The organism is Phaeodactylibacter sp. (genome assembly GCF_040219495.1).
GTDB lineage: Bacteria > Bacteroidota > Bacteroidia > Chitinophagales > Saprospiraceae > Phaeodactylibacter.
Map to the genome: position 1 here is coordinate 1 of NZ_JAVJSK010000118.1, position 57,671 is coordinate 57,671.

Here is a 57,671-nt window from a genome sequence, read left to right on the forward strand (position 1 = left end):
GATGCTTCCTTATTTTCAAGGATTTAAGAACCTGACGTCGAAATTAAACCTTCACTTAGCCCGCTAAGCTCAGGTTTAATTTCTTAGTCAGAACCTCAAATCGTTGAAAATCAGTTCGCAAAATTTCCCAACAAGCTCTTAGTTTTACGGCATTACCTCACTCCTTCAAAAACACAATCAATAATTATATGAAAATTTGGCACTCCATTTTTTTCTTTTTCATTGCGTTGGCTGGGCTTCAGGCTCAGGCAGACCGCTGGCAGCAGGCTGCAAAATATACCATGGACATCGACTTCGATGTCAAAAAGCATCAATTGGATGGCAAGCAGACGCTGGTTTATACCAACAACTCTCCGGATACCCTTTATCAGGTTTTTTACCACCTGTACTTCAATGCTTTTCAACCCAATAGTATGATGGATATCCGCTCCCAAAACCTTAAGGACTCAGATCCCCGGGTTGGCGGACGTATTAGTGAGCTCGAACCGGACGAGATGGGCTACCACAAAATCAACAGCCTGACTGTGGATGGGAAGAAGGCCGATTATACCGTGGTGGGTACTATTTTGGAAGTAAAGCTGCCTACGCCCATTCTGCCAAAATCCAAGGCCGTCTTCGAAATGGCGTTCGAATCACAGGTGCCGGTGCAAATCCGCCGCTCTGGCCGGGACAATGCAGAAGGCATTTCGTACTCCATGGCGCAGTGGTACCCCAAGATGTGCGAATACGACTATCAGGGCTGGCACGCCAATCCTTACGTTGGCCGGGAATTTTATGGGATATGGGGCGACTTTGACGTGACCATTCACATCAACAGCGACTACATCATCGGCGCAACCGGCTACCTGCAGAATGCAAAGGGAATCGGCTACGGCTATACCGATAAGCCTGTGAAAGAGCAGAAAGGGAAGCAACTTTCCTGGCACTTCGTTGCGCCCAATGTGCACGACTTTGTCTGGGGCGCTGACCCGGACTACACGCACACCACCTACGAACGCGAAGACGGTATGGTGATGCACTTTTTCTATCAGGAAAACGAGCGTACGAAAGACAACTGGGAAGCTTTGCCTGCAATTATGGACGAAGTTTTTGCTTTTGTCAACGAAAACTACGGGCAATACCCCTACGAGCAATACTCCTTCATACAGGGAGGAGACGGCGGCATGGAGTACCCTATGGCTACCCTCATTACCGGAGAGCGGAGCCTGGCAAGCCTGGTCGGCGTTTCTGTGCATGAGCTGATGCACAGCTGGTACCAAATGATGCTGGGCACCAACGAAGCACTCTACGCCTGGATGGACGAAGGGTTTACCAGCTGGGCCAGCAGTAATGTGATGAACCACCTTCGCACCAAAGGGCTGCTGCCCGGTGAACCTTCTGATAATCCTCAACTGGGCTCCTATATGGGCTATGCCAATTTCTCCCAAAGTGGGCTGGAAGAACCCCTGATTACACATTCCGACCACTTCAATACCAACTCTGCCTATGGTGTGGCCTCCTACGTTAAAGGGGCCATCTTCCTGGAACAACTGAAGTACATCATTGGAGAAACAGCTTTCGATCAGGGGATGCTCCGCTACTTTAATACCTGGAAGTTCAAGCATCCGAATTCCAATGATTTCATTCGAATCATGGAGAAGCAATCCGGAATAGAACTGGACTGGTACCGGGAGTACTGGATCAATACGACTCATACCATTGACTATGGTGTTAAAACGGTGGAGCGCAAAGGCCGAAACGCCGTAGCGGTACTGAACCGGGTGGGCCTTATGCCGATGCCCCTGGTTGTTGAAGTGGTACTTACGGACGGGCCAAGCAAGCGTATAATGGTCCCCTTGCGCATTATGCGCGGCCACAAGCCACTTGGGGGCATGGAGCTGGCCGAAGACTGGCCCTGGACGCACCCGGAGTACGAACTGGACTTGGGCGTAAAGGCTAAGGATATCGAAAAAGTGGTGATCGACCCCGACTTCGGCATGGCTGATATCGACCGGAAGAACAACACTTTCGAAATGACAAGCGACGAATAAGATCACTGGCCGGGCCGCAGTACTTGCAGCCCGGCACTATTCACTCCACGACTATGCATCCCATTCACAAGCAATTGCAAGCTATTGCTGCCTTTACTGCCGGAGACGATACGGAAATTCGAGAAGTGCTACACCCTAAAAACGATGGGGTAGACTTTGGTTTTAGCCTGGCGCATGCCACGCTGCAGCCCGGAGAAGCTTCCAAGCCTCATATTTTACACGGGCGTTCGGAAACGTACATCATCGTGCAGGGGGAAGGCCGGGCATTTGTAGCGGGTCAAACCATGGATGCCCAACCCGGCGGCGTTATCTTTATCCCTCCCGGAGCTGAACAGTACATTGAGAATACCGGAAAGGGGCCACTGAATTTCTGGTGTGTCGTCTGCCCTCCCTGGACGGCCGGTACAGAACAGGTAGATTAGCCCGGCATTTTGGAAAAAACCGTTATTTTTGCAGACCTTTGACCGCCCGGGCAGGCTGCCGGAAAAAACGGATGCATGAGAATTCTTCAACTTTGTAAAAAGTTTCCTTTTCCTCTGAAAGATGGCGAGTCTATTGCCGTAACGGCCCTCAGCCGCGCTATGAAAGCATTGGGGCACGAGGTGCATCTATTGGCGATGAATACCAGTAAGCACTTTTTTCCGGTGGAGGAATTGCCCCGGTCTTTTGATCACTACGCCAGCCTCCATACCGTTGAAGTTGATAACCGGGTGAAACCCCTGCAAGCCCTTTGGCACCTCAAAGGCGAGGCTTCCTACCACATTGCCCGTTTTTGCTCCAAAGCCTTTGAAGATAAGCTCGCCGGCTTGCTGAAAAACACAACCTTCGACGTGATACAGCTGGAAACGCCTTATTTGGCGCCCTATATTCCGGTCATCCGGAAGTACTCCAATGCGGTGGTCAGTATGCGGGCGCACAATGTGGAGTTTGAGATTTGGGAGCGCATCAGCCAAAACACGGCTTTCTGGCCTAAGCGCTGGTACTTGCAGCACCTTACCGAGCGGTTGCGGCAGTACGAAATCAGTCAGCTGGCCGCCTATGATCACCTGGCAGCGATCACGCGCCGGGACTTGGAGCGCTTTCAACAGCTGGGGTACGAAGGCTCCGCAACGGTTACACCAATTGGGGTGGACAGCGGGGCGTACCCGCCGGACTTTTCGAGCTTCCAAAAGCCCCTTTCGCTTTCCTTCATCGGTTCTTTAGACTGGATGCCGAACCTGGAGGGCCTGCAGTGGTTCCTGGATGAAGTCTGGCCCGAAGTCCGGAGGGAACATCCTGACCTGACCCTCCACATCGCCGGGCGGAATACCCCGAAGTGGCTGCTTCGTATGGACCGCCCCGGTATCGTGGTAGAAGGGGAAGTGCCAAGTGCCACCACCTTCATCAATCAGCACAGCCTGATGGTCGTGCCGCTGCTTTCGGGTAGTGGTATGCGCGCCAAAATCCTGGAAGGCATGGCGCTGGGCAAGGCGGTCATCAGTACGCAAATGGGCATGGAGGGGATTGGCGTGCAGCAGGGGGTACACGCGTTGATTGCGAATACACCGGCAGATTTTGCCCGGCAGGTTGCCTATGCCCGGGCATTGCAGAAGAAAGGGCAGCTCGAACAGCTGGGCCGGGAAGCCCGCCGCTTTGTACTGGACCAATACGATAGCCTGGAAGTGGCCCGCCGCCTGGTAAAGGCTTACGCCGAATTAAGCGTAGAAGCCCTCTGATGCATGTGGCTCACCTTTATACATATCATTGTTTGGCTGAGTGCGCTGGGGTTGGTGCACACTTACCTTTTGTACCCGCTCCTTATGCGGTGGGTAGCTCGGGGCAAAACGCCCAACACGACCGTCTTTGAGCCGGGAGCTACCTGGCCTCAGGTCGCCGTCATCATGTCGGCTTATAACGAAGCTGCGGTCATTGAGGAAAAGATGGCGCATCTGCTTGCCCTGAATTATCCGGAGGGCCGGCTGTCTATCTTTATTGGTTCTGACTGTTCGGATGACGGTACCAATGCTTTGATTGCCCCTTTTGCCGCGCAGCAGGGGCACATTTATTTTTTCCCCTTTCGGGAAAGGCGGGGTAAGCCTGAAGTGATCAACGAGTTAGCAAGCCACGCTAGGACGCACTTTGTAGAGGACGGTACAGACCCTGTTTTTGTGGTGACGGATGCCAGTGTTATGCCGACACCGGATGCCCTGCTCAAGATGGTACAACACTTTCGCAACCCGGGCATTGGTCTGGTCGATGCCCATATCCGTCATACGGGTATGCAGGCGCAGGGAATCTCACAAGCTGAGGACACTTATATTTCCGGAGAAGTGCGCCTGAAGTACCATGAAGGGCTGGCCTGGGGCCGAATGATGGGCCCATTTGGGGGGTGTTACGCCATTCGAGCCCGGTATTTCAGCAAGGTGCCGCCCACTTATCTGGTAGACGACTTCTACATTACCATGCGCATGTTTGAGCAGGGCGGCCTGGCCATCAACGAACTGGGCGCTATCTGCTACGAAGCGGTTTCTCACGAAATTAGTGAAGAATACCGCCGCAAAGCCCGCATCTCAGCGGGTAATTTCCAGAACCTTACGACATTCCCGCATCTGTGGTGGCCACCGTTTGGCCAGCTGCGGTTTGCGTTCTTTTCTCATAAAGCACTACGGTGGCTTGGCCCATTTTTCCTACTTTTGATCCTGGCAGGCAGCGGGGCCCTCGCCTTTTCAGGCAACTTATTTTGGCAGGGTTTGTTTGCCGTATTGACAAGCGGCATCATTTTGGTGCCAGTCCTCGATCAGCTGCTGAGGCAGGTCGGCCTGCATTGGTTGCCCCTCCGGGGTGCCCACTATTTTCTGGCTATGAACCTGGCTTTGCTTACCGGTTTTTTCAAATTCATTAAAGGAGTACGCTCAAATGTCTGGCAACCAACTAAACGTAACTAAACAACAAGGCTTTCAACTCAATACCATCGATGAGGCGATCCGTGATATCAAAGCGGGCAAAGTGATCATTGTGGTGGACGACGAAGACCGGGAGAACGAAGGCGACTTTATCTGCGCAGCTGAATGTGTGACGCCGGAGATCATCAACTTTATGGCCACCCACGGCCGCGGCCTGATCTGTTCGCCAATTGACGAGAAGCGTGCTGATGAATTGGACCTGAGTATGATGGTTTCCTCCAACACCGCCCTGCACGAAACGGCTTTCACCGTTTCTATTGACCTGATTGGGCACGGTTGTACAACGGGTATTTCGGCTTATGACCGCGCTACCGGTATTCGAAAGCTGGTAGACCCGCAGACCAAATCTACGGACTACGCCCGCCCCGGCCACATCTTTCCGCTGCGGGCAAAAACCGGAGGCGTGCTGCGCCGCACCGGGCATACCGAAGCCGCTATTGATCTGGCGCGACTGGCTGGTTTTGAGCCTGCAGGCGTGCTGGTGGAAATTCTCAACGATGATGGTACAATGGCCCGTTTGCCACAGTTGATGAAAATCGCTGACCGCTTCGACCTCAAGGTGATTGCGATCAAAGACCTGGTGGCTTACCGCATGCGCAATGAACGCCTCATCAAGCGGGAGCTGACGGTCTCTATTGACACACAGTACGGCGGTTTTGAAGTCATCGCTTTCCGCCAACTAACAACTGACGATATCCACCTGGCGATTAAGCGGGGCGACTGGAAAGTCGGTGACCCGGTGCTTGTCCGGGTACATTCCTCTACCGAAACCGGCGAAATCCTGGGCTCCCTGTTCAATAATTACGGCTCGCAATTGCAACAGGCTATAGAAATGATTGCCAAAGAAGATCAGGGGCTGCTGCTTTACATGCGGCATAGCGAAAAATCAGATGCCATACTCCACCACCTGGCCGACTATCAGAAACGGCAGTATAATGGTGAAAAGCCGGAACTCCACAAGCGGGCAGAGATGACGCAGCGGGACTTCGGGGTGGGGGCTCAGATCCTGCACGACCTGAATGTGACCAAGTTGCGGCTGATTACCAATACGCCCCGTAAGCGGGTTGGGCTGATTGGTTATGGGCTGGAAGTCGTTGAAAATATACCGATGTAACGATGCGGTACGAGCGCAAGTACCGCATAGAACAAGTCGATCCTCAGGTGGTTGGTATGGTGGTCCGTCAGCACCCGGCTGGCTTCCGTACCTTATACCCGCCCCGGCAAATCAATAACCTGTATTTCGATACGCCTGATTTCGCCGCATTTCAGGACAACGTGACCGGAGCCCCCCGGCGCCTGAAGTACCGCTTGCGCTGGTACGGCGATGACTTCCATGAAATCACCAATCCTGTTCTTGAGGTAAAAATCAAAGACAACCAAGTGGGGTTTAAACGTTACCATCCACTCCCGGAAGGTACGTACACTGCCGCAGACTGGCCCGGTTTAGTAGAGCGCTGCCGGCAAATCCTCAAAAAGGGGCTCGACCTTCAGCCAGTGTTGTTCAATACCTACCGGAGGTCCTACTGGGCAGCGCCAGCCCTGCCCTTCCGGCTAACGATAGATACCCAAATGCACTTTGGCCCTTTCCAGTCGCACCGCCGCCCGGTATTGCCTTTAGCAGACCCGGCAGTAGTGATAGAAGTGAAATATGATGAACTGCAGGATGAGGACACGGCCTTCATCCTGCAGCATTTGCCCTTCCGGTTGAGTAAAAACTCGAAGTACGTCACGGGCATTAATCTTTGTTATGGTTAAAATTTAGGGCAAAGCACCACTTCGTCCTCATACTCACCGAGGTAAGCCAGAGAAAGCTCGAAAGCGCCCCGCTGTTTGCGTAGGGAGCCAATGCCATCAATTCGGGCATCGTAGCTCAGGCCCAGCAGGAAGTTGCTGAATTCAATACCCACCATACCGACTACGGCGTCCAGCATAAAATTGTCGAGTTCATCGCGCACCGGCCGGACCCATCCACCGGTATGCAGAGCCACACCAGAGATATCGTCAATCAGGAAGCGGATATTGGTACCGGCGTTGGCAGCCATATGGGGCCCCTGTGCATAGAACAGCGCCCGGGGTTGAATCTGAATGCCCAGCCCCACCGGGATACTTACGTTGACGTAAGCCGTGTATTTGCGGTGCAGTAAGTCCGAGTTGCCCAGCTCCGGCTCTTCCTCATTGAAGAAAAAGCTCACTTGGGGCTCCAGGATGTGGTGCATGGCCGCACCGGCAAAGAGAGAAACCCCGCGCTTGGGCGAATAAGTGTAGTTGAGGCCCGCTGAGATATCCCCGTAGGTAAAGTTGTTGCCCGGCAGGATTTCACTGGTGGGGTTGCTGTAACCACTGTCCCCGCCAAACTGATCTTCAAAATTGAACCGCTCGTAGCCAAAGTTGCGCTGCGCCAGTCCGGCCTGAAAGCCTGCGCTGAGGAATTGGTCGTTTTTTTTGCTGAGGCTCTTATGGAACGCCCCGGCCACATTGATCTGGTTGTTGGAAAAACCGAATTTAGGCACCCGGTCATTGTAAAAAACCACACCTACGCCGAAAGCATCTTTATAGCGCTTGCCGATGCTGTTGAGCCCAAACCTGAGGTCGACTGCGCCCGCGTAGGTCTGATAGGGGTTTTGGTCCCTGTAGACGAGGGCGACACGGTACTTGCCATTAAAGGTGCCGCTCAAGGCTGGGTTGAGAGTCAGCGGAGCCGCAAAAAACTGGGTAAAGTGCTGATCCTGTGCAGTAAGGCGCAGGCCGCTTAGCGAGACAATACAAAAAAGGAGCAGGAATAGCTTCTTCATAGAATCGGTTCATGTGATTGTGTGGCCAAAGTTAAAGAGGCGGCCGGACTAAAACGAGGATTTCCCTTTTATTAAGTGGTTTGACGGAAATAAAGGAAACGGCTTTTTGCTTCTTCCTTCATTATTTTCCCGTTCCTGAGTCAGAATAGGAACGGAATTGGTTGATATTTATTATTTTTGAAAATATCTTGATTTCCGTAAACCCGCATGCATGCCCTCTTACGCTATCTGCCCCCTGAGCAATGTGCCAATCCGGAGCAATTCTTCGGATAAGAGCGAGATCGTGTCCCAACTGCTGTTCGGCGAACTGGCAGAGGTGTTGGAGACCAAAGGGCGCCAATGGGCGAAGATCCGCTGTATATGGGATAATTACGTAGGCTGGGTTGCTGCTAATCAGCTTAAAGCCATTACGCCTAGCGAACTGACGCTTTTTAAAGAGCACTTTGCCTACAGCCTGGAGCTTTTTCAGCCGCTTATGGCCGACAACGAGGTCATCCCTATTGTTATCGGTGCCCGCCTGCCCAATTTCGACGGCATGCGCTTTATGCTCGACAACACGGTTTATACCTTCAGTGGGCAGGCCGTTTTTCCGGAACACATCAAGCCTTCACCTGAGTTTATCCTCAAAATTGCCCGGCGGTACCTGCACGCCCCTTTCTTTCACGGCGGCCGTTCGCCCCTGGGTATTGATGCTGCGGGGCTGGTACAAATGGTCTTTAAAATTGCCAACGTTGCCCTGCCCCGGGAAGCCGCACAGCAGGTTTATATTGGTACCGCAGTAGATTTTGTGGAACAGTCTATGCCCGGTGATGTCGCTTTTTTTGAGAACCGTACCGGGCGTATCACCCACTGCGGTATTATTCTGCCTGATTCAGAGGTCATACATGCGTATGGCAGTGTGCGTATCGACAAAATCGACCACTACGGCATCTACGACCGTGCCGCTAAGCGTTACACCCACCGCCTCCGCGTGGTCCGGCGCATGATCAAGTTGGCCTCTGCCCCTAAGCAGGAAAACCGCCGCATCAGCGGGCATATCCCCAATCAGGTGGAGCTGTTTTGATTATACCGCCCGAATGATGTCGTACTGCGTTAGAATCTGCAGGGTTCCCGCTTTATCCTTCGCAATAACAGCCGGGATAGTCCGGTCAACATACTTGCTGAGCTGAGAGAACGGCAGGTCTTCCTCCACCAATGGAAAGGGTGCGCCCATGATCGCCGCAACATTTTGCTCTGCGTGGTTCATCGGGTTTTCCAGCAGGTAGGAGAGGACAGCGGTTTCAGTGATCGATCCAACCATCACGCCATCGCGCATAACAGGCAATTGAGAGATGTCGTGCTCTTTCATCATTTTGAAAGCAGACTGTACGGTATCCGTTTCGCTTAGGGTGATGAAGCGGCTGTCGTGCTTCATGTGGAGCAGGTCGCGTACGCAGAGTTCACGCTCCAGGAAACCACGCTCCCGCATCCAGTCGTCATTGTAAATCTTGCCCACATACCGGCTGCCATGATCGTGGATGACCACCACAACTACATCGTCCGGTTTAAGCTGATCTTTGAGCTGCAGCAACCCGGCAACGGCAGAACCGGCAGAATAGCCCAGGAGCAGGCCTTCTTCCCGGGCGAGGCGCCGTGCCATCAGTGCGCCGTCTTTGTCGGTGACTTTCTCAAAGTGGTCGATGACCTTGAAGTCTACATTTTGAGGAATGATATCCTCACCGATCCCTTCCGTGATGTACGGATAGATTTCCTTTTCGTCGAATTCGCCGGTTTCGTGGTACTTTTTAAAGACAGAGCCATAGGTATCAATGCCCCAGATTTTGACCTCCGGGTTTTGTTCTTTGAGATAACGCCCGGTACCGGAAATTGTGCCCCCAGTGCCCACACCTACTAACATATGAGTGACTTTGCCTTCGGTCTGCTTCCAGATTTCAGGGCCAGTACTTTCGTAGTGGGCTGTGCGGTTAGAGAGGTTATCGTATTGGTTGCACCAGTAGCTATTGGGGATCTCGGTACTCAGCCGGCGGGCAACGCTGTAATAGGAACGCGGGTCATCGGCTTCCACATTGGTTGGGCACACAATGACTTCGCTTCCCACTGCCCGTAGCAGGTCAATCTTCTCTTTCGATTGCTTATCGGTGGTTGTGAAAATACACTTATAGCCTTTCACTGCTGCGCCCAGCGCCAGGCCCATACCTGTATTGCCAGACGTACACTCAATGATGGTGCCCCCGGGTTTGATGTCCCCGCGCGCTTCCGCATCTTCGAGCATCTTCAGTGCCATACGGTCTTTAATGGAGTGCCCGGGGTTGAAGGTTTCTACCTTCATCAGGACAGTGGCAGGGATGCCTTTTACAACTTTATGGAGCTTGACGAGGGGCGTATTTCCAATGGTTTGAAGGATATTATCGTAAAATTCCATGGGCTTTAATTGGTTTGCCGCAAAGGTATGAAATTCATCGGTGGTATTTCACCTTCACAAAAAATCGGGGATCAATTGCGCCCAGCAACCGGGCCACAAGCGGAGAGACCACTACGACCACATCGTCTTTGTAAACGGTATCCGGTATGCGGCCCACTACTTTGGCATAGATCGTTCGCCGGCTCATAGGGTTATAGATGGAGATTACGGAGCCGATTTCGGCTTTGCGGTGCATGGCCATCAGGTCTGCCTCACCCTTCATATCTTTAGGCCAGAAGGCAACCCCCTGATGCTCACGCTCACGGTCGTTAGCCATGTCGTACTGATAGAGTTTTCGGTAAGCCGCGTTGCGTTTGCCCAGTTCCCCACCGGCGTAGGCCCGCAGGCTGTCAGGTACACCATTAAGGCTCAGCCAGCCAATGTGCAGGGTTTGGTTCCGCTTCAGGGTATGGTCCAGCAATCCATTGCGCATCATGATTTCCTCCATAGGGATATCGAAGTAGGATTTCGAAATTTTATACAGGGTATCGCCCTTGCGCACGACATAGTAGACCGGTGCAAAGCGGCCGGGGATCAACTCTTGCTCCTGGTACCGTTCAATGGCCCGCTTGGGGATAGGGATACGCACCGGCATGCCTACCCTCATAGTCTGCGGGCTGAGCCCCGGATTATGGAAATACAGCTCCTGGAGGGACAGGCCGTAAAATTTGGCCAGCGAGAATAAGGTTTGCCGGGGTTCCAGGTAGTGGCTGAAGTATTTTTCATCAAACTGCCCCACCGAGAGAAATATGGTATCTTTGGGCGTGAGGTAACTGAGGCTGTCGCCCGTTGCCTGCACAGGCTTAGGCAGGCTTAGAAAGGCGAACAAACAAGCCATTTTGAGCAAGGCTGCAGCTACAGGGCACGTACACATGAGGCTGGGGCAGTCCAAAGGCTTTCGGCGCTTTGGGGCAGTTGTTTTCATCATAGTAGGAGAATCCTGTTTGGGTTCCATATTTTGGTGAACCGGAAAAGAAATAGCTTCTTTGACTAATTTCGTAACCTGTGCAAATGAGCATTGTGAAGTGCTGCTCTTCCTTTTCGCATGCCTTCTGCTGCGCTCATTTCCTAAGAAATTTGTCAAAGAAGGGAAAATTTAAACAAATATATGAAATCAATAGCGGTGATTCCAGCCCGGTACGCAAGTACACGCTTTCCTGGCAAGCCTTTAGCGCTGCTGAGGGGCAAAACGGTTCTGCAACACGTCTATGAGCGGGCGCAGCGGGCCCGGCAAATTGATGAAGTTTGTATCGCAACCGATGACGAACGCATTATGGAGGCCGCCGCCCGGTTTGGGGCCAAAGCGGTCATGACCGACCCCGGGCACCGCAGCGGCACAGACCGCTGTGCCGAAGTGGTCCTGCAGTATCCTGAAGATAGTATCGTTATCAATATTCAGGGGGACGAACCCTTCATTGACCCCGCTCAGATTGACGGGGTGGCCGCCCCGCTGCTGGGGTCAAACCCTGCGCAGATCAGCACCCTGGTCGTACGCCTGAGAGATGCAGAGGCGTTGCACAACCCCAATGTTGTAAAGGCGGTGAAGGCGGCTTCAGGTAAGGCGCTTTATTTCAGCCGCTCGCCCATTCCGTTCTTACGGGGCGTGCCCCCTGAACAATGGATGGACCATGGTGTTTTTTTCAAACATTTGGGGATTTACGGGTTTCAGCGGTCCGTACTGCTGGAAGTGGCTCAGTTGCCCCCCGGCAATTATGAGCAGATGGAATCCCTGGAGCAGCTGCGGTGGCTGGAAGCCGGTTACCACATCCACGTGGGGACCACAAATACGGAAACCATTGGTATTGATACCCCCGAAGACCTGGAAGCCGCTGCGCAATGGTTGGACAAAAGCGACAAGCATGGATAAACAGCAATACTACCGCCGCTGGCTACTTCGCGCTCCGGCCGGTTTGGTACTCATTGGCTTTGGTGCCTGCCTCATAGCCGAAGCGGCAATGGACAAATACGAAGGGGTGCCTACCTGGGAGTGGGTGGCTTACGGTACAATAGCGCTGGTGGTCTTCAACAGTGGGCTGAGCATCTTCGGGGATTCGATTTTACAGCGCGTACGCTACGAGCGGGCCCGTGAAAAAGAGAAGGAAGCATGAATTACTGTAGCCACTGTGGTTCTGATCAGCTGGAGTTTAAAGTCCCTGCAGGTGACAACCGGCCGCGCTATGTCTGCGGCAGTTGTCAGCGCATCCATTATTCCAACCCCAAAATCGTAGCGGGCTGCCTGCCGGTTTGGGAAGATAAAGTCTTGCTGGCCAAGCGCTCCATTGAACCCAGGAAAGGCTACTGGAATGTGCCCAGTGGCTACATGGAGAATGGCGAAACCGTGGAAGAAGGCGCCCTGCGGGAAGTCCGGGAAGAGGCCAAAGCCAGGGTCGAAATCACTGGCATCCACTCCATTTACAGCATTCCGCATATCAATCAGGTGTACATGCATTTTTTGGGGCAGCTGGAAGGGCCGGATGCCTTTGGGGTAGGAGAGGAGAGCCTGGAAGTCCGCCTGTTCACTGAGGCAGAAATACCATGGGAGGACATTGCATTCACCTCTTCCGTTTTTAGTTTGCAGCGATACTTCGCTGACCGGAAGCGCGGGCATCATGAGCTGCACCTCGGACAATTAGACTACCCCGTAAGGGCTACAGAAACTGACGATTAAAGCCAAGAGGCAACAATTCCTGCCCGCTTTGCACTTCGTAAAGGGTCTCGTCGTCACCCTGCATAAGGATACGGATGGGCTGTTGTTGCCTTTCCTCCATCTCTGAGATCGCCTGCCGGCAGGAGCCACAGGGCGCTGCGGGTTCGGGGACCGGCTTTTTTTCATTCTTTACCCGTATGGCTATGGTCAGCAGCTTTTGATCCGGATGGTTCAACGCCGCATTGCCAAGTGCAACGCGTTCGGCGCACAGGCACATGGGGTAAGCTGCATTTTCCTGGTTGGCCCCGAGGACTACCGTCCCATCTGAAAGGCGGACGGCAGCGCCTACTCTGAATTGAGAGTAGGGCGCATAGGCCATATCCATAGCTTTTCCGGCTTGCAGCAGCAACACTTGGTCCTCTTCAGGCAGTTCTTTTGCAGAATCATATATACAGACGGTCGTTTGCAACTTTCGGTATCTCATAGCATACTTGCAATTTGGAATTTAGCGTTCGGACGGCCCCCTCAGTTTCAGGCAAAGTTTTATCTTGCGCGAATCGGCAAATTACCTCAATAAACAGAAAAAACCAACCATGACGAATATATTGATCATTGGAGCAGGCCGCTCATCGAGTGCTTGTATCAATTATGTACTGGGGCAGGCTAAAGAAAGAAACTGGTTTGTGACCGTAGCTGATGCCGATCCGCAGCTGGCTGAGGCAAGGGTGAGCGGGCACCCAAATGGCCGGCCAGCATGGCTGGATGTCACCAAAGTGAATGACCGCCGCGACCTGATCGGGCGGGCAGACCTGGTGGTTTCCCTTCTGCCAGCCCACCTGCACCTTGAGGTGGCGCACGACTGCATCAAGCTCAAAAAACACCTGATCACCGCTTCTTATGTTTCTCAGGAGCTCTACCGCCTCGGGGACGAAGCCCGCGACCGGGAGCTCATCTTTATGGGAGAGATGGGGCTGGACCCCGGCATTGATCACATGTCGGCCATGCGGCAAATTAACGAAATCAAAAAGCAGGGGGGCAAGATCACCGCATTCCGTTCTTACACCGGCGGGCTGGTGGCGCCCGAAAGCGATAACAACCCCTGGCATTATAAATTTACCTGGAACCCGCGCAATGTGGTGCTGGCCGGGCAGGGTACAGCTCAGTATCTGGAAAATGGCAAGCACAAGTACATTCCCTACAACCGCCTCTTTAAGGAATACCGGCTGGTGGATGTGCCCGGTATGGGCGAGTTTGAAGTGTATGCCAACCGGGATTCACTGCTCTACCGGGATATTTACGGCTTGTCGGATATTCCGAATATTCTCCGGGGCACTATTCGTTACCGGGGTTTTTGCGATGCCTGGCACGCGCTGGTCAAAATCGGGCTGACGGATGGCTCCTATCCCATTCTGGAGAGTGAAAAGGTGAGCTACCACGAATTAATGGAAGGCTACCTCAGCCCGAAGTATAAGTCGGGGTCGGTACGCGACCGGGTGGCAGAGCTGCTTAAGATCGCTCCTGATGACGAGGTGATGCAGAAGCTCGACTGGCTGGGGCTGTTCCGTAAAAAGAAAGTGGGGCTGGCTAATGCGACGCCTGCGCTCATTCTGGAAAACATTTTGATGGAAAAATGGAAGCTTGAGCGTGACGACAAAGACATGATCATCATGCAGCATGAGTTTGAGTACGAGCTGGAGGGCAAAAAGAAAGAGCTCATTTCCACCCTGGTCATGAAGGGCAACGATTCCAACGATACGGCTATGGCCAAATTGGTCGGTTTGCCGCTGGGCATTTTTGTCAAGCTGGTTATGGAAGGCCGCATTGAATCAAAAGGTGTGAATATTCCGGTCATTCCGGAAGTGTATGAGCCTGTTCTGGACGAGCTCGAGCAATTCGGGGTCGTATTTAAGGATGAGGTACGGGACCTTTAAGCGGCATGCTGAAGGCACTGCTCCGTATCGATAAGGTAAAGGCTATGCAGGGCAACGCCCTGTTGCGGCAGGGTAGTGCCATTCTGATATCTATTTTGCTGGCGAAAACAGCCTTATCAAAGGAGGGTATTGGCTGGTACGAGCAGCTGTTGTATGTCGGCTATGTACTGACGTCCTTCTGGGTTACCGGGCTGATGCAGGCTTTGCTGTCCCGTTTCAGTAAGATTGAGCCCGTCAAGCGGGCGGTTTTCCTGACGAATGTAGCGGTAGTTTTTGGCAGTATAGGTGCGGTGCTGATGCTCGGGTTTTGGTGGGGCAGGCATTGGTTTGTCCCTTTGCTGACCGGGCAGGCGGACCTGCCTTTTTTGCTGCCTTTTCTGTTGTTCTTGTGGCTCAATTTAGCCACGTTCCTGTTGGAGAACTTTTACCTGCTTTGGGACCGCCCCGGCGAATTGCTGATTTTTGGGGCGCTGACGTACAGTGCACAGTTGATCGCAGTGGTGCTGCCCGTCTGGCTGGGCCAAGGGCTGGAGACTGCCGTTTGGGCGCTGGCAGGGATAGGGGGGCTTCGGTTCATCTGGTTGCTCGCCCGCCTGGGCAGGGTTGGGCAAAGGGGCTGGCATGCGCAGGGCATACGGATGTGGCTAACCTCAGGCTGGCCGCTCGTATTGTACGCCGGCGTAGGTACGCTGAGTTTGTCCTTTGATCCCTGGCTGGTCAATTACCACTTTGCTGGTGACCCGGATATGTTTGCGGTTTTCCGGTACGGGGCCCGGGAGCTTCCGCTGGCTATGGCCCTGGCGGCAGCTTTCGGTACCGCAATGCTACCCGGCGTATCTGCTAATCTGGAGCGGGCCCTGCCCGAGATGCGGCAGAAGTCCCTTCGGCTCTACCATTTACTTTTTCCACTTACCCTGGCACTCCTGCTCAGCAGCCGGTACTGGTTTACCTGGGTGTTCAGCGAAGCTTTTGAAGACAGTATAGCTGTTTTTAATGTCTTTCTGCTTGTGCTGATCAGCCGTATGCTATTCCCGCGTACGGTGCTAATCGGGCTGGATGCCAACCGGGCGGTCTTCTACTTTTCCCTGGTAGAGTTGGGGTTGAATGTGGTACTGGGGTTCTTATTGGTTGTGCCCTTAGGGCTGCTGGGCATAGCCTGGGCAACGGTCATTGCCTACACCGTGGATAAGCTAGTTTTATGTGCCTGGTTGTATTACCGGTTTGGTATTGCTCCCGGAGCCTACACACCGGTTGGCTGGTGGGCAGGGTATACGCTGCTGTTGCTGCTCAGCTATGGTTGGACCCTCTGATCTGCTAGTCTGTAATTCAGGAATGAGGTAAAGGTATGGCCATTCTGTATCCGGTGCCCGCGTACAGCCAACGACCTGCTCTTTACCTCAATGGCTATGGTCTTCCCCTTCGTAAAGAACGCCTGCCGTTGGGGTCTCCCAAAGCTCGATTTTGGATAGATGTGGCAGATTAGGTTTGAGCTGCTGCCAAATCCAGGGCGCGATGTTTTCGGCTGTGGGGTTCTCCAGCCCAGGTACATCGTTTAGGTAGCGGTGGTCAATGAGGGGCTCTACTTTTTTCCAGGCTTGTTTGATGTCCCCGAAATCGGTCACCCATCCCATTTCCGGGTCCACTGCCCCTTCCAGGAAGAGCTTAATCCGGTAGGTATGACCGTGCAGGTTGCGGCATTTGTGTCCTTCCGGCACCTTAGGCAGAAAGTGGGCGGCATCGAATGTAAATTCTTTGAATATCAGCATGCTTATTCTTCATCTTTAAGGCCTGCAAAGATAATTCGGCTTACCCTTCGGGCCGGTGAGAATCGTCACTACCTGGATTTTTGCCATCAGCATGTGGGCACCGCAACGAGCGCCGCCGGTAGCGCTGCCAAAACGTACCCGGACCCGGCTGAACAGGGATGGCTCAGGTAGCTTATCCCTGATTGGGGAGGCTACGAAGGGTGGAATATTTTCTGCCGTTTTGTCATTCTGTCAGCTTGTCCGGGGCTGACAGGCGTATACTTGTCAGTAAAAGATGCGGTTTTTCAGCGAAAGTGTCAGGCAGCCGGGGTTGGCATGTAGCTTGCTATTAAGAAGAGAGAAATCCAAAAAGAACAAAATTAAAAACACACAATATGGGTAAAATTATTGGGATCGACTTAGGTACGACCAACTCCTGTGTGGCTGTGATGGAGGGTAATGAGCCCGTTGTCATTCCAAATGACGAAGGACGGCGCACTACGCCTTCAGTAGTCGCATTTATGGATAATGGTGAACGTAAAATTGGTGACCCTGCAAAGCGTCAGGCGATCACTAACCCGCAGCGTACTATTTCTTCCATCAAGCGTTTCATGGGGCAACGGTATAGTGAGGTAGAAGGTGAAATCGACCGCTCCTCTTATAAGATTGCCAAAGGAGATAACGATACCATTCGTGTAGACATTGACGGACGTATGTACACGGCGCAGGAAATTTCAGCTATGGTCCTTCAGAAAATGAAGAAAGTAGCAGAAGACTTCCTGGGCAGCGAAGTGACCGAGGCTGTAGTGACGGTACCCGCCTACTTTAATGACTCTCAGCGTCAGGCGACTAAAGAAGCCGGTGAAATTGCTGGTCTAAAAGTGAGCCGGATCATCAACGAACCTACCGCGGCTGCACTGGCTTACGGCATGGATAAGCGCGATATGGACGCAACCATCGCGGTCTATGACCTGGGTGGTGGTACTTTCGATATTTCTATTCTGGAACTGGGTGAGGGCGTATTTGAAGTGAAATCTACCAATGGTGACACGCACCTCGGTGGTGACGACTTTGACCGGGTAATCATTGATCACCTGGCTGATTCCTTCAAGGAGCAGGAGAATATTGACTTGCGCAAGGACCCTATGGCACTGCAGCGCCTGAAAGATGCGGCAGAAAAAGCTAAAATCGAGCTTTCTGCTTCTTCCGAAACAGAAGTAAACCTGCCTTACATCACGGCGGTTGACGGTGTGCCCAAGCACCTGGTCCTGAAGCTGACCCGCTCTAAGTTTGAGCAGTTGGCGGACAACCTGGTACAGCGCACCCTTGAGCCTTGCCGGAAAGCACTCGAAGACGCTAAACTGAGCAAGACCGACATCGATGAGGTCATCCTCGTTGGTGGTTCTACACGGATTCCGCGCATTCAGCAGGCCGTGGAAGAGTTCTTTGGCAAAAAGCCGAACAAAGGGGTTAACCCGGATGAAGTGGTAGCTATTGGTGCTTCCATTCAGGGAGGAGTCCTCAGTGGTGATGTGCAAGATGTACTGCTGCTCGACGTGACGCCGCTTTCAATGGGTATTGAGACCATGGGTGGAGTATACGATGTAGTTATCGAAGCCAACTCGACGATTCCTACCAAGAAGTCGAAAATCTATTCTACTGCTGCGGATAACCAACCAAGTGTAGAGATTCACATACTGCAGGGCGAGCGCCCGATGGCAAAAGACAACCGAGCTGTAGGTCGGTTTATCCTGGATGGTATTCCACCTGCACCACGCGGTGTGCCTCAGATCGAAGTGACTTTTGATATGGATGCAAACGGTATTCTGACCGTTTCCTCTAAGGATAAAGGCACTGGCAAAGAGCAATCTATCCGCATCGAAGCCTCCACTGGTTTGTCTCAGGAAGAGATCGCCCGGATGAAGGCAGAAGCAGAAGCTAATGCCGATGAGGACAAGCTGGCGCGCGAGCGTGTTGAGAAGATGAACGCTGCTGACAACCTGGCTTTCCAAACGGAGAAGCAGTTGAAGGAGTACGGCGATAAGCTGCCTGCCGATAAGAAAGAGAAGATCGAAAAGGCAGTGGCTGAAGTCCGTGAAGCGCACAAAGCAGAAGACCTCAACCGCCTCGATCAGGCTACAGAAGCGCTGAATGCCGCATGGCAGGAAGCCAGTCAGGATATCTACAACGCGACCCAGGAAGCGGGTGGTGGTGCAGAAGGTGCTGCTGAGCAGGCACAAGGCAATGCCGGTGCTGATGCAGGAGGTGGCGCAGATGATGTGACCGACGTAGAATTCGAAGAAGTAGACGATAACGGCAAAAAGAGCTAATCTTTAGCGGTTAAACGTCTGAACAATAAGCAGGCTCGCTCCGGTTTCGGGGCGAGCCTTTGTTATTATGGACGACGCTATTGCAGAATCACTTTACGAGTCAGGGAACGCTGCCCCTGCCGGACCTCCAGAAAATAGATGCCGCGCACGCCATTAGCAATATCAATACGGTCACTAAAGGTGCCTGAAAATTCACCTAGTGTGTTGAAGTACACGGGTTGTCCGGCTGGATTGTAAAGATATACTGCTGTTTGTCCCTGCTGTGGCAGTTCAAACTGAAGATCGAATATACCAGTGGTGGGGTTGGGGAAAATGTTAAGCGCCTCAATGGCGAGGTCCCGGATTAAAGGCTCCCGACGGTCTGCGTTCCGTGCGGTGGCAACATCATTAGTGGTAGCCGCTACGGCAATGGGTAGCACGGTTGCCTCCTTTGGCGTGAGGGGTTTAAGCGTGACCTGTGCAATGGGGTCAAGGCCTGGGGCTAAAGGTTGGGGCAGAATGATTGCCGGGCCATTAGGGCGGCTATGGTTACCCTGTGTGGCTGCCTGAGATTTGATCGGGCGGCTGCGGGTGAACAGCGCTCCATCCCGGTAAACGGACACCTGAATTGGTGCTCCAACTTTACGCATATTGATCATTGGGCTGAGGTCGTTCCAGTCGGCTACCGGGTTGCCATCCACTGCGGTGATGATATCGCCCCGTTCCAGGCCCATCGCCTGAGCGGTAGAGTTGTGCACCACGGTAATGGGAGTGCCCACCACGCCTTCCGGTACTTCATCGTGCACCGGACTAACACCAAGAAAAGGATCTTCTGAATCAGGACGGTGGGGCATATTTAAATCTCCGCGGCGGCTTAGAAATAAGGTCCGGCTCAAAGGCACGCCCTTCCTGTAAAAGCCGACAGACACTTTATCGCCAGGCTTGTAGCCTTCCAGTAAATCGCTTAGGTCTCTGCGCGCACTGACAGATTCACCACTGACTTCATAGATGTAGTCCAAAGGTTGCAGGCCAGCTACCTGTGCCGGTGTACCCGGGTAAAGACGGTCGATACGGCTGCCGTAGGGTAGGGGGTAGCCTAGTTTTGCAGCTTTCTCCGGCCCAATTTTGCTGGACCTGAACCCAATGACCGGGTCATTATCATTGTGAGCGAAGAGCTGACAGGACAGTAAAAGAGCAAGGAGGAAAATCAGGTTTTTCATGAATCTTGTATTATCGGGTGAAAAATTACCAGGTTTACGATTCATTTGGCCGATTGGATTTTTGGCTATATCTATTTTTATGGGTTTCGACTGAGTAATCCGGCCCTTTTCTGTGTTCTATAAAAAAAACCAAATCTTATGTCTACGCTAAAACAACGCATGCAAGAACGCCTGAAAGATTGGCAAACCGACCTGGAGCAACTTCAGCTCCAATTCAGCCTTGGCAAAAAAGAAGCCGCTGAAGAATTCGAAGTGCAGAAGAAAAAGCTGCAGAGCTGGCTGGAAGAACAGCAGGCAGAAGTCAAAGAAGAGTTTGGAGAAGCACGCACCGAGCTCAGGGAAGAGTACGATGAGCTGTTGGCGAAGCTGAAGCGGTCTAAAACGGCTGCAGCGGACAACCTCGAAGAACAGCAGGCTACCTTTGCTTCCACCCTTGATAATTTACAAGATAAAGCCAAAGAAGCCGAGCAGGAAGGCGAAACAGGGGCTTCGGAGGCTGCCGGCTCTCTGCAAGACCGGCTGATGCGGTTCCGGGCTCAGATGGACGTGCTCGCAGCCAACGCCAAATCCGAAGCTTCTGAAGAATATGAGGAAGCCAAAGAAGAAGCCAAAAAGCGTATGGCGGAACTCAAAAAGAAATCCGCTGAATGGCAGAGTGAGGCCAAGGGCGAATGGAAGGAATTCCAGGAGGATTTTGAAAAAGCCATCGGAAAATGGAAAAGCTATTTTAAGTAGCGTTGATCTGTCCATTACCCTGATCTGTAGATTTTAGTGGCGGGCTTTCGGCAATCTGTTTATACTGTTCTCAAAAAAATATGGATTGCTACCTGCACGAAGCCATTGCACTGATCAGCCTGGACGATGAAAAAGGTAATTTCACCAGCGCTGGAGGGTATATCAATTACGCCTTCGGCGCTGCCTTTGTTATGGACCTGCTCCTCGAAGAGCGCATCAAGCTCGAAGAGGACCGTGTACATCTGCTCACCAACGCTATCACGGACAGCCGTGCACTCAACAGCCTAATCGAACAGATCGGGAAGCGCAAAAAGCCCGAACGGGTTTCCAACTGGATTCATCTCTGTGTGGAACGCCTGGGCAAGCTCCGACAGCTGACCGTTGATAAATTAGTGGCGGATGGCACCCTGGCACAAACCGAAGGGAAAATCCTCTGGGTATTTTCTGTAGACCGCTATCCTACCCAAAACCCGCAACCCGAAAACGAGCTGCGGCAGCGCCTCAAAGCTTTAATGCTGGATGAGTCGACTGAGCCCGACCAAAAAGAGCGCATGTTGCTGACTATTCTGCTGAAATGCGAGCTGTACGCGGAGATGGTTGAGGGCAAACAGCAGCGCAAAACTGCTAAAGGAAGACTGGAAAATCTTACAAGCGACGATAAGATGCAGAAAGAAGTCGGTAGAGCCATACAAGAGATGCTGGCCCTCGTTATGATCACCACCACAACTATGGTCGCGACAAGCTCTTAACATTTTAGTAAAAAATATATTGAGGCTGAGCTGCGTTCATAAATTCTACCGTAACACAAACCCAATTGGCAATGAATTATCACCGCAAATCCATCCGTAGTGCCCGTGCCATCCGCACCAAGGCATTGTTCCTTACCCTGTTATTCCACATTGGCGTCATTGCGTATTTTACCTACGGGGCTGATTTGGCGCTACTGGAACTGCTGCCCGATACCGTACTGGACTTCCTGGGTATGAATGCCGCTGAAGCTCCCGATGTCCCTATACCTTAATAGCAGGACGAAATTTGGCAAGAGCAGCCCAAAGTGTAAAATCCGACAAGCTCTAAGGTCCTTCAACTCAAAGCGGGTTTCAACGTTATACAGGCATGAATTTTCTGGCCCACTTTTTTCTTTCCGGGAAAGATGACCATCTGATGGTCGGTAATTTCCTGGGCGACTACCTGAGCAACGCGCAGGTAAGCGAATTGCCTGCTTCCGTACAGCACGGTGTGAAGCTGCACCGCGCTATCGACTCTTACACCGATCAGCACCCTGAAGTCCTCCGGGGCGTAAGGCGGATGTATAAAAAACACTCCAAGTACGCACCAGTCATCATTGATGTTTTTTACGATTACTTCCTCTCGCTAAACTGGTCAAAGTACAGTGATGAGCCTATACAGGACTTTATTTTGGATGTGTATGCCTGCCTGCAGCGCCATCATCACCTCATGCCCGAGCCTGTACACACTTATGTCCCCGAAATGATTGCCGATAACTGGCTGGAAACCTATGGCACTCATAATGGAATTGCTTACACCTTCCGGCGGATGAGCCGGCGCGTGAGCCGCCCTGAATTGCTATCTGGCGCCCTTGATACTATGGTTGAACACTTTCAGGACCTCAACGCCGAGTTCAATGCCTTCTTCCCGGAGGTCATCCGGTACGCTAAGGCTGTTGCCGAGCCGCCTGCTCCGCTTCAATAATGGCAAAACTCTCGAAGAAGCGGTCTGTTGACCGGTTGAGGCTGCGCTTGGCTACCGTGGCCGTCTGAATAGAATAAAACCGGTTGCCATCTACCAACGCCCAGGTTTTTACAACGGCTTCCCCTTTCAGATAATTGATGCGCCAGTAATGGCCTTTGGCTTTTTTGAGATCGCGGTCTGTATGATAGATCAGCTCCCCGTTGATTGAAAAAGCGCCCGACTCCATGGTGGCTTCAAAGAACTCCTCCAGCAATTCCGTACTGTCGGCGTGGATGCTGCCCTCCGGGTAATCGCAATAACTGACCATGTACATCAGGTTTTCTGCTGACTTTTCCTCTTTCGGAGGCTGATAGAAGTAGGTATGGTAGGCGAGCTTGCCAACCGGGGCTTCTACAGTGTCTACTGACATTTGAAGGGGCCCGGGAGCCAGTACTCTAAACCGGCCATCGAAAGATTTAAATTCTTCCCAACTTTCAGTTTGAGCCATGCCCAGCAGCGGGAATAAAAGGGCGCTGATGATCAGTAATTGCTTCATGTATGCGGTTTGTGCGGGTATTGCAGGGATTGTGGTCAGGGCTTCCTGGTGAATTTTGACCCAAGACGTATTCTTAGGCCTTAAAAACCCGGGAAACAAGCTTTGGGTTGGCTGGGCAGGGGAAGAAAAATATTTTTTTACTTGCAAGTCAACCTAAAAGCATTTAACTTAGTTTTAAATTCAAACTAACTAATAGCACACATGCCAAACACCCACCTCAGTCAACTCTACCGCGGCCCATTTGGATTGCTGACCGATCTTTACCAACTCACGATGGCCTATGGTTACTGGCGATCGGGGCTGTACAACCGGCAGGCGAATTTCCATTTGTTTTACCGCAAACCGCCATTTCAGAATGGTTTTGCCATCAGTGCCGGTTTGGAGCTTGCCATTGATTTTCTCAGTCAGTTCCGGTTTTCGGCAGCGGATATTCAGTACCTGGGGGGCTTAAAAGGCTCTACGGGGGCACCCTTGTTCAATGAAGCTTTTCTTAACTACCTGCAACGCATGCAGCTCGAGCTGACGGTACACGCTATGCCTGAGGGCACGGCAGCATTCCCCAATCAGCCTATCCTGCGGGTGGAAGGGCCTTTATTGCAGTGCCAGTTGGTAGAAACCGGCTTGCTTACATTGGTCAATTTTTCCACTTTATTGGCCACCAAAGCGGCCCGTATTGTGGATGCGGCGGAGGGAGACTCTGTGCTGGAGTTTGGTATGAGGCGTTCTCAGGGGTTAGATGGTGCCATGACGGCAGCCCGTGCCACTTACATCGGCGGTGTGCACGCCACAAGCAACGTCATGGCAGGCCGATTGTACGGTATCCCGGTCAGGGGCACGCACGCCCACAGCTGGGTGATGGCCTATGAAGATGAATTACTGGCCTTTCAAAATTATGCGGAGGCGTTGCCGGGCAACTGCATTTTCCTGGTGGATACTTATGATACGGAGGCTGGCGTAAAGCATGCGGTTAGCGTAGGGAAGTGGCTGAGGGAGCAGGGCTACGACATGAATGGCATCCGCCTTGATTCCGGGGATCTGACCGTACTGAGCAAAACGGCCCGGCAAATACTTGACGCGGCCGGGTTTACCCAGACCGCTATCGTAGCCAGTAATGACCTGGATGAGTACCGTATTGCCCAATTGAAAAAGGAAGGTGCAAAGATCACCGTTTGGGGTGTGGGGACGCGCCTGGCTACCGGTCATGGCGATCCTGCGCTGGGCGGCGTTTATAAACTGTCTGCTATCCAAAACGAGCATGGAGAATGGGAGGACCGGATCAAGCGGTCTGAGGAAGCCGTCAAAGCTTCTAATCCGGGGCTGCTGCAAGTCTGGCGTTCGGAAGCCAAACAGGAACACCCGGGTGATGCACTCTATGACATCCGTTACGGGATGGAGGGCGCTCAAATTTGGGATGAAAGTTCAGGCTCCTGGGGGCAGGTAGCAACGGAAAAGGGCCATAACTTGCTGGTGCCGGTACTCGACCGGGGGCAGTTGGTGTACGATTTTCCGAAATTATCTGAGGTACGGAGCTACGCTATGGCCCAATGGCAGCAGTTTGTTGCGCAGCCTTCTTACCCTTACGGACTAAGCCCGGCTTTACACGAGGTCAAATCCACTATGATGGCGACCCATTCGTAAGGTGTTGTATCCTGCCAAAAAGCCAAATATTTCCGATTGAATATTTAGCTTTGCTGCCATGAAAAACTGGACAGCAACAATCGGGCTGGTGCTCAAAGGTATGGCAATGGGTATGGCAGAGGTCATCCCCGGCGTTTCCGGAGGCACCATCGCTTTTATTACGGGCATTTACGAGCGCCTGCTCGAAACCATCAAGCATATTTTGGGGCCGGAAGTCTGGCGTACGCTCGCCCGTGAGGGGCTGGTAGCAGCCTGGGCAAAAGCCAACGGTACCTTCCTGACCACTCTGATGGCGGGCATGGTCTTTGGCATCGTGGTAGGTGTCTTTGGCATTACGCATCTGCTGGAGCATTACCCGATCCCGCTCTGGGCTTTCTTTTTTGGACTGATCATCGCCTCCGCGGTTTACATCGGCCGGCAGGTTGGTACCTGGAAAGCGGCTGAAGTTACAGGCTTGGTAGCGGGGACAATCCTTGCCTACGTCATCACCATTGCCAGCCCTGCGGAAGGCAGTACAAACCTCGGGCTGGTTTTCGTTTCCGGAATGATTGCCATTTCCGCCTTGATTTTGCCCGGCATTTCAGGCAGTTTTATTTTGCTTTTGATGGGGATGTACACCATCATTATCCCAACGATTAAGGATGCGCTCAAGACCCTGGCCCCCGAGAGCCTTTTGGTCCTTGGTGTTTTTGGTGCCGGCTGTTTGTTGGGGCTGGCTACTTTTTCGCGTGTGTTGTCCTGGACTTTCAGGCACTACCACAACCTCACCTTGGCCATTCTGACAGGCTTCATGCTCGGTTCCCTGAATAAAATCTGGCCCTGGCGCAAAGCCGTACTCGGCCTGACAGAAGAGGGTGAAATGGTGGAGCTGCAGCCCGGTATGATGGTGGACAAGGTCATCCGGGAGGTCAATCTCATGCCTGGGCAGTATGCCGAAGAGGTAGGGCCATCCTATCTGCTGAGCGCACTGCTCTGCATGCTGGCGGGCCTCGCTATTGTCTTTGTTTTGGACCGGCTGGATAAGCGGGGGATTTAACGGGTTGACTATTGCCCATTGGACTGTTTTGTCCTGTGTGGTGTCGTTCTTCGGCTACGCCTGGCAGAATGATGCTTCCTTTGCAAGCGCCGTCCAACATGAATTCGGGTGCCTTCGCTCCAAGCGCGGAATTTTATCAAGTTTTAACCTGAGAAAAAGGCTTCAATGGGACCACTAACAAATTACGACCGGCTGTTTGGATTGATTGGCTACCCGCTGTCGCACTCTTTTTCGAAAAAGTACTTTTCCGAAAAATTTGAGCAGGAAAGCATTACCGGAGCCTGCTACGAGCTCTTTCCGATTCCTGAAATTGAAGACCTGTCGGTGTTGCTGGCACAGCACCCCAATCTGGCAGGGCTCAACGTGACCATTCCTTACAAGCAGGCCGTACTGCCTTATCTGGATACCCTTTCGCCCGGTGCGGCCGCGGTAGGGGCGGTGAATACGATCCGTTGCACTGCCGGTAAGCTGGAGGGGTTCAATACTGACGTGATTGGGTTTGAAACCTCATTACGCAGTTGGTTGGAGGACGCGCGGGGCGGCTGGTCTGGCATGAAAGCACTGGTGCTGGGCACTGGTGGTGCCGCCAAAGCAGTCGCTTTTGTCCTGGACCGGCTGGGGATACCATTTCAGTGGGTCTCCCGAACGGCAGGGCCCAACCGGTTGAGCTACAGGCAGATTACCTCTGAGGTATTATCGGCGCATCACCTCCTAATCAATACCACCCCCCTGGGCATGTCGCCACATACCGGTAGCAAGCCCGACTTGCCCTACAACGCCCTGAGCAGCGCTCATTACCTTTACGATCTGGTGTACAATCCGGCAGTGACTGCCTTTATGCAGGCTGGTCGTCATCAGGGCGCTACCGTGAAAAACGGCCTGGAAATGCTGCATGGTCAAGCCGAAGCCGCCTGGAGAATTTGGACAACCGAAGAGCACGGAAAATGATAAATATCGCTTACCTTGTGGTAGTCAAGCCCTGCCAAAATATCGCTTAAGTCATGGAAAAGATAGGTAAACCTGTGAAGGACATAGAGAAGATGCAAAAGATTGTGGAGGAAGTCATCAACAGTAATGACGAGCCCATCGTAGATTTTACAAATACCGAAGTGGCTTTTGCCGGCAAGACCGATGAAGAATTGCGCAAGTCCGCCTGGATCTTTGGCCTAATGAACCGGCACTGGCTGGTAGGAATTGGCTCCAAACTCGGGCTCGCAGCTATCCGGATGCACCTGCCCTTTGTAGAGAGTATCGTTAAGCATACCATTTATGAGCAGTTTTGTGGTGGTACCACCCTGCTCAATAGCCAACCTGCTATTGACAAGCTTGCCGGACAAGGCTGCCTGACGATTCTCGATTACGGGGCCGAAGCCAAAGACACCGAAGAGGAATACAATCAAACCATGAACGAGACCATCCGCGCTATTGATTTCGCGGCTCAGGCTCAGCATGTGCCGGTTGTAAGCACCAAAGTGACGGGCATGGCGCGCTTCGGCTTGCTGCAGCAAATTCAGGAGGGCGAAGCCTTCACCAAAGAAACCCGTGCGGAGTATAAAAACGTCCTCAAGCGTATTGATGCGATCTGCCACGTAGCTGCTCAAAAAGGGGTCAGTGTTTTCTTTGATGCTGAAGAGACCTGGATACAGGACCCGATCGATCATTTTGTAAATATGATGATGCGCCGCTACAACCGGGAACGGGCGGTAGTGTACAACACCTTCCAGATGTACCGTAAAGACCGTTTGCAGCATCTGATCAGCGCCTATAATCAGGCGGAGCGCAACGAATACATCCTGGGCGCCAAGCTGGTCCGGGGAGCCTATATGGACAAGGAGCGGGAGCGTGCCCGGCAGATGGGCTATGAGTCGCCCATACATGTGACCAAGGCGGCAACGGATGACGCCTACAATACTGCCGTTAAGTTCTGCATGGACAACTACGAGCGCATTGCTTCCTGCAACGCTTCTCACAATGCCGAAAGCAACTTGTTGCAGGCAGAACTGATCCATCGCAAGGGTATCGCGCGCGACCATGCCCACCTGATGTTTTGCCAGCTTTACGGTATGAGCGATAACCTCACCTTCAATTTGGCTAAAGCAGGGTTTACAGTAGGCAAATACCTGCCCTACGGTCCGGTCCGGGAAGTCGTACCCTACCTAATCCGAAGAGCCGAGGAAAACGCCTCCGTGACCGGTGATATGACCCGGGAACACCGCTTGGTACATGAGGAGATGAAGCGCCGGGAGCTGTCTTAGAGCGTGTTGGGACGCTAAACATAGCACCTCGTAGTGAGGAAGTCAGAGCTTGCCCCGCATTTCTGCGGGGTTCATAAAGCGTTGATTTGCAATAGTAACGAGCTCTAAGCATGCTCTTAGGTTTTGGAAGTCAGTGATTTAAACAAGTGAATAGGAATTATATTTTAGTTTGATAATTCAATAGTCCGTGGCGAATCAGGCGGCAATTTTGCCGATAGCTCTAAAGCGCTCGCGGATGGAATTAATTTTTGAAATCTGTGGGCCGATGCCAAACGTGGCAATAAATCGATCCAGCAGTAAATCGTTGGCGTACTGTGTTTTAACGTCCGCCATAGAAAACGCTTTGCGTTCTTGCGGCGGTGCGCTGAGATAGTATGCTGCTTTTGCAAGGGACACGGCCGTGAGCGCCGTATTGAGGTGGAAGTGCAGCTTTTCCGGGCTGCGCGCCTGGCAGTGAGCTAGCCCTGCATGCTGTTTGCCATCCCTGTAGAGGAACTCAATCTGAAAGCGGCACTGGTAAGCGTGCAGTACCTCTGCGCCATCCATGGCCGTGTTGGTACAGGCATAGATCTTCGCGGATTTGATCTGCCCCTGTCCGTCCAGGTGGTGTACGATGACGACCTTAGCGTTGCGTTTCCAAGACTGTACATTTACAGTGGACTGGTAGGCGACCCAAGATCCGTCCTCTGCTTGTGCGCACCGCGTGAAATGATCTTCGCGCAAAGCGTAAGGGTTAATCCGTCCGTCATATGTTTTAGGGCGCCCCCTTCTCCTTTTCAGCTTTGGCCCGTTGTAAAGGTAGCGCAGCCTGGCATCCTTGCGCAAGCGGGTGACCAATTGGAACCCCTCGCCGAGTAGCGTGTCCACGAAAGGCTGCCGGGCAAAATAGGCATCTGCTGCAACATACCTGGAAAGCTTCAGCAAGGCTTCTTTACGCTCGCAAAGGATACGTGCATAAAAAGCAAGCAGCGACTCTCCTTCCTTAAAGCCATCTGTTTGGACGGCTTCCAGGTGCAGGGCAGCTTTGTCTGCCAAGTCTACAGCGGCTATACCCGAAAACTCCAGGCCGCGCAGCTCGCGCCCTGCGCAGCCAGAGTAGAAATAACCTATGCCCGCTGTATGCTTGCCGCTCTTTGGCACAAAGCAAGGGTCAAACGCAATGGCCAAGTGCTGCCCAAGCTGCTGCGAGGCCAATGTGGCATTGAACTCCAGCCAGCCAAAGGGGCGGGCAAAGTTCTGCCGGTAGGTATCTTCCCCATATTCGCCCCAGCGCGAAAGATTGGTGAAGTTGTGCCGGCCTCGCACAGCTAGCCATAATGGAAACAAATGCAGCATGAAACGGTATTGCCAACGGTTATTTGTAGAAATTTTTCGTAATATTTGTTCCGTGAGTGTTTTGACGCTCATAGGGGCAAAGTTGAGTTTGGTTGTGTGGTAACTCCCAAATTAAGACTTTTCCCCTTTTTTTATGGCTATGCGTCATTTTCGCCACGGACTATTGATAATTGTCAGGCAGCAATTTTTTAGGCTCAGGGGTCTTCCTTCTAAGTCGTTTTCCTGAGACTTAATTGTAATCGAATACAGAAAATTGAGCACCAGTTTTCACAGATGATGTGATAACTGTTTAAGTTTTTTTATATTTGTTTGAAGGCTGCCCCCCGATTAAGTTGTCTTAAGCCATTTTTTCAAACAGAAGTGACATTTCCAATGAGGAATGACCAAAGTTGACACAACCGCTTTCAGTTCGATAAACAAGACACTTACCAAACAACCCCAGGCGTATTGTAATCCCATGATGCATAGCATTTTATAACTGCTGGCATCCATTGCTGGCTATTGCCGGAATGAAAAACTAATTTAATGCGGTGTTGTAATCTCAGAAGCCGTTTGATGCTTACCCTTGCTGTGCTGCCCATTTGGGTTATAGCGCAGAATGCCTCCGATTGCAGCGGTGCGATAGTGGTTTGTGGCGACAGGAATATTGATGTGCCGGACTCTCCGGGAGAGGTCAGTGACTTCCAAAACCCTGACAACTCGATTGGTTGCCATGAGACCGGAGAATCTTCCAGCGTCTGGTTATATTTCCGTTTTCGTAATGACATGCCGGCGGGCAGTGAGCTCCGTTTCACTATAGCACCCTACGAAGGGGGAGATGTAGACTACGACTTTGCGCTCTACGCTGCCAATACCAGCTGTGACAGCCTTGGAGATCCTGATCGCTGCTCTTATGCCTGGTCAGTGGAAGAGACCCAAACTTTCCAATGTGGGTTTTGCCCGTTTACGGGGCTGGGCAACGGAGAAACCGACCTTTCCGAAGGGATTTTCTTTGATGAAACGGGCAACGTGGCCAATGGCTATGTTGCGCCGATGATCGTAGAGCCCGGACAGGGCTTTTACCTGTATATCAATGAGTTTTATGGGGTAGGAGGGGAGCAGTCAGAATCAGACGGTTTCAATATTTCATTTTCCGGGGAGGCTGCCGATTATTTCGATTGCACCGCCAACCCCAACTGTGAACTGCAGGTGGTTGCCCTCAATCAGGATACAGCCCTCTGCTCGGGCAACGTGCCATTTACGCTCAGTAGCGAGGTGACCTACGCCACGGGCTTCGAAGCCTACACCTGGATGGGGACCCCGGAAGCCTTAAGCTACCTGGATGACCCATCGAGCCCTGCCCCTCAAGCCGTTTTTCCGGACAATTTTGCAGGTACCGTTCAGTATATATTGGAGGTAAGCTCTGATGGCTGTACCAATACCGATACCCTTGAGCTGAGCATTGAGCCCTCTCCAACCATCATGGTCGGTTTTGAAGCTTCCTTTTGCGAAGGCACAGACCTGACACTGGATGCCGGGCCTGATTTTGCTTCCTACGAATGGTCCGATAATACAACAAGCCCATCCATTGTCGTTGATGAGCCGGGTACCTATACCGTGACGGTCACGGCACCGGGCAACGGGTGCACAATCGTTCGGGAAGTGGCCGTTGCGGAGATACCAACGCCTGCCCCGGTCATTGATGGCGGGCCCTACCTGTGCGAAGGCAATACCGATACCCTGGTTGTGCAGGGCGATTATGATGCTTACAGCTGGGTAGGCCTTTCGGCTGACAGCTTCCTGGTCATCAGTCAACCGGGCAACTACCTGCTGCGGGTTACGGACCCCTTTGGTTGTGAAGGGGATACCACCCTGACTATTGAAGAGGTGCCCGCTCAGCAGCCACAGATCGAGGCTCCACCGGGTTTATGCCCGGACGGGGACGCTACGCTTGCCTTAGCGGATTCCTGGGCCGCCTATGAATGGTCCGATGGCGGCACGGACTCCCTCCTGATCGTAGATACCACCGGGCAGTTTGCGGTAACGGTAACGGATATTTTTGGCTGTACTTACTTAGCGGATACCGATCTTCAGCCCATTGATGCTCCGGTTCCGGAAGTCAGTGGCGATACCGCTTTCTGCGATGGTGGCAGTAGCCTGCTGCTCACCGTGCAGGATTATGAAAGCTACCTGTGGTCTAACGGAGATACCACCAATACCATCACCGTAGAGGAAGGGGGGATTTATGAGGTGACGGTCACCGCCGCCAATGGTTGCACGGGTGTTGATGCGCTCCAGGTAAATGAATATGACCCGCTTCCCCTTGATGTGGCTATCGTTAATGCCGAGCGCCTTTGTGCCGGAGACACCATCTTCGCCTTTGTTGACCAAACTTACCCCAGCTACATCTGGAGCACCAATGCTTCCGGGCCGGCAGCTTTGATCAGCGAGCCGGGGATCTATAGCGTGACGGTCACCGATGAGCGTGGGTGCACGGCAGTCGATTCTATTGAAGTGGAAGGCTTTTTGCCTCCGGACCCCGTCATTGCCGGCCCCGTTGGGCTTTGCCCTCTGGCAACCAGCGTATTGAGTGTTGACCCCTATGTGGCGGTTGACTGGGGCGGCAGCAATGAAGATTTTGAATTGCCTATTTCTGGCCCCGGCACCTATAGCGTGACGGTATTAGACGAAAACGGCTGTACCGGCTCAGATACGTTGGAAGTCGTCGCTTTTGCGGAACCTGAACCACAAATTACCGGAGATACCAGCCTCTGCGAAGGCGGGACAGTAAACCTGTGGGTTGAAGGAAGCTATACTAGTTTTAATTGGGATGGCGGAAGCCCGGACAGCACCATTACTATTGCTGCGCCCGGAAATTACGGGGTGACGGTAACCTCAGCAGAAGGCTGTACCGGAAGCACAGCCGCAACGGTCGCTGAGTTTGCCAATCCACAGCTCAACCTGGATGATGAGGCCTCTTTTTGTGCCAATAGTTCAGTGGAACTCAATGCCAACGGAACCTACGCCACCTATAACTGGAGCAACGGAGCCAACACCGCTACGACCACTGTAGACAGTGTGGGCTTTTACCAGCTCGAAGTCACCAATGCATTTGGATGTACGGCTACCGATGAAATCCTGGTATTGGAAGAAGCCGTGCCGGTAAGTGGGCTGACAGGGCCCTACGAGTTTTGTATAAACGACAGCACCCTGATTCAGGCTACTTCCGGCTTTGCCAGTTACCAATGGTCGGTGCCGGGTACCGGGCCGTCTGTAATGGTGGACGAGCCGGGCACTTACTACGTCACCATAACCGGAGCCAATAATTGTGTTACTATTGATTCCGTGCAGGCAGAAACTCTGCCATTGCCCGCTCCGGTTATCCTGGGTGGCCCAAATTTGTGTGTGGGCAGCAATTTGGAACTGCAGGCCGACAGCAACTTTGAGACCTACAGCTGGGGAGATGGCACCATCCTTCCATCTCTCACGGTAGACGCCCCAGGCACCTACGCCCTCACCGTTACCGATGATAATGGTTGTGTAGGGGCAACGGCTACTGATATTACTGAGGTACCCCTTCCGGACCCCAACCTGCCAGATAGCACCAGCTTTTGTGAAAACGGCAGTACCAACCTCGAGGCGGGCACTGATTTTGAACAGTACCTGTGGTCTACCGGTGCAATGAGCCCCACGATAGCCGTAGACGAGCCCGGGCTTTACACCCTGACGGTCACGGATGCCAATAGCTGTCAGGACAGTTTTCAGGTCGCAGTGGCCGAAAGCCCTTTGCCAACTATTAACTTACAGGGCCCGCTGGAATTCTGTGAAGGGGACAGCGTGACGCTAACGGTCGCTCCCATTGATTATCCTTTTGTGACCTGGTCAACAGGAAGTGAGAGTGCCGAAGCTGTAATCTCAGCGCCCGGAGTGTTCCAAGTGTCAATACTGAGTACCGACGGCTGCATAAGAGACTCCTTATTTGTCATTGAAGAATTGCCTTTGCCGGTGCTCGAAATCAACGGCCCTGATTTGGTCTGTGAAACAGAGGACGGTTTACTTGAAGCCACATCAGGGTTGTCTGATTATATGTGGTCTTCCGGAGATACTACAGCGGTTGTTACCGTTGATAGCTCGGCCGCTTATACCGTTGCTGCTACAGGGAGCAATGGCTGCCGGAATTCCGCTACTTTCGACTTTGAAGTTATTGCGCTGCCTGAAGTGCCGCTGCCTGACTCAGCCCGGTACTGCGAAGATGGTTCCGCTGTGATTGGTATTCCTGAGGCAGATGGGCTTTCGTATCAATGGAATACCGGCGGGGTACAGTCCGAAATCGAAGTGGATGCACCGGGAAATTATACTTTAACCGTTACAACGCCCGAAGGCTGTGCCCGGGTAGCGGATATACTGGTAGAAGAAGTGCCCGAACCCGATGCGTTGATAAATGGGGACCTGAGTATTTGCCCCGGCGAGGCAAATGTACTGACGGTTGCCGACAATGGCAATCAGTTTATCTGGTCTACTGGTGACACCACGAATCAGATTCAGGTAGAGGAATCCGGAGCCTATATGGTTACCGTTACCAATGCGCAGGGATGTTCGAGCAGCGCCAATGCTATCTTGACAACCTCGGTAGCGCCCGCTGTTGAAATTACGGGGGCAATGCCTTTTTGCGAACTAGACACGGTGTTGCTCAGTGCAGGCAATCATACCAATTATCAATGGTCGGGAGGAGCGACTACCGCTAATCTGCCGGTTACTCAAAGCGGGGCCTACGCCGTAACGGTCACTAATACAGCGGGTTGCACTGCTGCGGATACCATTCAGATTGATGCGTACCCACTGCCTGACCCCGCGTTGCCGAATTATCAGGCCGGGTGCGACGGAGAAAGCTTCCTGATCGAAGCACAGACAGGCTATGAATCGTATCTATGGAGTAACGGTACGAATGGACAAAGCATAAACGTACAATCGGGCGGCCTCTACACCCTGTCGGTTACGGACAGCAATGGCTGTTCTGCTATTGATACGGCAGAGGTGTTCATTCAGCCTACTCCCCAATTGGAGGTGACACCAGCGCAGAATATCTGCTTAGGCAGCTCCACGAGCCTCTCTGTAGAGGGAGAATGGGCGTCCGTACAGTGGTCCAACGGCGCTACGACGAATTCAATAACCGTGAGCGAGGCCGGGGGGTATGGAGTAGCGGTGACGGATAGCCTGGGCTGTACTGCGAATGCGGTAACGGCGGTGTTCATTTTTGTAGTGGACGCTCCTGAAATTCAGGGCGATACCGGCTTTTGCCCTTCCGGAGAGGCTGCCTTTGAAGCCGAGGAAGGTTTTGCTTCCTACCAGTGGAGCAATGGCATGACCACTCGTGAAATCACCGTTTCCGAAGAAGGGGTTTACGCCGTTACGGTGCAGGATACGGTTGGGTGTACCAACTCCGCAACCTGGGAAATCAAACCTTACGCTGAGCCGGAGGTGGATATCTCTGGTCAGGCTGTTTTATGCGAAGGCACTTCCAGCGAACTCAGTGTTTTAACCGATGGTACTTTCCTGGACTGGTCCACCGGTGAGACCACAACGACCATTCAGGTATCCGAAGAGGGCCTCTACACCGCTCGTGCCCAAAGCGATAATGAGTGTATTGCCATTGATACCTTTCAGGTAGACCTCGCTGCTCTGCCTCAGGCGGATGCAGGCGCCAATCAGGCTATGGATTGCGACACCCGGTTGGTTATGCTTGGGCCTGACCCTGGCACGCCGGCTAATTTTAGTTATGTCTGGACCGGGCCGGGGATCAATAGCAGCAATCAAACCGAGCCCAACCCCGAAGTATCCGAAACCGGCGTTTACGGGCTGGTGATTACAGATACACAAACCGGCTGCGTCTCTGAGTTGAGCCAGGTAGAGGTGATAGACAATAGCTACACCCCTGCGGTGACTGCTGCTGTTATGGATACTCTGGACTGCAACACTCCGACAGCCACACTGACCGGGGTGGGCTCGCAAAACGGGGCCACAACCATTTATCAGTGGCTGGATGCTACCGACACTCCAATCCCTGGTGCGAATAGCCTGGTCTACGCTGCCGATGCCACAGGCGTATTCAGCCTTGTCGTCACTGATACCGCAACTGGGTGTTTCTCAGTCGCTACGCTCAATGTATTGGGCGACTACGAAATCCCGACGGTGGTTATCAACCCCAACGCACCTGACCTGGACTGCGCGCAAACGACCTCCATGATCGAGGCTTCTGTACACGCTGTGTATGGTGAGCCCGTCTTGCAGTGGTCCGAAGCGGAGCTGGGGGATATCCCCGGGGCCAATGCCAATACTTACACCACTATACAGCCCGGTTATTTCTTCCTGACCGCCATTGATCCGGTGAATGGATGCAGCGCTAAAGACTCTATTCAAATTGCCATTGACACCATCCCTCCGGTGGCCAGCCTTATGGCGGCAGACGAGATTGACTGTACAAACGAAACGGTGATCCTCGATGGCTCGGGCTCCGATGCGGGGAGCAGTCTGACCTACTTCTGGTCAGGCCCCGAAGCAGGGCTTTCCAATACCGTCCTGCTGCAGGAAGTCGGTACGCCAGGCAGCTATCAGCTGATTGTGCAAAATCAGGCCAACGGATGTGCGGACACCGCTCAGGTCGTTGTTTCTGAAAACCCCAACGTCCTCACAGGGGCTGAAGTGGCTGCTACAGGCCCGGTTTGTTTCGAAGATGAAAATGGCCAGATCCGGGTACTGTCGGTTGGGGGCGGAACAGGTCCGTATTTATACAGCCTGAATGGAAGCGCCTTGTCTATGCAGCCTCAGTATACGGGTTTGGGCAGTGGCACGTATGACCTGCTCATACAAGATGTAGAAGGCTGCGAGTATAAAACCAGCATTTTCCTGGAAGAGGGCCATTTGCCGCAATTACAATTAGGAGAAGACCAGGATATCCGCCTCGGCGATGAGGTGCTCATCAATGCCCTGACCAATCTCAGAGATGGCGAATGGTCGGCTATAGCGTGGGCGCCCCAGGATTCTGCTGCCTGCGATCAGTGCCTCTCTTGGGTGGCAGCACCGCAGGAGACCACCCGCTACTTTGCTACCCTCACCGATACCACAGGCTGCACGGCTACAGACGATATTCTGATCCGGGTTATTCGCGATTACGATGTCTATATTCCCAATGCTTTTACGCCGAACGGCGATGGCCGCAACGATTTCTTCCTCATTTATTCGGGAGCGGACGTAGTGGAGGTTGAGAACTTTGAGATCTACAGCCGGTGGGGCGAGCAGGTTTTCCAAATGACCAGCTTTCCGCCCAATAATCCTGCTTTTGGCTGGAATGGCACCTTCCGGGGCCAACCTATGAATATCGACCACTTCACTTATTTTGCTCAAATCAGATTTGTGGATGGGACCGTTCGCTTGTTTAAGGGCGGGGTTAATTTGATTCGTTAAAAAGATAAGCCGTTGGGACCTCCTGAGTCAGAGGCTCAACGGCTTAATTAAGCAGGCGCAACAGCCTGCTAAGCTTAGGCCGGGTGCCAAAATCACCTAAGCATGCTGTATCCATTGCACCAGCGTCAGCCCCAGCTCTGTGCGATAAACTTATGCGCCTTGCCCAAAAAAGCGTATTTTGCCTGCCTTTATTTGGTGTCCAGCACCTATACCCGTTATTTTTAGTACTGTCCCCGGTTTATTCCAAATGAGCCATTGTAACGCCATGGGGCCCTTACGGCTTCAGACAACAACAGAAATCCATTTATGCTGAATAATTACTCGACTACTGCTGTCTGCTTCTACGTTATTTTGTTATCCGGTATGCTCGTATTCGGGGTGGCCTCCCCGATGTCCGCCCAATGTACGGATCCCAGTATCAGCCTTCCGGATCAGAACCAGCCTGTGGCCAACCCCTCCGTTTCTTATTGTGTCAACATCCCGATCAACCCCTCCATTACCGGCAACCCAATTGGGTTTTCTATGGAGTTGGAACACACCTTTATTGGCGATCTGTCCATACGGGTGAATGCCTGTGGGGAGACACTGATGTTGGTCACCCGCCCCGGTGGTGGCTCTTGTGATCCCGGATCGCCCTTTGGTTCTTCTGCCAGTGTGAATGGCTATTTTACCTTTTCAGAAGGCGGAGGCCCCAACCCGGATAACGGGCTGGCTTTCGGAGGGGGCGACTACGGCCTTTCCGGTGACCCCTGTAATGTCAACACCGTTAACTCTTTCGCAGAACTCGTAGCTGCATGCGGAGGAGGCTCTTATACCCTGGAGCTTTGTATCACGGACCACGCTAATGTAGATGTTGGTTTTGCCGGTAGTATCGCACCTATCTTTCCGGGTGTGCCGCCTACGGTTTGTGGTTGTACAGACCCGCTGGCCACCAATTATGACCCGACCGCAAACTTCGATGACGGGACTTGCATCTATCCCCCAGGCTGTGGTGATTTTTTCTACGATTCCGGTGGGCCAAACGGGCCTTACCAAAACCAGGAAAATACCGTAACCACCATTTGTCCGGATATTCCGGGAGATTTGGTAGAGGTCACGTTTTCCGTATTTGATTTGGAAAATGTCTTTGATGATCTGACGATCTACGATGGCCCCAATACCGGCTCACCGGTTATTGGTTCCTATAGTGGCAACAATAACCCGGGCACGGTCACTTCCAGTCATCCTTCGGGTTGCCTGACTTTTGTATTTGACAGTGATTTCAGTGGGACGGATCCTGGCTGGGTTGCTTTTGTTGACTGTGTGCAGCCATGTATACCGCCTGGCCCGCCGGTTGCTACCCCTGTAACGGTTTGCCAGGGAGAGAGTGCTGCCCTTTCCGCTGCGCCTTGTGCCGGAGGAACGATCCGATGGTACACCAGCCCCAGCGGAGGTAACCCAATCGCAAGTGGCCCGGTCTACAATACCCCGGTACTTAACGCAAACACGACTTACTATGTGGCCTGCGATATTGGTGACTGTGCTTCTGACCGGACAGCGGTCGCCGTGACCGTCACGCCACCTGTGACCCCCGCATTGATGCCCATCGGGCCATTTTGCCAGGGTGCACCTTCGGTGTTACTATCCAATGTGCAGGATGGTGTCCTGGGTACCTGGAGCGGGCCAGGCGTGAATTCGGGTTTGTTTACACCTTCTAATGTAGGGATCGTCGCACTGACCTTTACACCTGCTCCCGGTGAATGCGCGGAGCCGGCTGTACTCGTTGTGGAAACCCTCCAGAATCCAGTCCCTGATATCACAGGGCCGGATGCGATATGCGATGGCAACCCGGAATTCCTAACGGCATCCGGTAATTTTGCCAGCTACCTTTGGAATACGGGTGAGACGACTCAGGCCATCCCGATTTTTGGCCCGGGTACGTACTCGGTTACGGTGACGACACAGCCAGGTAATTGTATTGGAGAATCCTCCTTCACCGTCAGTGAAAGCCCGGCGCCGGTGCCTGTAATCAGTGGAGATACCCAGATATGCCCGGGAGAAAGTACAACGCTGTCCGTAAGTGGCGGCTTCAACAGTTACGCATGGTCGGATGGAAGTACCGGCCCTACGCTGTCGGTCAATACGCCGGGCACGGTAGTGGTTACCGTTACTGATGCAACCGGTTGTGAGGGCAGCGCTATGGTTGATGTGGCGCAAATCAGCCTGCCTGACCCGCAAATTTCGGGGCCGGCTACTTTATGCCCGGATATTCCCGGCACTTTATCGATTGTGAATGCAGGGGACTATGATAGCTTCAGCTGGTCCACTTTTGAAGATTCCGGGCAAATCACCATTCCGGGGCCCGGGACCTACAGCGTTACCGTCGGCAATCAGGGGTGTGAGACCGAGGCGGTCTTTACCGTAGCTGAAGATGCCGCCCTGCCGCCTTCCCTTGACGGAGTGCTCAACTTCTGCGATGGGGCCTTCACCAGTCTTTCAGTAAGCCCGTCTTACACTACCTACAGCTGGTCTACCGGTGGTAATGCCCAGACAGAAGTGGTGAACACAGGTGGCAACGTGGGGGTCACCGTAACGGATGCAAATGGCTGCGTTGCGGAAACGAGTGTAGCTGTGACCGCTAATGCCCTGCCTGATGTGCAGGTCACAGGTGATGAAGAAATATGTACCGGTTCATTCGGCGTACTCAGCGTGGTAAATGGGGCCAGTTATACAGATATCCTTTGGAATAATTCAGAAACAGACCCCGTCATTTCTGTGAGCGCCCCCGGTACTTACAGCGTCACGGCAACAGACCTCAATGGTTGTGTTGGGACTGCTTCTTTTGACGTGGAGGAAGTGGCCCTGCCCAACGCTTCCATCTCGGGGATGACGAGCTATTGTACAGGAACGAGTACCATCCTCACCGCCAGCCCTTCCGGCTTGTCTTACCAATGGTCCAACGGCGTAACTACCCAAAACGCCACCGTTAATACGCCCGGAACCACCTTTGTTACGGTCACCAATGCCTCGGGCTGCCAAAGTGTAGCCTCTATTGAGGTGACGGAGGTGACGGAGCTTGCGCCGGAAATATCCGGGCCTACCACGTTTTGTGAGGGCGAGTTTATCTTCCTCGTAGGCCCCGTTGGCTTCTCGTCTTACCAGTGGTCTGATAATAGTCAGAACCAAGAACTGGAAGTCACAGAAGGGGGCACGTACAGCCTGACCGTTACCGATGCGAACGGTTGCACCGGGAGTGCATCCTACCTCGTGACAGAAAATACACTACCGGACGCAGCGATCTCCGGTGCCCTTTCTTTCTGTGCGGGCGATACCCTCAGCCTTGCCGGCCCGGCAGGGATGGATGAATACGACTGGAGTGACAATTCGTCCGGCCCGGTGTTGGAACTAACGACTCCGGGTACCTACAGTCTTACCGTCCTGGATGATAATGGGTGCGAAAACAGCGCCTCCGTCACCGTAGCTGAAAACCCCTTGCCTGTTCCTGAGATTAGTGGCCCGCTTTCCTTCTGTGCTGACACCTCAGCAGTACTCAGCCTGGCCACTGCTTATGAAGCCTACCAATGGTCTGATGGCAGCTCCGCATCTGAACTTACGGTCGATACCTCTGGAACGGTAATGGTTACAGTAACGGACGGGAACGGCTGTCAAAACAGTACTGCCGTTGAAGTAGAGGAACACCCTTTGCCGACATTTAGTATTACCGGCCCGCAAGCTTTCTGTGAAGGGGAATCCGTGGCACTCGGTGTTGACGGAGTCTTTGAATCCTATGAGTGGAGTACCGGCGCTGATACCGATAGCACAGTAGTTTTAGCACCGGGCACGGTCAGTCTTACCGTTGCAGACATCAATGGCTGCAGCAATACGAACGCAGTCACCCTGGTCGAAAACGAGCTGCCTGTAGCAGAGATAGGGGGCGAACTTTCCTTCTGTGCAGGTACAAGCACCACGCTCACTGCTCCCGATAGCCTGAGTGGCTACTTTTGGGAGAATGGGGAGACTACACAATCGATTACCGTAACCACTGCGGGCACCTATAGCCTGACGGTTACGGATGCGTTTGGGTGTACAGCTGCTGCGGAAGTGGCGGTGACAGAAGATGCTCTTCCGGTGCCTGAGATTCAGGGCATAGCCGCTTTTTGCCCGGACAGTACAGTTACGCTGAGCCTGAACCAGCCCTATCAGTCCTACCAATGGTCAACGGGAGCGGTAAGTGCTTTCGTTGAGGTGAGTACTGCGGAGGTCATTACAGTAGAAGTGGCCAATGAAGCAGGCTGTACCGGCACGGATACCCTGGAAACTCAGATATTCCCGGCACCACAGGTGGGAATATTGGGCAGCACCGCCTTTTGTGCCGGTGATACGATAGCACTGACTGCTGATGCGGATTTTCCCGTTTACGACTGGAATACCGGAGCGGAAAGTGGGGCGATCAATATCAACACCCCCGGCGATTACAGCCTGACGGTTACGGATGTGAATGGCTGCCCGGCATCAACGAGTATCACCATTACAGAAAATGCCCTCCCTGCGCCTGAGATAACCGGCCCCGCCTTCTTCTGTGCCGGCGATAGCACCGTGCTGGAGGCTACGAGTGGCTTTGGGGACTACCTCTGGAGTGATGGTACCACACAGTCCAGTCTGCTGGTGACTGCACAAGGAACTTCCGCTCTTACAGTAACAGATGCGAATGGCTGCCAGGGTGAGACTTCGTTTTTTATAGACGAGATTGCCCTCCCTGCGCCTCAGATTAATGGGACACCGGCTTTTTGCCCCGGTACATCGGCTACCCTTTCTGCTTCCGCTATTTTTAGCAGCTACGAATGGAGTACCGGAGACACTACTGGTACCACCACCATCACCGCGCCCGGGCCAGTGGCTTTAACGGTTACCAATGCACAGGGCTGTGTTGGAGGCACGATGGTGGAGGTCAGCGAGTACACTACTCAAATCCCACAGATTGACGGGGTGCCTAACTTCTGCCCCGGAACGTCCACCACGCTGACGGCCGAAGACAGCTTTACAACTTATCAGTGGAGCAACAATACTACGACCCCGCAAGTAGAAGTTACCGAGCCCGGCACGATTGAGGTCACTGTAACGGATACAAATGGGTGCATGACCTCCAATAGCATCGAAGTTGGGGTTTATGCGGTGCTGGTGCCCGAAATTGGAGGCCCGGTTGGCTTCTGTACCGATACCATGGCCACCCTTTCTGCTGGCACCGGCTACGCCGAATACGAATGGTCGACCGGCAGCGATACCGAAAGTATTACTATTGACAGCGGAGGTATATACCGGGTCACGGTCACAGATGCCAACGGTTGCATTACCGAAGACAATTACCAATTGCTGGAGTACAACCTCCCTACAGTGGCGATTGGCGGGTCATCATCCTTTTGCCCGGGCGGTTTTGCTACCCTCAATGCCGGAGGGGACTACACGGCCTATCAGTGGTCTACCGGTAGCGATGCCGCTTCGATTGAAGTCAATCAGGAAGGGGCATACGGACTCACCGTTACAGACGCTAATGGTTGCACTAATGACGCGAGCCTGCAGGTGACGCAGCAGGATGAGCTCAGCCCGGTCATTTCAGGGCCGCTTCAGTTTTGCCCTGGTACGGAGACGCAGCTGAGCGCGGGTGCCGGTTACTCGGTTTACGAATGGCAGGATGGTGCTGAAACTATTGGCATCACCGTTGCGGAGCCCGGCACTTATTCCGTTTATGTGGAAGATGCTTCCGGTTGTTCAGGGACAGCAAGTGTGGATGTCAGCCTTTTCCCGGAGGCCGAGGTGGATATCAGCGCGCCGGAAGGGTTCTGTGTGGACGAATCTGCTATACTGACCGCTGCCGGATCCAGTCTGTCTGCTTTCGAGTGGGAAGATGGCAGCTTCGATCCTGTACGTACGGTAACGGAGCCCGGCACTTACACCGTTTTTGCAACGGATGTCAACGGTTGCCGGGATACCGCCAACTACAACATCGTGGCCTACCCCTTACCTGAGTTCGATATTGAAGGCACCCCTTTCTTCTGTGCCGGCGAAAGCACTGAGCTGCAAGCTTCCGGGACTTACCCTTCCTACACCTGGAACGGTACGCCCGGCGAAGCAACCTTTGAAGCCGGGTCGCCCGGATTGTATGTACTGGAGGTAGCCGACTCGAATGGCTGTCAGAACCAAGCCAGTCTGGAAGTCGAACGGATTGCCCTTCCGGTAGCTGATGCCGGTATGCCAGACACCCTGACCTGCACCGTCAATGAAGTAGCGATTGGCGGGAACGGGACCAGTAGTGGTGCCGCCTTTGTCTACCAATGGACCGGGCCGGGCATCACCGCTTCAATTGCAGGCCTGCCATCTCCTACAGTGAGTGCCGCCGGTACTTACGAACTGATGGTAACCGATACCGTCCACGGATGTGTTTCTGAGCCTGCCCTGGCTGAAGTGCCATTATCCAATGACGTGCCAGTCGTCAGCTTATCCGTCAATGACACCCTGGACTGTGCAACCAATAGCCTGGTGATTGACGGTAGTGCTTCTTCTTCCTGGCCCGAGCTGACCTATCAGTGGGAAGACTTGAATGGATCAGTACTGGCCACCAATACCAATCAGCTTCCCACGGAGCAGCCCGGCTTTTATGTGCTGCTGCTGGAGGATGCTGAGACGGGCTGTAGCGAACGGGATACCGTGCAGGTTATTCAGGATATTGCGACCCCAACGGCGGAAGCCGGACCCGGGCAGAGGCTGGATTGCGCCATTACCAGTGTACTGCTCAGTGCTTCCGGCTCCACTCAGGGCGGGGGTATTCAGTACACCTGGCTGGATGAAAACCAGCAAACAGTTGCCTCCGTAGATTCTGTTTTGGTGGGTACGCCCGGTACCTACACCTTGCAGGTTGTCAATACCCAAAATAGCTGCCAAAGCGAGGATGAGGTGGTGATTACACAAGATGTTGAAGCCCCCGTTGCTGATGCCGGTGAGCCGCAGCAGATCGACTGTCTGAGCCCTACTGCCAATCTGAATGGTGCCGGCTCGCAGACCGGTCAGGGCATCACCCATCAGTGGGCATTTGGGCAACAAAGCAATGTGATCGGTACTGGCCTGGATATTACGGTGGATACTGCCGGTACTTACTTCTTTATTGTGACAGATGAAGACAACCACTGCCAAAGCATCGCCACTGTGGCGGTTTCAGAAATTGGCACCGCCCCAACGGCGCTCCTGACTTCAGCCAACGGGCCTACCTGCTTTGGTGACGCCAACGGCAGCATTCTGATTAGTAGTGTGGAAGGCGGTACCAGCCCTTACCTGTACAGCATTAATGGTGGGGCTTTTGATCAACAGGCCACATTTGCAGATCTTAACGGTGGGGTTTACAACCTCGTGGTACAAGACGCTATTGGTTGTGAATATGAAACCGAAATCCTGCTTGAAGAAGGGAATGACCTCGGTGTGGAAATCATCGAACAAGACATCAACGGGCAGATACAAGTCGGGCTGGGCGAAGTAGTGGAGCTCACCGCTGCGGTGAATATTCCGGAAGAGGAAATCACCCGGTATCTGTGGCAGGCGGCAGACAGCTTGTCTTGCTACGATTGCCCGGTGACTTCCGTGACGCCATCTGCCTCCGGCTTATACCAGGTGCAGGTGACCGACCTGAACGGCTGTACCGCCACCGATCAGGTGCAGCTGATCCTGAATAAAAAGCGCCGGGTGTACCTGCCGAATGTCTTCTCGCCCAATGGCGATGGGGCTAATGATATCTTTTATGTACAGACTGGTCCGGAAGTCGTCAAAATTGAAGCCTTTGAGGTCTACAGCCGCTGGGGCGAGCCTGTGTTTACGGTGTTCAACGCGCCTCCCAATAATCCGGTTTTTGGCTGGGACGGGCACTATCGTGGCGAGCTCATGAATGGTGCGGTCTTCACTTGGTTTGCCAAAGTGGAGTACGTCGATGGGGTGGTAGAACTCTTCCAGGGTGATGTGCTACTGATGCGTTAGCGCTTGTTTGGAGCCTCCCTAAGCAGGGTCGGTGTGCAGCTCGGCAACTCTTTCCGACAGCCAGGCTTTGTTGAAAACGGCTTCTGTCTCATGCGTATCTTTTTGCAGGCGCTGCCATTCTCTTTGGTAGCGCCTGTGATTGTAGTAGCCCTTGTTTTCGCGCAGTACTGCCGCTCGGCGAGTCAGTTTGAATAAGTTGTAGTATCCCTGCCGGCGCCCATCTGCCATGAGTTTGTTGCGGATAAGGTATTGCCGGAAAGAATCGACCAAAGAATAGAGCGTGTTGTATTCGCCCAGGTCGTAGTAGGTACGCAAGAGCAAGGCCTTGGCGCCCAAACTGTAACGCAAGTCGCTGTACTCTACCTGAGTGAGTAGGTCCAGGACTTTGTCGTACTCCTTTGCGGTATAGTGGTACGAAGCCAGATTGAATCGATAGGCGTTCTCGCGGGCATTTTCAGGCAGCAGCGCCCGGTACGCTTCAATAAATTGGTACACCCAGTCCAGGGCATTTAGCCGCAGGGCGGTGGTGACGATGTTTTTGTAGTGCCACTCCGAGATCTGCCCGTCTTCCAGCAGCAGCGCTTTGTCCAGCTGCACTTGGTACAGTTGAAAGATTTCCTGTAGAAATTGAGCTTCGCCCGCATTGATTTTCCGGATGCAATAGTTTTGGAGGTAATTGTAAATGTTCTTCAGTTCTTCATCGGGCAGTTTTTCCTGCTGCTCGCTGAGGTGGTGGAGTACGGCGTAGTAATGCGTTTTTTCGGCTTTGGTGATCATCAGGTAGAGGCGGTAGTAAATATTGATGGCCGGGATGGTTTGGTAGGCATCCGGAGCATCAGTGACCTGCCTCAGGGCAACATCCATCATGGGATCATGATAGGCTACCTTCAGGATGCGCTCCCGGACCGCCATTTCACAGGCGTCCCTGAGCTTGATGGCCAGAAAGTACCGATTGAGAAAGTGTTGTTTTTCCTGCAGGCTGCTGTCGCGCCGTCGTTCGGCCACCGTCGTGAAAAAGTAGTCCGACTCGGTAGCCAGCTGAAAGCGCTGAAGGTACCAATCGGCGTTGCGCTGTTCCTCTTGTTCTGATTTCCGCTCCGCTTTAACCAGCGCCTTTTCAAACCATTTGAGCTGTTGGCGCCGGCGGAGCTGCCCGAGCAGCAAGGGCTTTCGGTCGGCAGGTTGCTCTAAGATGGTTTCTATTTCCAGAAATACCTCCAGCAAGTGTACCGTATAGGTGAAAATTACAGCTAACTTAGGTTGGTCGTGGGGAGCTCCCGGGAATAACCTTTGGAAGAGCAGGGCCCGTTCACAACTTTCGGCAGTGAAGTCCGGATAAACCGCACTCAGGTATTGTACCAATTGCCGGACGGCATCGTGCTTATTGTGGTATGGCGATTCCGAAAATTCCCGGAAACGGGTCATTTCACGGCGCGAAAGGCTGTGGAGCAGTTGTAGGAGTCGGTGTTCGTGCATAGGCTAATGATAAAAAATCCAAAAATAAACTAAAAGAGGAATGGCTTAAAGTTAGTGTTTAAAGTGATTACAGGGTGGTTTTGATTTGAATAAAGGTTTAAAAAATCCAAAAATAAACCAAAATTGTTCTTGTTGCCCGGCGAGAGGTTGTGCATTTTTGTACTGTGATCGAATAAAAGAACTTGACCTCGGCTAAAAATAAATCCAACATGAATCGAATCCTTCAATCCATGAACACCAAGAACTTCTATCTGCTACCGCTCCTGTTCGGTATGCTCAGCCTGAATGCACAACAGGCTTGCCTCGACTTTGAAGACTTCCCGGCAGGGCCTGCCTTTGGGCCTGTACTGAATAATGTGCCTGGTGACACCTTGTTTGAGCAGGACGGGCTTACCGCTATTGCCCGGGAAATTGTGTACCCCAATGGTGATACGGGCTTTGGAAATGCCTTTTTTGAAAGCAATAATGTGCAATGGCTTGACGGGAACTTCCTTTTTATGGGCAATAATGCACTTCAACTGAACTACCCCGATGGTGCCCAACAGGTCTGTTTTGATTTTTTCGATGGCGGCGGGGAGGAAAACTTCGCCGTGAACGGAAGTGATGTCCTCGTCCTCACCGATTTCCCCGATGTCGCCGGACAGGATTTCCCTGGTGTTGAAGTTACCGTATCCCTGGATACGTCTGGCAACACCTTCCTCCCTGCGGGCACCGTCTGCATTACCGGGGAGATATTCAGCCTGACCGTGGGCGGGCAGGAATTTGGTGTAGATAATGTTTGCGCCACCCCTTTGGATGAGCCGGATGCCGGGGACTGCCTGGAATTTGAAATGATGGATACCCCGGGCTATGGCGCTCAGGCGGGGACGCAGCCCGGTACGGTGTTTTATACTGAATCTGATGTGGCGATGCGCCTCGCTCCTGTTCAAACACTATTCTGGAGCAGTGTGTACGGCGATTTGCGGGTCCGTCAGGCCGCAGACTTTCCGGATTTCACCCAAGCCTCCGGGCAGTTCCTGGAATTTGCCAGTATTAACGCTATTTATGACCTGACCGCTTACCCTGAGCCTGTTGAGAAAATTACGGTTGACTATCACTATGCCCCCGATGGGGACGGGACTGTCAATTTTGCGGCCAACGGCACGCCCTTTCTGATACAGTTTTTGCTGCAGTCGGGTTTCTATGCACTGGCACCGGGCATTACTCTGGAAGTGGTGCCGGAGAACAACACCAATAGCTCGGGACAATTAATCTTCGAAGGCAACGTCCAAAGCCTGCTCATCGGTGGCGTTTCCGGTCTGCATATTGATAATGTTTGCATTAATCCAGAGCCGCCCTGCCTGCTTAGCGACCTGACCGTAGAAGCTGGGGACTGTAATCCCAATGGCGTCTTTCAGGTGATTCTGGATGTCGAATATGCCGGGGCGCCCACCGATACGCTTCTCCTATCGATTGATGGCACGATCTACAACCATCCGGCGGGTAATTTTCCGGCAACGCTGGGTACTTTTGTTGCACCCACGTCCGATCTTACCATTGAGGTTACAACCCTAAACGATACAGAGTGCGCACTCTCAGCTGTCTTGCCCGCGCAGGATTGTGGAGCGGATTGCACGCTGGAAGGCATTTTGATGGAGGGTGGTGTTCAGTGTTTCCCCGGGGAAGATATTTACACGATCATCCTGGTGGTCGAAGGGGCACAGGAAGGGGATACCCTGACCGTTTCAGCTCAGGAGACCAACTATCTGGAAACCCTGATCTACAATGGGCAGCAATTGGTGCTTGATCTGCCCCTGCCTGCCGCACAGTTTGAGGTATTGCAGATTTGTGACTTCAATGCCAACGCTGATTGCTGTAAAGAAATCAGCTACGATGTAGGCTGCGCAGACTGTGTTTTTGAAAACCTTAGCATCGGCTTTCTACCCTGCGATGGGGACTCCCTCTTTTACTTTGAGCTTGGCTTTGACGCCTTGGGCAACCTCCCCAGTGCATCTTTCAAAGTAGAAACCTCCAACGGGTTCCTGGAAACCTATGCCTATGCCGACCTGCCCGTGACGGTAGGCCCTGTGCTGGGGTACGGTGAGCCCGTAACGGTCTGGGTATACGACACAGAGGGCGACTGTGGAGCTTCGCAAACGATCATCACGCCGGACTGTGCAGATGGCTGTGTCCTGGAGGGTGTGAACTTGCTGATCCCGGCTGCCGGGTGCAACAACGACGGCACTTACAATATCCCGATGACCGTAGGGAATGCGCAAAATGGAGATACGTTAATCGTTACGTCTTTAATAACAGGCTATTCTAAAACCTTGATCTACGGAGAGCCAATAGGCTTTAACCTCCAACTTTCCAACTGGCCTTCGCCACCATCTGGATTGGATAGCCTGTCCATCTGTTTCGCCAATCAGCCGGACTGCTGCGCCTATGTTGACTTTGAAGTGCCCTGTGACCCGGTAGGGTGCGGCCTGGAAGCATCGGTGGAGGTCATCGAATGCCAGCCCAACGGCGTGCTTACCTTTTCCGTGACCACTACGAATGATAACCCTAACGGTGGGCCATTTGTGATGATCAAGATTGGTAATGCTTTCTCGTATGGCCTGGTGGGCATCAACACTACAGTAGAGGTGGGGCCATTTATTAACCCAGGTACTGACCAACTTACTGTTTTGGTAGAACAGTGGGTTGGTCAATCGTCCAATAGTGTATTCTGTGAAGTTGAAGTACCGGTAGATGTGAGCGATTGCAACCCCAACTGTGATATTCCTGATTTTGAAGTGTTCCCGGAGTGGTGTACAGGCATTTTTGGCAGCTACTCTGCATTTGTTGACCTGGACGAAGCGGCTCTGAACGGTGCTCCAGTCGATATTTATGTCAACGGTGATCTTCGCTGGAGCGAATACACCGGAGGCGACCTCAACCTTGATATCTGGGCCATCAACCCCGGGGATGTACAGGATGTGATTTCCATTTGTTACTCTGAAAACCCGGAGTGCTGTATTTCCAAAGGTGTGGATGCGCTGCCCTGCTACTGCTCGGATGTCCTCGAGGTTATTGCTGAGGCGTCTCCCTGCGAGGGTAGTAATTTCTACGTGACCGTGGATTTAGTCACCAGTGATTTTGGGGATGTATTTAACCTGGATGTCAATAATAGTTTTTACGGTTCCTATTCGTTCGATGAGTTCCCCGTGACGATTGGCCCATTCACCGGTAATGGGCTGCCGATGCACCTTTTTGCGTATCCTGCCGAAGGGTTGTGCAATCCTGCCGAAACAACCATAGAAACACCTGTTTGTAACGGTGGGTGTGTGGTAGAGGAGGCCCATCTGCTTGAACTGGAGTGTAATGGAGGTTTCTATACCGCTGTCATTCAGCTGGAGGGTACAGTAAGTGTTGGAGATACCATCAGTGTGACTTCTGAATTCAGCGACTTCACCGGGTTATCAGTTATTGGGCCTGCCGATAATGGTGTGTTTACCATAACGATGCCCAATACCCAGGAAGGGTCCGATCTGGTATTCATCTGTGTGGGCAATCAGAGTGATTGTTGCATCGTGATGGAATACGATCTGCCTTGTGGCAATCAGGGGTGTGATCTTGAAGCGGTATTTGTGGAAACCACAGATTGTATTGATGGGGAATATAGCCTGGTGGTCGACCTCGAATACAGCGGTGTGCCTACCAGCTTTGAAGTCTCCATACCCGGACTAGGCTACAGCGAGGTGTACGGGCTTAACGACTTCCCGGTGACCATCCCGGGGCTGCCCGGCGACGGGGAGACCTACCAGGTGAATATCGGTGCGACGGACTGCAACGCCTTCACGGAAAAGCTTTTCGATGCGCCGGCCTGCAATGTAGGCTGCATATTCAACAACGTCATCGCCGAGCCTCATCCCTGCGAAGACGGCACCTTCCTCGTCGACATCGAAGTGCAGGTCAATGATCCCGGTGACCTGGGCTACTTTATCTTCGCCGATGGGGAAATATTTGGCCCATTTGACTACAGCGAGCCTTTTGTGACCCTCGGCCCTTTTGCGGGAGATGGTGTGACGGTGTATGACTTCCTCATACTTGACTTTGCCAACCCCACCTGCTTTGGCTATGTGGAAGTCGGGCCCAAATCCTGTGATAACGGGGGCGATTGTCAAATCCTGGCGCTTTCAGCTACTCCCCAGGATTGCAATGGTGATGGCACCTATGACCTGTTATTGGATATTGAGGTGGAAGAACCGCAAGATGATCTGCTGTTCTGGTTTTACCGGGACGGTGAATATATCGGGCAAAGTACGCTTGCCGCCCTGCCAGAACCGCTGATCAATGTGCCGGTCACCAACTCGGCGGAAGTCGTATTCAAGGCCTGCATCTTTGATCAACCTGATTGCTGTAAAGAAGTTGTTTACGCCGAGCCCGATTGCCCTTCCGATGATTGCCTGATTGATAATGTGATGGTAGACTTTGCGTTTTGTGACACCACTGGCTTCTATGTGGAATTGGACTTCGACGGCCCTTCCCCGAACACGGCCGGCTCCTACCGTATTTTTGGCAACGGCGAAACCTACGATACCCTGGGTTTCGACGCGCCGCGCCCGGTTATCGTTGGCCCATTTGATCCTTACACGGATAATATCTACGAGTTGATCGTCGCGGACCTTCAGCAGCCCAACTGCTCTGACTTTATCGGCTTCCCGGCTTTCGATTGCGAAGAAGGGCAGGAAGTGTGTATTGACTTCAGCGCCTTTGATGGCTTTACTTCAGCTGCTGGTGGCAGCAGCGCGGTGATTGGAACAGAATCAGGCGTGGAAGTAGCCTACGAGGCGCTCCCTAACAACTTCCCGACTGCGTTAGAAGTATCGGACAATCCTTATCCTGCATTTGCGGAAGCGGACGGAAGTGTATTGATCTTTAGTAATGCCAAAGCAGGATTTGAAGTGGGGCCACTACCGGGTATAGTGAGCAGCCGTACGATGACGATGGACTTCCACTTCCCGTTCTGGGTAGATAGCATACAAGTATTTGCTAATGGGGCCGATTTTGGTTTCATTTACCTGCCGCTGCCCACCAATCCCGGAGAAGTACAACTGGGAGATGATATTACCCTGAGCTTTGACTACAGCACCCCTGCTACAACGGGTAAGATCACAGTAGAAGGGCCAATAGAGCGCCTTTACTTTAGCCTGCTGCCAAATTACACGATGGTGCTGGATAATCTTTGTGTCACGAATGTAGTCGACGAAAGTTGCGGCATTGAAAATGTGGAAGCAGATGCTCTGGGCTGCGACGACGAGGGCAACTACAAGCTCTTCCTGAATTTCGAAGTCGAGAACCCCGGGAACGATTTCTTCGACCTCTACGATGGCGATGGCAACCTCATTGATTTCTTCGCGCTGGACGAGCTGCCGCTGGAGCTGGAAGGCTTTGGTGTGGCGGACGGCAGCCTGGATTCCCTGAGGATCTGCATCAACGACGATCCGGATTGCTGCGTGAATGTGGCTTATGAAGTACCGGATTGTGATAATCTTGCCGGTTGCCTTGATTTTGATGCCTTTGCCGGCTTCAGCAGCCTGCCCAACGATGGTGGACAGGGGTTGCTGGACGTAGGGGCCGATGCCGGTGTGCAATTCAAGTACGCTATAGCTGATTTTTGCGAATGCGCAGTGAATGTTGTGCCTTCTGACAATATTGCGTTCTTCGACGCGGCCTCCGGTGAGATGGTCGAGATGATGCAAGCAGACTTGCAATTCGAATTTGCCGAGACGGCTATTGAGGTCTCCTTTGATTATTCCACGCAGGAGTCAGGCCTATTCTACAAACGTGATGGTTTTCCGGTCGGTGGATTCCTGGATACGCTCCCCGTCAACGAGGAGGTCACTTTACCGGATGGGACGACAATAGAGAAAACCCTCTACAGCGACGGACCGGCTTCTAATTCCGCAACGATCACTCTTCGGGGCGAGCTGGACAAAATACAACTGGAGGGCACCGGCTTCATCGACAATCTATGCTGGACACCGGTTACGGAGGAAGTCTGGCCCGGAGATGCCAATGCCGACAACCTGGCCCACCACATCGATTTACTCTCTATTGGACTCGGCTATGGCGCTACCGGTCCGGCGCGGGCCAATCCGAACAGTTCCTGGAACCCGGCGGCTGCCACCGACTGGGATAGCACATTCGTAAGTGGGACCAATTATAAGCATACAGACTGCAATGGTGATGGCATCATTGATGAGAACGACGTGGCGGTTATTGAATTTAATTATGGCTTAGCGCATGGTGTGCCCGAGCCCATCACTGAACTCCCGGGCACTGACCTGGACCCGCCCGCCTTTATCGACTTCCCCGTGGACCAGCCCAGTGGAGCGACTTTCCAGGCACCTATCATTCTTGGTGCTGCTGATGCTCCGGTGCAAGATGCCTATGGTGTGGCCTTTACGGTGCAGTTTGACCCCGAGGTGATCAGCCCCGATGAGATCGAAGTGGTGTACCCCACTAGCTGGTTTGGCGAGCCCGGGGTCAATACCCTTACCGTCGACAAAGTCTACCCCGATGGCCGCATTGAGATTGCACTCACGAGAATTGACCAGAACAACGTCTCCGGGCACGGGCAGGTCGCCTATATCATCGGTATTATCGATGATATTGCCGGGCTGACCTCGTCCGAGGTGTCAGTAGAAAAAGTATTCTGCATTGACACCAACGAAGACCGTCTGCCAGTTCAGGGCCAGTCGACTACCTTTAAGGTCGTATCCAGCAATGAGCCTGATGCAGGAAAGGGTGTATTCACCCTCTTCCCGAACCCGGCCACCGATTGGGTCAACATCGTTAGCCCCCACGGCTTCGAAGCTGATCAGGTGCAGTTGCTGAATATGAACGGGCAGGAGCTGCCGGTGCAAGTGGAAGACAACCGGCGCTTATCGCTGGCGAATTTACCCTCGGGCGTTTATCTGGTGCGGATTACTACGGGGCAGAGTATTGTCCACAAGCGAATCGTGAAGGAATAAGGGCGGAGCAAAACGCCCGATATTTTACCTTACCCCTTATTTTGATAGATCAAAGCAAGCCGTTCCTCACAGCAGGGACGGCTTTTTTGATGGGCAACAAACTACTCCCGGCTTTTGCTGTTCTCAAAGCGGACGCAATAATCAACAACCGACATGAAGCATTGGACCCTGAAAGGCAAAACCGCCATCGTAACCGGCGCGAGCAAAGGCATCGGCAAAGCCACCACAGAAGAATTTCTTGAATTGGGTGCCGAGGTATTATTTCTGGCCCGCTCCGAAGACCTCATCCGCGAAGCAGAAGCCGAATATCAGCAGAAAGGCTACAAAGCATTCGGCATGGTGGCGGATATTGGCGAAGAAAAGGAACGCATTGCCATCGTGGAACGCGCTAAGTCACTCTGGGGCAAACTAGATATCCTGGTCAATAATGTGGGCACCAACGTCCGCAAGCCAACCCTGGAAGCCACCTTTGATGACCTGCAGCATGTGATGGACATTAATGTGGGCACCGCCTTTGACCTCAGTGTACGGCTGCACCCGCTTTTGTTGAAAGGTGAAGGGCCAAGCATTGTAAACGTAGCCTCCATTGCCGGCAAAACCGGCGTAATGTGGACCACCGGCATCTACGCCATGTCGAAAGCCGCTATGGACCGTATGACGAAGTACCTGGCTGTGGATTGGGGCAAGGACGGTATCCGCGTGAATTCAGTAGACCCCTGGTTTATTGCCACAGCGAGGGTAGACCGGGTGCTGAAAATTCCCGAGAAAGTAGCTCGCATTAACGAAGCCACACCGCTCGGCAGGGTAGGGGAGCCGGAGGAAGTCGCGCGGACCATCGCTTTTCTGGCTATGCCAGCCTCTTCTTACCTGACGGGGTTGAATGTGCGCATAGATGGTGGTTTTTCTCAGGTAGGTATTCAGGGTTAAAAAATCAAGCGATGAACTTCAGGAAACTCTACGATTTTCTGCGTGATTTACAGCAAAACAACGATAAGTCATGGATGGACGCCAACCGGGACTACTACCATGCCCTGCGGGATGAGTTTATCGACTACCTTGATGCACTCAACGCCCGCATTGCCAAAGTAGATCCAAATTTCCTTCCCAAGCCCGGGAGGGAGGCAATCAACCGGATTAACAATAATCTGTTGTTTCACCCCAACGCCCCCACCTACAAAGACCACTTTGCCGCCGGTCTGGATGCCAATCAGAATACCGCCGCCCTTTATTTTCATATTGGGCTGGATGCCAATATTGCCGCAGGAGGCTTCTACAAGCCCGGAAGCGACTTTTTGAAACGTATTAGGGCAGCCATTGATTACGACGGGGAGGAGCTCAGAGCCATTATCAACAGCAAGCCCTTCCAAAAGACCTTTGGCGGGCTTATGGAGGTGGAAATGCTAAAGACCTCACCAAAGGGGTACACGCAGGACCATCGGCATATCGACCTGCTGCGCCACAAGAGCTTTGTGGTTTCCCATACTTTTACGCAGGCAGAAGTGCAGCGTGCAGATTTTACAGAGCGGGTCGTGGAAGTTTTCGAAACCATGGCACCCTTCCGGGCTTACCTCAACCGGGCAGTCAGTGTGGAGGCTTAATTTAATCCGCCTTTTCCCAACTCCAGGTGATCTCAGCGGCTTTCTCCAGCATAATTTTCACAGAGCATAGTTTCTCCATGGACATACTGACTGCCCGTTCTGCTTTGTTGTCGGCGATTTCTCCGAAAAGCGTATAGTGCACGTGGATGGCTGTAAATGGCGACGGCGTCTTAGAGGTATCCCGCTCACCAGTCACTGTTACCTTGATATCGCGCAGTTCCTGCCGCTGCTTGCGCAGCAGGTGGATCACATCAATGGCGCTGCAGCTGCCCAGGGAAACCAGCAGCATTTGCATGGGGCGGAGTGCTTGGTTGTGCCCGCCGATAGATGGAGAGCCATCGGTTTCTACAGTCAGCCCGTCTTCGTTGGCGGCTTGCAGGTGGAAATCGTCGTCCAGGCGGGTCAGTTCTACTTTCATGTTGTGAGGTGTTTTCAACAATAAGGCTCCAATATCCGGATTGGTTGGCGAAAGGGGAAGAGATTTTCGTTCTTTGCAGGATAAAATGACGAAACATGGAAGGAATTATCCGGGAAGCCTGTGTGGAAACGCTGGAGCAGTGCCGCCGGGCTGAGGCGCTGGGTGCCGATCGGTTAGAACTCTGTGCCCGGTTGGATTTAGGTGGGACCACGCCGGACTGGCAGTTGGTAGAACAGGTGTTGGAAGCCGTGCAAATACCCGTCAAGGTTATGATCCGTCCTCGCGGGGGGGATTTTGTCTACACAGAAAGGGAAGCAGCGCAGATGAAAAAAAGTATCGCCCGGTTTTTAAGCCTGGGCGTACCGGAATTTGTAATGGGGGCACTTACTCCGGAAAATCAGATTGATCTTCCTTTACTGCATACGCTCTGTGCAGCCGCAGCCGGCCGGCCGGTTACCTTCCACAAAGCTATAGACGAAGTGCCCGATATGGAGGCAGCCGTTGAGCAGCTCAAAGTTATTCCCAACTTGAAATACCTCCTCACCTCAGGAGGTGCGCCCACGGCACAGGAAGGGTTAGGCCAGCTTCGTGCGCTACTGAAGTGTGCTTTGCCTGCCATCATTCCCATCGCTGCAGGCAGTGTCACTAAGGGCAATTTGCCGGGCTTGCACCAATCACTAGGAGCGAGCCAATACCACGGCCGCAAGATAGTAGGTGACCTGGCATAAAAAAAGCCCTGCCGTTTATACAAACAGCAGGGCTCTCAACTCACCTCATTTTGAATAGAGGCTGGTATGAATCCTTAATTCATCGATCTTAATTGTCCCACCAAACTGGTATAGTGAAATGGTCAGGGAAGCTACTCGGCAGGCTCTGACGATTCAATGCTTCCTGCATGTTTGGATTGACGCCAAGTTCGCCCTGAGGCAAAGCAAACCGAACAGGAATAGTACCTCCGGTGATGTTGTTCGGGTAGTCGACCGGTGTCAGTTCCGGATAGCCGGTACGGCGCCAGTTGGCGAAGGTCTCGTACTCATTCAGGAAGGTAGCCGCCCAATACTGTTCGCCAATCTGACGCATAGCATCAGCCTGATCGAATGGGTTGTTAGCGATGTAATCATCGATAACCGCATCTTCCACCACGATAGAGGCATCAAAGCGCTCCCAGTTTTTCATAGCAGCACGGATACCATTCTCATAGTGTGCCTGTGCGTCACCGGAACCCCAGCCGCGTACAGCAGCCTCTGCAAGCAACAGTTCTGTTTCTGCAACAGTCAGGAACATCATTGGAGAAGAAACTTTGACGATTGCCTGATTAACTGTGCTGAAATCATCCGTTGAAGTACCTGTTGGATTGTCCAGGATCGTCTCCGTATCCAGACCATTTGGCAAACCTACGTGCTCGGTACCATTAACCGGCAGTGTGCCGATGATATCAAGGCGCGGATCGTTGTGGTCCTTCATCCAGTTCACGAAAGTCTCACTTAGGCGCGGGCAGCGTTCACCTGCAGAACCATTAGCGAGGTCAAGTACTTCACCAATACCATTGCGGTTGATGCCTTCCGGCCCGTTGGTGTGCTCAATAAAGGCATCCTCGCCCATTTGCAGTACACCGCCCTGAATGGCTTTCTCTACCCACTTCTGTGCTTCAGCAGCATTTACTTCAGACATACGCATACCGAGGCGTAGCATCATAGAGTAACCGAAACGGCGCCATTTGCCAGGATCACCGTTGTAAAGGAAGTCTGCGTCTCCAAATCCGCCTTCGTCGCCGATCTGAGCAATGCCTTCTTCCAATTCCTTCAGCATGTCCATGTAAATGAACTCCTGCGTATCAAATACCGGGAAGTCGATCCCTTCCGTAAAGCCTTTGCCAGCTTGAGAGTAAGGGATATCACCATAAATATCAGTAAGGCGGTGGAAAATCACCGTACGCCAGATGCGAGCCATGCCCAGCATGGTTTGGTCACCGGCAGCGCCGGATTCCAGGGTATTAATCAAGTCCTGCATATCCTTAACCGCCTGTGTGTACTGACGATCAAAGAGAGAGGAGGAATACCCCGCATTGTAAGTGTACTTGTCACCCGCCCAGTAGCCACAAGTGGTGGCCAGGTGCTGCATCATGGTGGAAGAATAAATCAGTACAGCCCGCCAGTTTTCGTACCGTTCTCCGGAAGTACGTAACTGGATCCAGGAAAACTGAAAATTTGGATTGATTTCGATGGCTGCATTCGGATTCGTATTGAGTTCCGCAAAGCCATCGTCACAGGCCGTGGTGGTCAGCATTAATGCCAGCGCCACCAGGAATATATTTCTGAAAAATAATTTCATGTTGAAAAGGTTTTGTCAGTGAACAGTTGAGTAATACTTAGAATCGGATGCCGAGGTTGAACTGAATGGAGCGCGTGGAAGGCACACCAAA

The 57,671-nt window shown here is 52.8% G+C and carries 39 protein-coding genes (1 of these 39 running past the window's edge); 27 read left to right on the top strand and 12 right to left on the bottom strand.

From position 1 onward, the window contains the following. Positions 1-188 precede the first annotated feature (188 nt). From RIC19_RS18300 to RIC19_RS18325, 6 genes are all read left to right on the top strand, one after another. Positions 189-2,030 carry a M1 family metallopeptidase gene (locus RIC19_RS18300; RefSeq protein WP_350179800.1) on the top strand — a complete coding sequence of 614 codons (1,842 nt, stop codon included), beginning with the start codon at positions 189-191 and terminating at the stop codon, positions 2,028-2,030. Positions 2,031-2,083: 53 nt separating this feature from the next. Further along, on the top strand, positions 2,084-2,452 hold the full coding sequence (locus RIC19_RS18305; protein WP_350179801.1) for a cupin domain-containing protein: 369 nt from the start codon (positions 2,084-2,086) through the stop codon (positions 2,450-2,452). A gap of 75 nt (positions 2,453-2,527) precedes the next feature. Then, positions 2,528-3,745, top strand: coding sequence for a glycosyltransferase family 4 protein (locus tag RIC19_RS18310; RefSeq protein ID WP_350179802.1), 1,218 nt, complete (start codon positions 2,528-2,530; stop codon positions 3,743-3,745). Between the two features lie 3 nt (positions 3,746-3,748). After that, a complete protein-coding gene (locus RIC19_RS18315) occupies positions 3,749-4,954 on the top strand; it encodes a glycosyltransferase (RefSeq protein WP_350179803.1) in 1,206 nt (401 codons plus the stop codon). Then, entirely contained in the window at positions 4,926-6,086 is a 1,161-nt protein-coding gene (gene ribB, locus RIC19_RS18320; RefSeq protein ID WP_350179804.1) for a 3,4-dihydroxy-2-butanone-4-phosphate synthase, read from the top strand. Before RIC19_RS18315 ends, ribB begins: the two co-directional genes overlap by 29 nt. 2 nt (positions 6,087-6,088) lie before the next feature. After that, positions 6,089-6,727, top strand: coding sequence for a polyphosphate polymerase domain-containing protein (locus RIC19_RS18325; RefSeq protein ID WP_350179805.1), 639 nt, complete (start codon positions 6,089-6,091; stop codon positions 6,725-6,727). Here the strand turns inward: RIC19_RS18325 and RIC19_RS18330 are convergent. Then, positions 6,724-7,764, bottom strand: coding sequence for a PorP/SprF family type IX secretion system membrane protein (locus RIC19_RS18330; RefSeq protein ID WP_350179806.1), 1,041 nt, complete (start codon positions 7,762-7,764; stop codon positions 6,724-6,726). The genes RIC19_RS18325 and RIC19_RS18330 overlap by 4 nt on opposite strands. Before the next feature lie 211 nt (positions 7,765-7,975). Between RIC19_RS18330 and RIC19_RS18335 the strand changes: the two genes are divergently transcribed. Further along, complete coding sequence (locus tag RIC19_RS18335; protein ID WP_350179807.1) at positions 7,976-8,827, top strand: C40 family peptidase; 852 nt, start codon at positions 7,976-7,978, stop codon at positions 8,825-8,827. On the opposite strand, the gene RIC19_RS18340 is transcribed toward RIC19_RS18335, so the two are convergent. Beyond that, positions 8,828-10,186: a pyridoxal-phosphate dependent enzyme gene (locus tag RIC19_RS18340; protein ID WP_350179808.1), complete on the bottom strand. Its 1,359-nt coding sequence runs from the start codon at positions 10,184-10,186 to the stop codon at positions 8,828-8,830. It abuts the gene before it with no gap. A gap of 34 nt (positions 10,187-10,220) precedes the next feature. Next, positions 10,221-11,153 (bottom strand): lytic transglycosylase, encoded by a 933-nt coding sequence (locus RIC19_RS18345; protein WP_350179809.1) that lies wholly within the window; start codon positions 11,151-11,153, stop codon positions 10,221-10,223. A gap of 180 nt (positions 11,154-11,333) precedes the next feature. Between RIC19_RS18345 and kdsB the strand changes: the two genes are divergently transcribed. The 3 genes from kdsB to RIC19_RS18360 are packed head-to-tail and all read left to right on the top strand — an operon-like array spanning position 11,334 to position 12,893. Next, the gene (gene kdsB, locus RIC19_RS18350; RefSeq protein ID WP_350179810.1) at positions 11,334-12,092 is read left to right on the top strand and encodes a 3-deoxy-manno-octulosonate cytidylyltransferase; all 759 of its coding nucleotides are present in this window, start codon (positions 11,334-11,336) and stop codon (positions 12,090-12,092) included. Then, the gene (locus tag RIC19_RS18355; RefSeq protein ID WP_350179811.1) at positions 12,085-12,333 is read left to right on the top strand and encodes a hypothetical protein; all 249 of its coding nucleotides are present in this window, start codon (positions 12,085-12,087) and stop codon (positions 12,331-12,333) included. Before kdsB ends, RIC19_RS18355 begins: the two co-directional genes overlap by 8 nt. Then, entirely contained in the window at positions 12,330-12,893 is a 564-nt protein-coding gene (locus RIC19_RS18360; protein WP_350179812.1) for an NUDIX hydrolase, read from the top strand. The genes RIC19_RS18355 and RIC19_RS18360 overlap by 4 nt, the downstream gene beginning before the upstream one ends. On the opposite strand, the gene RIC19_RS18365 is transcribed toward RIC19_RS18360, so the two are convergent. Further along, positions 12,874-13,356 carry a cytidine deaminase gene (locus RIC19_RS18365; protein WP_350179813.1) on the bottom strand — a complete coding sequence of 161 codons (483 nt, stop codon included), beginning with the start codon at positions 13,354-13,356 and terminating at the stop codon, positions 12,874-12,876. The genes RIC19_RS18360 and RIC19_RS18365 overlap by 20 nt on opposite strands. A 109-nt stretch (positions 13,357-13,465) precedes the next feature. Between RIC19_RS18365 and RIC19_RS18370 the strand changes: the two genes are divergently transcribed. Both RIC19_RS18370 and RIC19_RS18375 read left to right on the top strand, forming a co-directional pair. Next, positions 13,466-14,803 carry a saccharopine dehydrogenase C-terminal domain-containing protein gene (locus RIC19_RS18370; RefSeq protein WP_350179814.1) on the top strand — a complete coding sequence of 446 codons (1,338 nt, stop codon included), beginning with the start codon at positions 13,466-13,468 and terminating at the stop codon, positions 14,801-14,803. 5 nt (positions 14,804-14,808) lie between these two features. Beyond that, complete coding sequence (locus RIC19_RS18375) at positions 14,809-16,113, top strand: lipopolysaccharide biosynthesis protein (protein ID WP_350179815.1); 1,305 nt, start codon at positions 14,809-14,811, stop codon at positions 16,111-16,113. 87 nt (positions 16,114-16,200) lie between these two features. Here RIC19_RS18375 and queD read toward each other — a convergent pair whose 3' ends face one another. Then, entirely contained in the window at positions 16,201-16,569 is a 369-nt protein-coding gene (gene queD / locus RIC19_RS18380; protein WP_350179816.1) for a 6-carboxytetrahydropterin synthase QueD, read from the bottom strand. Between the two features lie 374 nt (positions 16,570-16,943). Between queD and dnaK the strand changes: the two genes are divergently transcribed. Next, positions 16,944-18,878, top strand: coding sequence for a molecular chaperone DnaK (dnaK, locus tag RIC19_RS18385; protein ID WP_350179817.1), 1,935 nt, complete (start codon positions 16,944-16,946; stop codon positions 18,876-18,878). A 77-nt stretch (positions 18,879-18,955) separates the two neighbouring features. Here the strand turns inward: dnaK and RIC19_RS18390 are convergent, their stop codons facing one another. Then, on the bottom strand, positions 18,956-20,077 hold the full coding sequence (locus RIC19_RS18390) for a PDZ domain-containing protein (RefSeq protein WP_350179818.1): 1,122 nt from the start codon (positions 20,075-20,077) through the stop codon (positions 18,956-18,958). Positions 20,078-20,215: 138 nt separating this feature from the next. Between RIC19_RS18390 and RIC19_RS18395 the strand changes: the two genes are divergently transcribed. The 4 genes from RIC19_RS18395 to RIC19_RS18410 all read left to right on the top strand — a co-directional run bounded on the left by RIC19_RS18395 (position 20,216) and on the right by RIC19_RS18410 (position 22,525). Continuing rightward, positions 20,216-20,812 (top strand): hypothetical protein, encoded by a 597-nt coding sequence (locus RIC19_RS18395; protein WP_350179819.1) that lies wholly within the window; start codon positions 20,216-20,218, stop codon positions 20,810-20,812. An 80-nt stretch (positions 20,813-20,892) separates the two neighbouring features. Further along, entirely contained in the window at positions 20,893-21,561 is a 669-nt protein-coding gene (locus RIC19_RS18400; protein WP_350179820.1) for a GOLPH3/VPS74 family protein, read from the top strand. A 71-nt stretch (positions 21,562-21,632) separates the two neighbouring features. Beyond that, positions 21,633-21,833, top strand: a complete 201-nt coding sequence (locus RIC19_RS18405; RefSeq protein ID WP_350179821.1) for a hypothetical protein — start codon at positions 21,633-21,635, stop codon at positions 21,831-21,833. Positions 21,834-21,928: 95 nt separating this feature from the next. Beyond that, positions 21,929-22,525, top strand: coding sequence for an acyl carrier protein phosphodiesterase (locus RIC19_RS18410; RefSeq protein ID WP_350179822.1), 597 nt, complete (start codon positions 21,929-21,931; stop codon positions 22,523-22,525). Here the strand turns inward: RIC19_RS18410 and RIC19_RS18415 are convergent. Next, positions 22,488-23,060: a hypothetical protein gene (locus RIC19_RS18415; RefSeq protein WP_350179823.1), complete on the bottom strand. Its 573-nt coding sequence runs from the start codon at positions 23,058-23,060 to the stop codon at positions 22,488-22,490. The genes RIC19_RS18410 and RIC19_RS18415 overlap by 38 nt on opposite strands. Positions 23,061-23,261: 201 nt before the next feature. Here RIC19_RS18415 and RIC19_RS18420 point away from each other — a divergent pair, with 201 nt between their 5' ends. The 4 genes from RIC19_RS18420 to RIC19_RS18435 all read left to right on the top strand — a co-directional run bounded on the left by RIC19_RS18420 (position 23,262) and on the right by RIC19_RS18435 (position 27,989). After that, positions 23,262-24,698, top strand: a complete 1,437-nt coding sequence (locus RIC19_RS18420; RefSeq protein WP_350179824.1) for a nicotinate phosphoribosyltransferase — start codon at positions 23,262-23,264, stop codon at positions 24,696-24,698. 58 nt (positions 24,699-24,756) lie between these two features. Then, positions 24,757-25,734, top strand: coding sequence for a DUF368 domain-containing protein (locus RIC19_RS18425; protein WP_350179825.1), 978 nt, complete (start codon positions 24,757-24,759; stop codon positions 25,732-25,734). Positions 25,735-25,899: 165 nt separating this feature from the next. Continuing rightward, a complete protein-coding gene (locus RIC19_RS18430; protein WP_350179826.1) occupies positions 25,900-26,682 on the top strand; it encodes a shikimate dehydrogenase family protein in 783 nt (260 codons plus the stop codon). 53 nt (positions 26,683-26,735) lie between these two features. After that, positions 26,736-27,989 (top strand): proline dehydrogenase family protein, encoded by a 1,254-nt coding sequence (locus tag RIC19_RS18435; RefSeq protein WP_350179827.1) that lies wholly within the window; start codon positions 26,736-26,738, stop codon positions 27,987-27,989. Between the two features lie 195 nt (positions 27,990-28,184). Here the strand turns inward: RIC19_RS18435 and RIC19_RS18440 are convergent, their stop codons facing one another. Beyond that, on the bottom strand, positions 28,185-29,324 hold the full coding sequence (locus RIC19_RS18440) for a transposase (RefSeq protein WP_350179828.1): 1,140 nt from the start codon (positions 29,322-29,324) through the stop codon (positions 28,185-28,187). 525 nt (positions 29,325-29,849) lie between these two features. Here RIC19_RS18440 and RIC19_RS18445 point away from each other — a divergent pair. Together RIC19_RS18445 and RIC19_RS18450 are read left to right on the top strand one after the other, a co-directional pair. Beyond that, positions 29,850-36,764, top strand: a complete 6,915-nt coding sequence (locus tag RIC19_RS18445) for a T9SS type B sorting domain-containing protein (RefSeq protein ID WP_350179830.1) — start codon at positions 29,850-29,852, stop codon at positions 36,762-36,764. Positions 36,765-37,070: 306 nt separating this feature from the next. Then, positions 37,071-44,759 carry an Ig-like domain-containing protein gene (locus RIC19_RS18450; protein WP_350179831.1) on the top strand — a complete coding sequence of 2,563 codons (7,689 nt, stop codon included), beginning with the start codon at positions 37,071-37,073 and terminating at the stop codon, positions 44,757-44,759. Positions 44,760-44,777: 18 nt separating this feature from the next. On the opposite strand, the gene RIC19_RS18455 is transcribed toward RIC19_RS18450, so the two are convergent. Then, positions 44,778-46,235: a hypothetical protein gene (locus RIC19_RS18455; protein WP_350179832.1), complete on the bottom strand. Its 1,458-nt coding sequence runs from the start codon at positions 46,233-46,235 to the stop codon at positions 44,778-44,780. Positions 46,236-46,444: 209 nt separating this feature from the next. On the opposite strand from RIC19_RS18455, the gene RIC19_RS18460 reads away from it, so the two are divergent. From RIC19_RS18460 to RIC19_RS18470, 3 genes are all read left to right on the top strand, one after another. Further along, positions 46,445-53,233 carry a T9SS type A sorting domain-containing protein gene (locus tag RIC19_RS18460; RefSeq protein WP_350179833.1) on the top strand — a complete coding sequence of 2,263 codons (6,789 nt, stop codon included), beginning with the start codon at positions 46,445-46,447 and terminating at the stop codon, positions 53,231-53,233. A 153-nt stretch (positions 53,234-53,386) separates the two neighbouring features. Then, positions 53,387-54,160, top strand: coding sequence for an SDR family oxidoreductase (locus RIC19_RS18465; RefSeq protein ID WP_350179834.1), 774 nt, complete (start codon positions 53,387-53,389; stop codon positions 54,158-54,160). 11 nt (positions 54,161-54,171) lie between these two features. Beyond that, positions 54,172-54,831, top strand: coding sequence for a DUF2461 domain-containing protein (locus RIC19_RS18470; RefSeq protein WP_350179835.1), 660 nt, complete (start codon positions 54,172-54,174; stop codon positions 54,829-54,831). Position 54,832: 1 nt separating this feature from the next. Here the strand turns inward: RIC19_RS18470 and RIC19_RS18475 are convergent, their stop codons facing one another. Continuing rightward, a complete protein-coding gene (locus tag RIC19_RS18475; RefSeq protein ID WP_350179836.1) occupies positions 54,833-55,249 on the bottom strand; it encodes an OsmC family protein in 417 nt (138 codons plus the stop codon). Between the two features lie 95 nt (positions 55,250-55,344). Here RIC19_RS18475 and RIC19_RS18480 point away from each other — a divergent pair, with 95 nt between their 5' ends. Then, the gene (locus RIC19_RS18480; RefSeq protein ID WP_350179837.1) at positions 55,345-55,977 is read left to right on the top strand and encodes a copper homeostasis protein CutC; all 633 of its coding nucleotides are present in this window, start codon (positions 55,345-55,347) and stop codon (positions 55,975-55,977) included. A gap of 88 nt (positions 55,978-56,065) precedes the next feature. Here the strand turns inward: RIC19_RS18480 and RIC19_RS18485 are convergent, their stop codons facing one another. Together RIC19_RS18485 and RIC19_RS18490 are read right to left on the bottom strand one after the other, a co-directional pair. Beyond that, positions 56,066-57,580, bottom strand: coding sequence for a SusD/RagB family nutrient-binding outer membrane lipoprotein (locus tag RIC19_RS18485; protein ID WP_350179838.1), 1,515 nt, complete (start codon positions 57,578-57,580; stop codon positions 56,066-56,068). A gap of 37 nt (positions 57,581-57,617) precedes the next feature. Next, positions 57,618-57,671 carry the final stretch of a SusC/RagA family TonB-linked outer membrane protein gene (locus RIC19_RS18490; protein WP_350179839.1) on the bottom strand. 3,021 nt of this gene lie beyond the right edge of the window, so the window shows 54 of its 3,075 coding nt (coding positions 3,022-3,075); the start codon falls outside the window, past its right edge — the gene reads right to left on this strand; its stop codon occupies positions 57,618-57,620.

Bases quoted from the DNA above. Each gene is read 5' to 3' on its own strand.
- RIC19_RS18300 (WP_350179800.1), top strand. From the start codon at position 189: ATGAAAATTTGGCACTCCATTTTTTTCTTTTTCATTGCGTTGGCTGGG.
- RIC19_RS18305 (WP_350179801.1), top strand. From the start codon at position 2,084: ATGCATCCCATTCACAAGCAATTGCAAGCTATTGCTGCCTTTACTGCC.
- RIC19_RS18310 (WP_350179802.1), top strand. From the start codon at position 2,528: ATGAGAATTCTTCAACTTTGTAAAAAGTTTCCTTTTCCTCTGAAAGAT.
- RIC19_RS18315 (WP_350179803.1), top strand. From the start codon at position 3,749: ATGTGGCTCACCTTTATACATATCATTGTTTGGCTGAGTGCGCTGGGG.
- ribB (WP_350179804.1), top strand. From the start codon at position 4,926: ATGTCTGGCAACCAACTAAACGTAACTAAACAACAAGGCTTTCAACTC.
- RIC19_RS18325 (WP_350179805.1), top strand. From the start codon at position 6,089: ATGCGGTACGAGCGCAAGTACCGCATAGAACAAGTCGATCCTCAGGTG.
- RIC19_RS18330 (WP_350179806.1), bottom strand. From the start codon at position 7,764: ATGAAGAAGCTATTCCTGCTCCTTTTTTGTATTGTCTCGCTAAGCGGC.
- RIC19_RS18335 (WP_350179807.1), top strand. From the start codon at position 7,976: ATGCCCTCTTACGCTATCTGCCCCCTGAGCAATGTGCCAATCCGGAGC.
- RIC19_RS18340 (WP_350179808.1), bottom strand. From the start codon at position 10,186: ATGGAATTTTACGATAATATCCTTCAAACCATTGGAAATACGCCCCTC.
- RIC19_RS18345 (WP_350179809.1), bottom strand. From the start codon at position 11,153: ATGATGAAAACAACTGCCCCAAAGCGCCGAAAGCCTTTGGACTGCCCC.
- kdsB (WP_350179810.1), top strand. From the start codon at position 11,334: ATGAAATCAATAGCGGTGATTCCAGCCCGGTACGCAAGTACACGCTTT.
- RIC19_RS18355 (WP_350179811.1), top strand. From the start codon at position 12,085: ATGGATAAACAGCAATACTACCGCCGCTGGCTACTTCGCGCTCCGGCC.
- RIC19_RS18360 (WP_350179812.1), top strand. From the start codon at position 12,330: ATGAATTACTGTAGCCACTGTGGTTCTGATCAGCTGGAGTTTAAAGTC.
- RIC19_RS18365 (WP_350179813.1), bottom strand. From the start codon at position 13,356: ATGAGATACCGAAAGTTGCAAACGACCGTCTGTATATATGATTCTGCA.
- RIC19_RS18370 (WP_350179814.1), top strand. From the start codon at position 13,466: ATGACGAATATATTGATCATTGGAGCAGGCCGCTCATCGAGTGCTTGT.
- RIC19_RS18375 (WP_350179815.1), top strand. From the start codon at position 14,809: ATGCTGAAGGCACTGCTCCGTATCGATAAGGTAAAGGCTATGCAGGGC.
- queD (WP_350179816.1), bottom strand. From the start codon at position 16,569: ATGCTGATATTCAAAGAATTTACATTCGATGCCGCCCACTTTCTGCCT.
- dnaK (WP_350179817.1), top strand. From the start codon at position 16,944: ATGGGTAAAATTATTGGGATCGACTTAGGTACGACCAACTCCTGTGTG.
- RIC19_RS18390 (WP_350179818.1), bottom strand. From the start codon at position 20,077: ATGAAAAACCTGATTTTCCTCCTTGCTCTTTTACTGTCCTGTCAGCTC.
- RIC19_RS18395 (WP_350179819.1), top strand. From the start codon at position 20,216: ATGTCTACGCTAAAACAACGCATGCAAGAACGCCTGAAAGATTGGCAA.
- RIC19_RS18400 (WP_350179820.1), top strand. From the start codon at position 20,893: ATGGATTGCTACCTGCACGAAGCCATTGCACTGATCAGCCTGGACGAT.
- RIC19_RS18405 (WP_350179821.1), top strand. From the start codon at position 21,633: ATGAATTATCACCGCAAATCCATCCGTAGTGCCCGTGCCATCCGCACC.
- RIC19_RS18410 (WP_350179822.1), top strand. From the start codon at position 21,929: ATGAATTTTCTGGCCCACTTTTTTCTTTCCGGGAAAGATGACCATCTG.
- RIC19_RS18415 (WP_350179823.1), bottom strand. From the start codon at position 23,060: ATGAAGCAATTACTGATCATCAGCGCCCTTTTATTCCCGCTGCTGGGC.
- RIC19_RS18420 (WP_350179824.1), top strand. From the start codon at position 23,262: ATGCCAAACACCCACCTCAGTCAACTCTACCGCGGCCCATTTGGATTG.
- RIC19_RS18425 (WP_350179825.1), top strand. From the start codon at position 24,757: ATGAAAAACTGGACAGCAACAATCGGGCTGGTGCTCAAAGGTATGGCA.
- RIC19_RS18430 (WP_350179826.1), top strand. From the start codon at position 25,900: ATGGGACCACTAACAAATTACGACCGGCTGTTTGGATTGATTGGCTAC.
- RIC19_RS18435 (WP_350179827.1), top strand. From the start codon at position 26,736: ATGGAAAAGATAGGTAAACCTGTGAAGGACATAGAGAAGATGCAAAAG.
- RIC19_RS18440 (WP_350179828.1), bottom strand. From the start codon at position 29,324: ATGCTGCATTTGTTTCCATTATGGCTAGCTGTGCGAGGCCGGCACAAC.
- RIC19_RS18445 (WP_350179830.1), top strand. From the start codon at position 29,850: ATGCGGTGTTGTAATCTCAGAAGCCGTTTGATGCTTACCCTTGCTGTG.
- RIC19_RS18450 (WP_350179831.1), top strand. From the start codon at position 37,071: ATGCTGAATAATTACTCGACTACTGCTGTCTGCTTCTACGTTATTTTG.
- RIC19_RS18455 (WP_350179832.1), bottom strand. From the start codon at position 46,235: ATGCACGAACACCGACTCCTACAACTGCTCCACAGCCTTTCGCGCCGT.
- RIC19_RS18460 (WP_350179833.1), top strand. From the start codon at position 46,445: ATGAATCGAATCCTTCAATCCATGAACACCAAGAACTTCTATCTGCTA.
- RIC19_RS18465 (WP_350179834.1), top strand. From the start codon at position 53,387: ATGAAGCATTGGACCCTGAAAGGCAAAACCGCCATCGTAACCGGCGCG.
- RIC19_RS18470 (WP_350179835.1), top strand. From the start codon at position 54,172: ATGAACTTCAGGAAACTCTACGATTTTCTGCGTGATTTACAGCAAAAC.
- RIC19_RS18475 (WP_350179836.1), bottom strand. From the start codon at position 55,249: ATGAAAGTAGAACTGACCCGCCTGGACGACGATTTCCACCTGCAAGCC.
- RIC19_RS18480 (WP_350179837.1), top strand. From the start codon at position 55,345: ATGGAAGGAATTATCCGGGAAGCCTGTGTGGAAACGCTGGAGCAGTGC.
- RIC19_RS18485 (WP_350179838.1), bottom strand. From the start codon at position 57,580: ATGAAATTATTTTTCAGAAATATATTCCTGGTGGCGCTGGCATTAATG.